The 57,671-nt window shown below is 34.6% G+C and carries 58 protein-coding genes, 2 tRNA genes, 3 other RNA genes and 2 pseudogenes (2 of these 65 running past the window's edge); 33 read left to right on the forward strand and 32 right to left on the reverse strand.

The features are described 5' to 3' along the window. The 13 genes from FPB0191_RS09255 to FPB0191_RS09300 all read right to left on the reverse strand — a co-directional run. A protein-coding gene (locus tag FPB0191_RS09255; RefSeq protein WP_039105550.1) for a hypothetical protein crosses the window boundary here: on the reverse strand, window positions 1–227 show its start. It extends 652 nt beyond the left edge of the window; 227 of the gene's 879 nt are visible here — the first part of the coding sequence; its start codon is at window positions 225–227; the stop codon falls past the left edge of the window. A 2-nt stretch (window positions 228–229) separates the two neighbouring features. Beyond that, window positions 230–3,031 carry a phage tail protein gene (locus FPB0191_RS09260; protein ID WP_039105551.1) on the reverse strand — a complete coding sequence of 934 codons (2,802 nt, stop codon included), beginning with the start codon at window positions 3,029–3,031 and terminating at the stop codon, window positions 230–232. Continuing rightward, a complete protein-coding gene (locus FPB0191_RS12210) occupies window positions 3,024–3,185 on the reverse strand; it encodes a hypothetical protein (protein WP_202965333.1) in 162 nt (53 codons plus the stop codon). Before FPB0191_RS12210 ends, FPB0191_RS09260 begins: the two co-directional genes overlap by 8 nt. Before the next feature lie 48 nt (window positions 3,186–3,233). Further along, complete coding sequence (locus tag FPB0191_RS09265; protein WP_039105553.1) at window positions 3,234–3,455, reverse strand: hypothetical protein; 222 nt, start codon at window positions 3,453–3,455, stop codon at window positions 3,234–3,236. Between the two features lie 12 nt (window positions 3,456–3,467). Next, window positions 3,468–4,253, reverse strand: a complete 786-nt coding sequence (locus tag FPB0191_RS09270) for a phage BR0599 family protein (protein ID WP_039105555.1) — start codon at window positions 4,251–4,253, stop codon at window positions 3,468–3,470. Beyond that, window positions 4,237–5,415, reverse strand: a complete 1,179-nt coding sequence (locus FPB0191_RS09275; RefSeq protein WP_039105557.1) for a hypothetical protein — start codon at window positions 5,413–5,415, stop codon at window positions 4,237–4,239. Before FPB0191_RS09275 ends, FPB0191_RS09270 begins: the two co-directional genes overlap by 17 nt. A 463-nt stretch (window positions 5,416–5,878) precedes the next feature. Then, window positions 5,879–6,106, reverse strand: a complete 228-nt coding sequence (locus FPB0191_RS12385; protein ID WP_039105558.1) for a hypothetical protein — start codon at window positions 6,104–6,106, stop codon at window positions 5,879–5,881. After that, window positions 6,075–6,206 (reverse strand): hypothetical protein, encoded by a 132-nt coding sequence (locus tag FPB0191_RS12445; protein WP_272866962.1) that lies wholly within the window; start codon window positions 6,204–6,206, stop codon window positions 6,075–6,077. Before FPB0191_RS12445 ends, FPB0191_RS12385 begins: the two co-directional genes overlap by 32 nt. Window positions 6,207–7,281: 1,075 nt before the next feature. Beyond that, window positions 7,282–7,369, reverse strand: a tRNA-Ser gene (locus tag FPB0191_RS09285). 78 nt (window positions 7,370–7,447) lie between these two features. Next, window positions 7,448–7,537, reverse strand: a complete 90-nt coding sequence (cydH, locus tag FPB0191_RS12605; RefSeq protein WP_110021831.1) for a cytochrome bd-I oxidase subunit CydH — start codon at window positions 7,535–7,537, stop codon at window positions 7,448–7,450. Beyond that, window positions 7,537–9,651 (reverse strand): carboxy terminal-processing peptidase, encoded by a 2,115-nt coding sequence (prc, locus tag FPB0191_RS09290; protein WP_082018298.1) that lies wholly within the window; start codon window positions 9,649–9,651, stop codon window positions 7,537–7,539. Before prc ends, cydH begins: the two co-directional genes overlap by 1 nt. A gap of 23 nt (window positions 9,652–9,674) precedes the next feature. Continuing rightward, window positions 9,675–10,325 (reverse strand): RNA chaperone ProQ, encoded by a 651-nt coding sequence (gene proQ / locus FPB0191_RS09295; protein WP_039105559.1) that lies wholly within the window; start codon window positions 10,323–10,325, stop codon window positions 9,675–9,677. Window positions 10,326–10,542: 217 nt separating this feature from the next. Beyond that, complete coding sequence (locus FPB0191_RS09300) at window positions 10,543–10,905, reverse strand: DNA-binding protein (RefSeq protein WP_039105564.1); 363 nt, start codon at window positions 10,903–10,905, stop codon at window positions 10,543–10,545. A 167-nt stretch (window positions 10,906–11,072) separates the two neighbouring features. On the opposite strand from FPB0191_RS09300, the gene FPB0191_RS09305 reads away from it, so the two are divergent. Both FPB0191_RS09305 and FPB0191_RS09310 read left to right on the forward strand, forming a co-directional pair. Then, a complete protein-coding gene (locus FPB0191_RS09305; protein ID WP_039105568.1) occupies window positions 11,073–11,351 on the forward strand; it encodes a helix-turn-helix domain-containing protein in 279 nt (92 codons plus the stop codon). A gap of 174 nt (window positions 11,352–11,525) precedes the next feature. Then, window positions 11,526–12,089 carry an HdeD family acid-resistance protein gene (locus FPB0191_RS09310; protein WP_039105570.1) on the forward strand — a complete coding sequence of 188 codons (564 nt, stop codon included), beginning with the start codon at window positions 11,526–11,528 and terminating at the stop codon, window positions 12,087–12,089. Window positions 12,090–12,153: 64 nt separating this feature from the next. Here the strand turns inward: FPB0191_RS09310 and rsgA are convergent, their stop codons facing one another. Further along, complete coding sequence (gene rsgA, locus FPB0191_RS09315) at window positions 12,154–13,188, reverse strand: small ribosomal subunit biogenesis GTPase RsgA (protein WP_039105571.1); 1,035 nt, start codon at window positions 13,186–13,188, stop codon at window positions 12,154–12,156. A 279-nt stretch (window positions 13,189–13,467) separates the two neighbouring features. On the opposite strand from rsgA, the gene orn reads away from it, so the two are divergent. From orn to FPB0191_RS09335, 4 genes are all read left to right on the forward strand, one after another. Then, window positions 13,468–14,019 carry an oligoribonuclease gene (orn, locus tag FPB0191_RS09320; protein WP_039105572.1) on the forward strand — a complete coding sequence of 184 codons (552 nt, stop codon included), beginning with the start codon at window positions 13,468–13,470 and terminating at the stop codon, window positions 14,017–14,019. Window positions 14,020–14,024: 5 nt separating this feature from the next. Further along, window positions 14,025–15,311 carry a lipid IV(A) 3-deoxy-D-manno-octulosonic acid transferase gene (gene waaA / locus FPB0191_RS09325; RefSeq protein ID WP_039105573.1) on the forward strand — a complete coding sequence of 429 codons (1,287 nt, stop codon included), beginning with the start codon at window positions 14,025–14,027 and terminating at the stop codon, window positions 15,309–15,311. Then, complete coding sequence (hemH, locus tag FPB0191_RS09330) at window positions 15,308–16,261, forward strand: ferrochelatase (RefSeq protein WP_039105574.1); 954 nt, start codon at window positions 15,308–15,310, stop codon at window positions 16,259–16,261. Before waaA ends, hemH begins: the two co-directional genes overlap by 4 nt. Before the next feature lie 303 nt (window positions 16,262–16,564). Beyond that, the gene (locus FPB0191_RS09335) at window positions 16,565–17,293 is read left to right on the forward strand and encodes a GntR family transcriptional regulator (protein WP_039105576.1); all 729 of its coding nucleotides are present in this window, start codon (window positions 16,565–16,567) and stop codon (window positions 17,291–17,293) included. Window positions 17,294–17,432: 139 nt separating this feature from the next. Here FPB0191_RS09335 and deoC read toward each other — a convergent pair whose 3' ends face one another. Continuing rightward, window positions 17,433–18,146: a deoxyribose-phosphate aldolase gene (deoC, locus tag FPB0191_RS09340; protein ID WP_039105581.1), complete on the reverse strand. Its 714-nt coding sequence runs from the start codon at window positions 18,144–18,146 to the stop codon at window positions 17,433–17,435. A gap of 186 nt (window positions 18,147–18,332) precedes the next feature. On the opposite strand from deoC, the gene FPB0191_RS09345 reads away from it, so the two are divergent. Genes FPB0191_RS09345 through FPB0191_RS09360 form a run of 4 tightly spaced genes read left to right on the forward strand, consistent with a single transcriptional unit; the run spans window position 18,333 to window position 20,969 of the window. Continuing rightward, window positions 18,333–18,752, forward strand: coding sequence for a PTS sugar transporter subunit IIA (locus FPB0191_RS09345; RefSeq protein WP_039105583.1), 420 nt, complete (start codon window positions 18,333–18,335; stop codon window positions 18,750–18,752). Window positions 18,753–18,775: 23 nt separating this feature from the next. Next, window positions 18,776–19,267 carry a PTS sugar transporter subunit IIB gene (locus FPB0191_RS09350; protein WP_039105586.1) on the forward strand — a complete coding sequence of 164 codons (492 nt, stop codon included), beginning with the start codon at window positions 18,776–18,778 and terminating at the stop codon, window positions 19,265–19,267. A 21-nt stretch (window positions 19,268–19,288) separates the two neighbouring features. Next, window positions 19,289–20,131 (forward strand): PTS mannose/fructose/sorbose/N-acetylgalactosamine transporter subunit IIC, encoded by an 843-nt coding sequence (locus FPB0191_RS09355; protein WP_039105588.1) that lies wholly within the window; start codon window positions 19,289–19,291, stop codon window positions 20,129–20,131. 13 nt (window positions 20,132–20,144) lie between these two features. Beyond that, window positions 20,145–20,969, forward strand: a complete 825-nt coding sequence (locus tag FPB0191_RS09360) for a PTS system mannose/fructose/sorbose family transporter subunit IID (RefSeq protein ID WP_039105591.1) — start codon at window positions 20,145–20,147, stop codon at window positions 20,967–20,969. Window positions 20,970–21,064: 95 nt separating this feature from the next. On the opposite strand, the gene FPB0191_RS09365 is transcribed toward FPB0191_RS09360, so the two are convergent. Next, complete coding sequence (locus tag FPB0191_RS09365; protein WP_052236910.1) at window positions 21,065–22,225, reverse strand: M20 aminoacylase family protein; 1,161 nt, start codon at window positions 22,223–22,225, stop codon at window positions 21,065–21,067. Window positions 22,226–22,768: 543 nt separating this feature from the next. Between FPB0191_RS09365 and FPB0191_RS09370 the strand changes: the two genes are divergently transcribed. Further along, entirely contained in the window at window positions 22,769–23,152 is a 384-nt protein-coding gene (locus FPB0191_RS09370) for a hypothetical protein (protein ID WP_039105594.1), read from the forward strand. Window positions 23,153–23,257: 105 nt separating this feature from the next. Next, a complete protein-coding gene (locus FPB0191_RS09375; RefSeq protein ID WP_039105597.1) occupies window positions 23,258–24,106 on the forward strand; it encodes an aldo/keto reductase in 849 nt (282 codons plus the stop codon). A gap of 268 nt (window positions 24,107–24,374) precedes the next feature. Here the strand turns inward: FPB0191_RS09375 and FPB0191_RS09380 are convergent, their stop codons facing one another. The 5 genes and pseudogenes from FPB0191_RS09380 to FPB0191_RS09400 all read right to left on the reverse strand — a co-directional run bounded on the left by FPB0191_RS09380 (window position 24,375) and on the right by FPB0191_RS09400 (window position 28,486). Then, on the reverse strand, window positions 24,375–24,746 hold the full coding sequence (locus tag FPB0191_RS09380; protein ID WP_052236911.1) for a hypothetical protein: 372 nt from the start codon (window positions 24,744–24,746) through the stop codon (window positions 24,375–24,377). 1 nt (window position 24,747) lies between these two features. Further along, window positions 24,748–24,975, reverse strand: a pseudogene (locus FPB0191_RS09385) (DNA/RNA non-specific endonuclease); the annotation flags it as partial. Between the two features lie 249 nt (window positions 24,976–25,224). Then, window positions 25,225–25,590, reverse strand: coding sequence for a hypothetical protein (locus tag FPB0191_RS09390; RefSeq protein WP_052236912.1), 366 nt, complete (start codon window positions 25,588–25,590; stop codon window positions 25,225–25,227). Between the two features lies 1 nt (window position 25,591). Continuing rightward, window positions 25,592–27,271 (reverse strand): DNA/RNA non-specific endonuclease, encoded by a 1,680-nt coding sequence (locus FPB0191_RS12020; RefSeq protein ID WP_202965334.1) that lies wholly within the window; start codon window positions 27,269–27,271, stop codon window positions 25,592–25,594. Window positions 27,272–27,946: 675 nt separating this feature from the next. Further along, a complete protein-coding gene (locus tag FPB0191_RS09400; protein ID WP_039105613.1) occupies window positions 27,947–28,486 on the reverse strand; it encodes an NAD(P)H-dependent oxidoreductase in 540 nt (179 codons plus the stop codon). Between the two features lie 111 nt (window positions 28,487–28,597). On the opposite strand from FPB0191_RS09400, the gene FPB0191_RS09405 reads away from it, so the two are divergent. Both FPB0191_RS09405 and FPB0191_RS09410 read left to right on the forward strand, forming a co-directional pair. Continuing rightward, on the forward strand, window positions 28,598–28,939 hold the full coding sequence (locus tag FPB0191_RS09405; RefSeq protein ID WP_039105615.1) for a winged helix-turn-helix transcriptional regulator: 342 nt from the start codon (window positions 28,598–28,600) through the stop codon (window positions 28,937–28,939). Window positions 28,940–29,402: 463 nt separating this feature from the next. Continuing rightward, a complete protein-coding gene (locus FPB0191_RS09410) occupies window positions 29,403–30,590 on the forward strand; it encodes an MFS transporter (protein WP_039105617.1) in 1,188 nt (395 codons plus the stop codon). Window positions 30,591–30,598: 8 nt separating this feature from the next. On the opposite strand, the gene FPB0191_RS09415 is transcribed toward FPB0191_RS09410, so the two are convergent. After that, window positions 30,599–31,531, reverse strand: a complete 933-nt coding sequence (locus FPB0191_RS09415) for a helix-turn-helix domain-containing protein (RefSeq protein ID WP_039105619.1) — start codon at window positions 31,529–31,531, stop codon at window positions 30,599–30,601. A gap of 145 nt (window positions 31,532–31,676) precedes the next feature. Between FPB0191_RS09415 and FPB0191_RS09420 the strand changes: the two genes are divergently transcribed. The 5 genes and pseudogenes from FPB0191_RS09420 to FPB0191_RS12395 all read left to right on the forward strand — a co-directional run bounded on the left by FPB0191_RS09420 (window position 31,677) and on the right by FPB0191_RS12395 (window position 38,330). Continuing rightward, window positions 31,677–33,677: a TonB-dependent receptor gene (locus FPB0191_RS09420; RefSeq protein ID WP_082018303.1), complete on the forward strand. Its 2,001-nt coding sequence runs from the start codon at window positions 31,677–31,679 to the stop codon at window positions 33,675–33,677. A gap of 29 nt (window positions 33,678–33,706) precedes the next feature. After that, window positions 33,707–35,461, forward strand: a complete 1,755-nt coding sequence (locus FPB0191_RS09425; RefSeq protein ID WP_052236913.1) for an ABC transporter ATP-binding protein — start codon at window positions 33,707–33,709, stop codon at window positions 35,459–35,461. Then, window positions 35,451–37,217, forward strand: a complete 1,767-nt coding sequence (locus FPB0191_RS09430; protein ID WP_039105621.1) for an ABC transporter ATP-binding protein — start codon at window positions 35,451–35,453, stop codon at window positions 37,215–37,217. Before FPB0191_RS09425 ends, FPB0191_RS09430 begins: the two co-directional genes overlap by 11 nt. Window positions 37,218–37,277: 60 nt before the next feature. After that, window positions 37,278–37,880 (forward strand): annotated as a pseudogene (locus FPB0191_RS12390) (AMP-binding protein); the annotation flags it as partial. Between the two features lie 102 nt (window positions 37,881–37,982). Further along, the gene (locus FPB0191_RS12395; protein ID WP_238574505.1) at window positions 37,983–38,330 is read left to right on the forward strand and encodes an AMP-binding enzyme; all 348 of its coding nucleotides are present in this window, start codon (window positions 37,983–37,985) and stop codon (window positions 38,328–38,330) included. Between the two features lie 634 nt (window positions 38,331–38,964). Here FPB0191_RS12395 and FPB0191_RS09440 read toward each other — a convergent pair. Next, on the reverse strand, window positions 38,965–39,819 hold the full coding sequence (locus FPB0191_RS09440; protein ID WP_082018304.1) for an AraC family transcriptional regulator: 855 nt from the start codon (window positions 39,817–39,819) through the stop codon (window positions 38,965–38,967). A gap of 219 nt (window positions 39,820–40,038) precedes the next feature. Here FPB0191_RS09440 and FPB0191_RS12610 point away from each other — a divergent pair, with 219 nt between their 5' ends. Then, entirely contained in the window at window positions 40,039–40,167 is a 129-nt protein-coding gene (locus FPB0191_RS12610; RefSeq protein ID WP_110021832.1) for a tRNA-dependent cyclodipeptide synthase, read from the forward strand. A 117-nt stretch (window positions 40,168–40,284) separates the two neighbouring features. Next, entirely contained in the window at window positions 40,285–41,649 is a 1,365-nt protein-coding gene (locus FPB0191_RS09445) for an MFS transporter (protein ID WP_039107001.1), read from the forward strand. Between the two features lie 46 nt (window positions 41,650–41,695). On the opposite strand, the gene FPB0191_RS12025 is transcribed toward FPB0191_RS09445, so the two are convergent. The 5 genes from FPB0191_RS12025 to tgt form a co-directional block, all read right to left on the reverse strand. Then, a non-coding RNA gene (locus FPB0191_RS12025) (RtT sRNA) lies at window positions 41,696–41,819 on the reverse strand. A gap of 40 nt (window positions 41,820–41,859) precedes the next feature. Further along, a non-coding RNA gene (locus FPB0191_RS12030) (RtT sRNA) lies at window positions 41,860–41,985 on the reverse strand. 39 nt (window positions 41,986–42,024) lie between these two features. Beyond that, window positions 42,025–42,150: non-coding RNA, RtT sRNA (locus tag FPB0191_RS12035), on the reverse strand. A gap of 38 nt (window positions 42,151–42,188) precedes the next feature. After that, window positions 42,189–42,265 (reverse strand) — tRNA-Pro (locus FPB0191_RS09450). Window positions 42,266–42,566: 301 nt separating this feature from the next. Further along, window positions 42,567–43,718, reverse strand: a complete 1,152-nt coding sequence (tgt, locus tag FPB0191_RS09455; RefSeq protein ID WP_052236916.1) for a tRNA guanosine(34) transglycosylase Tgt — start codon at window positions 43,716–43,718, stop codon at window positions 42,567–42,569. Between the two features lie 160 nt (window positions 43,719–43,878). Here tgt and FPB0191_RS11780 point away from each other — a divergent pair, with 160 nt between their 5' ends. After that, entirely contained in the window at window positions 43,879–44,550 is a 672-nt protein-coding gene (locus FPB0191_RS11780; protein ID WP_052236917.1) for a M48 family metalloprotease, read from the forward strand. Window positions 44,551–44,592: 42 nt separating this feature from the next. Here FPB0191_RS11780 and queA read toward each other — a convergent pair whose 3' ends face one another. Continuing rightward, window positions 44,593–45,621, reverse strand: a complete 1,029-nt coding sequence (queA, locus tag FPB0191_RS09465; protein ID WP_039105623.1) for a tRNA preQ1(34) S-adenosylmethionine ribosyltransferase-isomerase QueA — start codon at window positions 45,619–45,621, stop codon at window positions 44,593–44,595. Window positions 45,622–45,921: 300 nt separating this feature from the next. Here queA and FPB0191_RS09470 point away from each other — a divergent pair, with 300 nt between their 5' ends. Continuing rightward, window positions 45,922–46,674, forward strand: coding sequence for a M48 family metallopeptidase (locus FPB0191_RS09470; RefSeq protein WP_039105624.1), 753 nt, complete (start codon window positions 45,922–45,924; stop codon window positions 46,672–46,674). A gap of 130 nt (window positions 46,675–46,804) precedes the next feature. Here the strand turns inward: FPB0191_RS09470 and ffh are convergent, their stop codons facing one another. The 3 genes from ffh to FPB0191_RS09485 form a co-directional block, all read right to left on the reverse strand. Next, window positions 46,805–48,187 (reverse strand): signal recognition particle protein, encoded by a 1,383-nt coding sequence (gene ffh, locus FPB0191_RS09475; RefSeq protein WP_039105626.1) that lies wholly within the window; start codon window positions 48,185–48,187, stop codon window positions 46,805–46,807. A gap of 273 nt (window positions 48,188–48,460) precedes the next feature. Next, window positions 48,461–48,862, reverse strand: coding sequence for a hypothetical protein (locus FPB0191_RS09480; RefSeq protein WP_039105628.1), 402 nt, complete (start codon window positions 48,860–48,862; stop codon window positions 48,461–48,463). 42 nt (window positions 48,863–48,904) lie between these two features. Beyond that, window positions 48,905–49,987 (reverse strand): methyltransferase, encoded by a 1,083-nt coding sequence (locus tag FPB0191_RS09485; RefSeq protein ID WP_039105630.1) that lies wholly within the window; start codon window positions 49,985–49,987, stop codon window positions 48,905–48,907. 318 nt (window positions 49,988–50,305) lie between these two features. Between FPB0191_RS09485 and FPB0191_RS09490 the strand changes: the two genes are divergently transcribed. The 10 genes in view from FPB0191_RS09490 to FPB0191_RS09535 are tightly spaced (at most 36 nt apart) and all read left to right on the forward strand, a layout consistent with a single transcriptional unit that may run on beyond the window. Then, window positions 50,306–51,034, forward strand: coding sequence for a beta-ketoacyl synthase chain length factor (locus tag FPB0191_RS09490; RefSeq protein WP_039105632.1), 729 nt, complete (start codon window positions 50,306–50,308; stop codon window positions 51,032–51,034). Further along, complete coding sequence (locus FPB0191_RS09495) at window positions 51,016–51,810, forward strand: lysophospholipid acyltransferase family protein (protein WP_202965335.1); 795 nt, start codon at window positions 51,016–51,018, stop codon at window positions 51,808–51,810. The genes FPB0191_RS09490 and FPB0191_RS09495 overlap by 19 nt, the downstream gene beginning before the upstream one ends. A 36-nt stretch (window positions 51,811–51,846) precedes the next feature. Continuing rightward, a complete protein-coding gene (locus tag FPB0191_RS09500; protein WP_039105633.1) occupies window positions 51,847–52,107 on the forward strand; it encodes a phosphopantetheine-binding protein in 261 nt (86 codons plus the stop codon). 24 nt (window positions 52,108–52,131) lie between these two features. Next, window positions 52,132–52,377 carry an acyl carrier protein gene (locus FPB0191_RS09505; protein WP_039105635.1) on the forward strand — a complete coding sequence of 82 codons (246 nt, stop codon included), beginning with the start codon at window positions 52,132–52,134 and terminating at the stop codon, window positions 52,375–52,377. 19 nt (window positions 52,378–52,396) lie between these two features. Next, entirely contained in the window at window positions 52,397–52,960 is a 564-nt protein-coding gene (locus tag FPB0191_RS09510; RefSeq protein ID WP_039105637.1) for a COG4648 family protein, read from the forward strand. Then, window positions 52,930–54,645 carry an ApeI family dehydratase gene (locus FPB0191_RS09515; protein WP_052236919.1) on the forward strand — a complete coding sequence of 572 codons (1,716 nt, stop codon included), beginning with the start codon at window positions 52,930–52,932 and terminating at the stop codon, window positions 54,643–54,645. Before FPB0191_RS09510 ends, FPB0191_RS09515 begins: the two co-directional genes overlap by 31 nt. Continuing rightward, window positions 54,642–56,393, forward strand: a complete 1,752-nt coding sequence (locus FPB0191_RS09520; RefSeq protein WP_052236920.1) for a glycosyltransferase family 2 protein — start codon at window positions 54,642–54,644, stop codon at window positions 56,391–56,393. Before FPB0191_RS09515 ends, FPB0191_RS09520 begins: the two co-directional genes overlap by 4 nt. Then, a complete protein-coding gene (locus FPB0191_RS09525; RefSeq protein ID WP_039105638.1) occupies window positions 56,383–56,805 on the forward strand; it encodes an acyl-CoA thioesterase in 423 nt (140 codons plus the stop codon). Before FPB0191_RS09520 ends, FPB0191_RS09525 begins: the two co-directional genes overlap by 11 nt. Continuing rightward, window positions 56,802–57,410: a LolA family protein gene (locus FPB0191_RS09530; RefSeq protein WP_039105640.1), complete on the forward strand. Its 609-nt coding sequence runs from the start codon at window positions 56,802–56,804 to the stop codon at window positions 57,408–57,410. Before FPB0191_RS09525 ends, FPB0191_RS09530 begins: the two co-directional genes overlap by 4 nt. Window positions 57,411–57,420: 10 nt before the next feature. Beyond that, on the forward strand, window positions 57,421–57,671 hold the 5' portion of the coding sequence (locus FPB0191_RS09535) for an MMPL family transporter (protein WP_162485178.1). 2,074 nt of this gene lie beyond the right edge of the window; only the first 251 of its 2,325 coding nucleotides appear in the window; the start codon lies at window positions 57,421–57,423; its stop codon lies off the right edge, out of view.

The following is a 57,671-nucleotide window of genomic DNA, read 5'->3' on the forward strand; positions in this document are numbered from 1 at the left end:
CCTGCAATTACAGGGATACCTTTATCAAGACTTTTTTTTATCGGGTTACCCTTTTTTGCTTCATTGGAATTTCTGTGATCCATTATCAGATCAAATGTTGACAGGTAGTTTTCATTGTAATCAATTGATGCAGTATTACAAAAAACAACTTGATGTTCCTGTCTTAAAGCGCTAATCATAACCTTAACGTCATCTTCTTCATCACTGCAAATAACTATGTTTGCCATTTTTAATCCTCAAATATAAATTCTAATTCGGTTTTATGTTCTTTATCGAAAATAAATTCAATATCTTTACCTACATTAAGTGTATGTTTAAATTTTTGACTTGATTCTAAATCATTTTTAATGCTAGATAATTCGATATGAAAATCCCCTTTTTTTAAGTGACTAATATCAAACAGAAAACACGGTTCTTCGACAATTGTGTCAACAAGTACATTAGAGAAATGCCGTAATATGACGCGATATTTAACACCATTTTCCACTGTTACATCACCCTCATACCAGCCGACCATGATGCCAGATGTTTGTTGTAATCGATTTCGAGACGACCAGTTAATTTCAATAGTTTTCCCTATTATTGATGAGGGATAATAACTACCATTGATTGTTACATTAGCGGGTGGATATGGTCTAATCGCTCTCCCTGTGATATCAACAACACGCCCTGTAGCATCTGTGATATCAAGCAAATTTGTGGAAGTTCTAGTTATGATACGGCAATCAACTTTATCACCCTCGTTATATTCCTCTGATTTTAACATTAGCTGACCACCACAAAAATATACTCGGCTATTTTGACTATGCATTTCGGGAATGGTATCAAGACAGCCTCTTTTGACAATCAATTCATTGCCATTATGGGATTCAACAAATAAAATTTCATCATCAATCAAAATCCACTTATATTCATCATCTTCTAGGCTCCCGTTTAATGTGATTACTGAATCCATTCTGTCAATTTGACTTAATAGTTTTCTCATTTCACATTCAAAAACATTCTCTGCATTATCAAAATTATCAGATAATGAAGTTACCAATTCTGCAAGGAGTGCATTTTCAGGTAAGCCTACAAATGCCGCAGCAATTTGCCCACTTAATTCATTGTCACCTGTTAATAACCTATCGACCATTTGTTGCCCGTAATTATAAACTAGTTCGTAATAAGGTGATTCGATAATGACAAAATCCTCGACAGGGCGAGCAATACCTTTGTCAGGTGAAACAGAGGGTTGAACATTGATAACAGATGATGTGGGTAATGAAAATACATCACGCGAACATTCAAATGTAACTTGATTGTTTTTCTGCGTACCGTAATCAGCAGATATTATTCTCATTACAACGTTATCTAACCCTAAATGTGGCATATTTAATAAAAATACATCACCTCGACCTAACGTTCTGCCATCTAAATTGATAGTTAACGTGACAGATTCGAGATCGGATGACAAATAAGCTAGGTCTCTCATTGCTAATCGAGAAGCCAACAGACGGCTATAAACTGTATCATATGAAACGGTTGTATTATTTTCCCGCCCAGCTATTGCGATTAAAGCATCATCGCGTACTGTCACCGATCCCTGTTTATAATCATTTTTTCTATCAATGAAATTGACCGTAACAGAATTGATCATCTCAGTAACGATATTTTTTTTGATATCTGAAATTTTAACAATATTAGTTTTATCAAAAATTGGTAATTTAGTTATGTCATAATTATCCCTAATCAACTTTATTTCAAACTGATTTGTTTCCGCGTTTTGTACAAGCACACAATCAGCAACTTTTTCAATATTTTTCCTTAAATCTTCAAATTTGCTCTGACTGTTCCAAAGATAAGATAAACCTAGCCGCTCTTCAAAAAATTTATCTGCAGCTATTTTGAATGAACTCTCATTTATAAGGTTTTGCAATGATTGAGAATTAAATCCCGTATGTTGACTCAAAACCAATTCTCTGAGAATGTGTGCAGGATTCATATCATAATCAGCGCAATTAATAGCGGATATCACAGTGTCATAAATGAGATCGGAATTAACATCAGAAATAATAGGAACGCCATCTTCTGGTGTATTATCAATTTTTGAACTCAAAGATATGTTTCGATTAACAATATTAATACAATAAATATTGACCTCTCGACCTTCTTTCTCGCTAAAATTACCTCTTTTATTGATTAGATCGTGAATTTTATTATTTTTAATAGAATCCACATCCTCTAGCTCACCATCACTCACAAAAATGCAGCAAAGATTCATCCCAATACTATTTATGTCTTCAAAAAAATTTACAGATTCGCTCAAAACAGTTTCAAGATTTTCTCCCCCTACAATTGTCAGGTTATCAATAAAATCCAAAAGATCAGGAATGTCATTTTTTGAAACATTCCTGATCAATTTTTTCTGTGGAGATCTTCCTTGATATGTTGTGATTAAAATATCAAGCCTAGTTAAATTTAGGTTTATAGACGCCTCAAGTTTATTAATCGCCTTTTTCATTGCTGTTTTTAATGCAATGATCCGCTCCCCACGCATACTTTCAGATGTATCTAAAATAAAATGTATAGCAATATTTTCAAACCAGTCATCTGATTTAATGGCTGCTCGTTCGTTATACCACTGCGGTGTTTTTTTTGCGTCCTGATAGTGTATACGCTGCACCACAAACGAAACATCCTTTAAATATGGATTATTTCCCCAATAAAAATGCCTAAAAACCGCACCGGCCACGTAACGATAGGCAGGTACAATTTCAGAAATTTTTCTAGCTAGATAATTATTTCGACTATGTTTATCATGACCTGAATAAATATCAATATAACCAGATACTCCCCCCTCCCTGGATTGACCACCAAACAACGATGTTTTATTGATATTTAATGTTCCATCTTGAATTGCGCCTTGCCATGCGACTCTGTCCGCAATACTAATATTGATCAGCTTATCAATACTGCCTTGACAAAAAATCATGCTAGCGCCGGCATAATATTTGTAACCTTCCGTCTGTTTTTTCTTATTCTCACTCATATCGCCGCCTTGCTTGTTCGATTACTTGATTTGCCATTACATCATTAATTTTTAATAAAATTTCAGCATCAATACCATTTTTTAGAAAATCAGACCAATCTAAACAATGGCGAAAAAAAAGAACGAGTGCCTGAACTGCATTGTTGCGCAGCAATCAAATTCTCTCGTCTAACAATCAAACTCATTTGTTACTACCGCCTTTTTATCGAATTACCTCAACTGATTTATCACCTACCCATGTGTAAATTGGATTTGTTATTTTAACTGTACCAAATACAATGGGTATTTCCGTACCCTCCGTTGATGTACCTGTTTTGAACTCATCTGCTTCTATTTTCTGTTGATTTTTTTTGTTGTGTGAACCAACCATGCCTTCAACTAAACCTGCTACATCAGCAGGTAATTCTCCGATTAATGAAAACATAAAACCTCTATTTTAAACAATTGAATGACCACTATTTAGCGGTTCTAAAGGAAGATAAGGAAAACCACCATAATTAAGCGTATTATTGAACGTGGCACAAGAAGCAAGCGTTCTTGAACACCCCTTATACAACGCTACCGATGTAATTCCATTGCGCAAATTATCGACAATTTGTTGATTATGTCTAAATAACGTGATTGATGTTTCATAATGATTTTTAATAAATGTTTGCTCGCCATTTGGCACCTGCACTATTCCACCAGAAAAATATCCACTGGGAACCTCTTTTTCAAAAATAAGAGATAACACATCATTTTTATACGACGTAACCTCACCCATTATTTTAAAATTTTCCCGATTTAAACCACATCGCTCACTGTATAACGAATATCGACAATTTCTCTGCACTCGATCATTAACCCCTGTTTGTGCTGTTCTAGTGATTAATAATTCAAAAGTCATGCCCATTTCATTATCTGAAACGGACGTTTGAGTTAATCGACCACTCCATGAAATTGTAGTTTGGTAATTTCTATCCAATGTATAAATGTCAACTAACAAATATTTCGATATATCAGGTGTTATCCATTGTTTAACAACCTCATTTGTAATTGGCATGGTTATAGTGATTTTATTTTTAGATAACGACGCGTCGCGTTTGATTGAAGTTCGGTTAATTGACTCTTTAATGTAAGTGTTATCGTTAATAATTATTTCTCGCATACCCGTCGTGTAGCGGTATGTGTTTACACCGTCATAAAAAACATACAACTCTGATTGTTTAAAAATATTGATCATCAAAAACCTCCACTACCTGAATATTGGATTCCGCCTGTTGGTTTGTATTATATTTAATTTGCACACTGTCGCTGTCGAACCTACACAACATGAGATGACTGATTTTTTTGACTGGCTTTTTAATGGTTTTATCGATAATGAGTACAGTGTTATCATACTCGTCTTGTTTTACATCCATTATCTTTACATACACAACGGAATTATCATGGAATAGTGCTAAATATTTAAAAGAAGGTAAATCGCTATAATAAATGCTTTTAATGGTAATTTGATTACCACGAATATTATCATCACATACATTTACATCATCACATAGCCAAAATGGGGTGAGTCTCCCACCAATTCGATAAATAAACTCCTTAAATTTTGTTATTTCATCCAATCCATCAAGATAGAATTTGATTATTCCTGATGATTTAGTGCGATCCCATCTCTCCATTCTAGTGATTTTACCAAGTTCATAATCAACAATATCAATGTTTTTATTGAATGATGACTCGTTAACACTATAATTATTATGAAGTACTTCTATACCAAGATATGTTTCAGTTTCAATTGATTTTGCGCGATATATTGGCGATTCAATTAATTCAATGGTTACATCAAATTGAGTATCAAAATTTGGCGTTTTATAAGTAACATTTTTTAAACAACATTCCTGTAATGGTAATAAATAGGCTGTTAGATAATCATTGACAAGATAAAGTCCTTGTTTTTTTTCATCTGTTGGGTCTTTGAAAATAAATTCCATTTCCTGATGTTTTTGATTGTCAAACACAAACTCTAATGACTCAATTTTTGATGATTTTAACCAAGTAGCGACCTCATTTTTTGAGCTATCCTGATAAATTAGCAGATTATCGCCCTCATGATTATTAAAATAATTTTCAAATAAAAATGTGTTCTTATTAATAGGACCTATATAAACAGCCCTAAACCAATCAGGTATGAACCAAATATCAGTTGAATTATTATGTAGCAAATTAATATATCGACTTCTGTTATGCGGATGCGCTATAAATGAATAATCAAGCGTTACGCGTGGTAATGAACGTAACATTATTCTATGTTCTCGACCGTCCCTTGATTCGATAATATCTGTTAGCCATTCGAAAGTCTCTTTCGATCCCACTAACGGCTTTTCAGCAATAACATTTAGCATTATGACCTCAAATTCAGGTATAAAAAAACCGTCTACTGACGGTTTGTGTTAAAGTACGTTATAAATTCCAAATGTATAAACTTATAGTTAAGTTGACTAGCTAAAAAATGAATAAAAAAATTTATCAACTAAAAGAATTGAAATATTAATGAGAAATTTAAAACAACATATTAAACCATAGCAAAAATAATGGACTTGCCAATATGACAACTTCTATTATTGTAAAAATCATTAATCTCTCTTAAATATCAATAACTTTCTAATTTTATTTTTAAAATCTTAATATTCATTTTTTATTATAGAAAACATCATTTTTCTATTCATTTAAAACACTCTTAACTTAGAGTTTATTGCATTAAGATAATTTAAAACCCAAAGTAAATAATTAGCTAGCGTTGATAATCGTCGCCAACTCTTTCCCATTATCTCTATTTATCTGCATGATTTGTTTGATATCCTCTTGTTATGAAAACCATTGTTCTGCGAATTCAAAATTACTCACTAAAGCAATATTAATGATTGATGATACGATTTGCAGTGCATTTCCCTGTGTTGCAGATTGTGAATAGTTATTAACTATTTCTAGATACTGTAAACTACTCATATCGCCACGCAGCAACGCTTCTAAATTATCAACACCAATTCTACGAGTTGTAACGTTATTTATGACGAATTCTTGACCGTTTATCAATTACCACTTGAATTTCTGGAATGATTGTCACGCCATCACCAACTTCTTCGTTAGTTATTACTGGTAAATAAAATTTTTCGTTTATTTTTATAAATGACATAATTCCCTCTTAGGATTGAACTTTACCCTGAAAATAAAAAAGCCACATATAGTGACTTTGTGATAACTGATTGATGTCTCTGATTATGAATGTGTATCGCTTAAATCGTCTCGTATTAAAAATCTGCCAGATCTATCAAAAATTGTTTTAGTTTTATTTCGTTAGCTCTTGGTATTTGTGAATATTTGATGTCTTATACAGGTCTTGCCCTGATTGTGCTTGTTTTATTAGTTGGGAATATGAAGTTTTAGCAGCTTACTAGTTATTACTGTGTAATATTCTAGCTATGCTGTGAAATTAGTTTTGAGTTAGTTCAAAGTTGGATATAAAAAGCCGACTTTCGTCGGCTTAGTCAGTTACATTTTCGGTAATAAATTCGTTATTATTACTTCGAGTTCATTCTATTGTTTATTGGCTTCGCATTCCATATATCGAGGGAACAAATTTATTCCATGCGCTCATTAGCTTACATGCATATTCCCGGTTCCTGTCCTGTTTTTGTTAAATTAGAGTTCATAACCAAAATAAAGCCTAATTACCAAGTATTAGATGTATTAAATATAAGATTAAGAGTTTTTAGCACTATTCGTATTTTGAGATGAATTTATTATCAATAAGAATATAAATAGTTAGAAGTGGAAAACAACTAATATAGTGAATTAGATATATATTATATACAAAAAAGCCCTCAATTGAGGGCTCTTTATAAAATATTCTATTGTGGCTAATTTAGATCATTTATTTCCCAATGTCAACACTTTAATAAAACATTTTTGCTTTTTAATAATTTATTAATTATATAACTTACTAAATAATTTCACTCATCTATCTAATATTTAAAAGTCCTATCTCATCTGATAGTTTATAGGGCTTATTTTTAGGTTTAGCATTTTCGTTCTGCTTTACGGCTAAAGACATAACATTGTCCTTCGATACTATGAATAATACATGAATAGCATAAACCTTAATTGAATAACTAAATCTTAATAGGGTTTAATTTTATAAGTGAAACTAACGTAGTTTCAGGGATTTTTAAGTAAAGTTAAATTAATTGATTTGAATGGAATATAACTGATGGCGGTGAGGAAGGGATTCGAACCCTTGATACGTTGCCGTATACACACTTTCCAGGCGTGCTCCTTCAACCACTCGGACACCTCACCATGCATTTTAGGTGCATACTATAACTTTGGCTTAACCGAAGGTCAAGCCTAAGTTATAGCTAACTGCTGAATAAAGTATCAATGAATAACAACCACACTACCAAAAATACTAAATACAACCAAAACACAAACCACAGTATAAAGTGCAAATTTTAAATTAGTATCCATTATTTAGATTCCTTATCATTCATAATTGGTGAATTAAGATCAAGCATTATTGCATTCGATGGTAATTGAGAAACCTTAATATCTGGATAAAGCTTAGCTAAATCAAATAATATTGCTTCCGCTTCATCTAAATAGGCATCTTTAACTTTAAAATCTTTCGGCAAATCTTCTAACTTGGATATAGCTTGTTTACCGGCAAGTTTTAAACGTTCATTCATTCTTAATAACTCTTCGTTATCAGTTTCTTTTTGTTTCTTTTCACGTTCTACTTTATTTAAAGAAACTACGTATTGCTGATCTTTATTGTCATTATATTTTTTTATGTCCGCTTCTATATAATTAAATTCAGGATCATTTTTAATACGCTCTAAGTGATGTTGTTTTAATTCAGGTAATATTGACTTAATATCAAATAACACATGATAATCAGCAACAGCCACACTATCCCATGGTAAAGCATTATCAAGATAACGCTCTCCAGTATCATCAATATATCTTAGAGGACTCATTTCAATATCAGGCATCACACCTCTAAGTTGTGTGCTACCACCGTTTATTCTGTAGAATTTTTGTATTGTATACTGAACGCCACCTAATGCAGGCCAATTAGGATGAATTGTTGCATCAATAGGATAAGCAATATTGCGAGAAGTTTGTACTGTTCCTTTACCATAAGTATCTTCCCCAACAATCACTGCTCTACCATAATCTTGTAACGCTGCAGAAAAAATCTCAGATGCTGACGCACTATATCGATTAACCATGACAACTATTGGTCCAACATATTGTACAGACTCATCTCGATCATCATATACAACGACACTTTGCAAGTTATCTTTAACTTGTACGACTGGACCTTTTTCAATGAATAAACCAGTCAAACTAATTACCTCTGCTAAAGAACCACCGCCATTATTACGTAGATCAATAACAATACCTGACACATTATTTTTATTAGCTTCGGTTAATAATTTAACGACTCTATCAGTCAGTCCCATATAAAAACTTGGGATATCAATTAATGCAACCTTACCTTGTGCTGTCTGTTTAATAGTGAGTTTAGCTTCACGATCTTCAAAATGGATTTTATCTCGTTTAATTTCAATAATTTTAGTTTTACTATTGTTCCCTGCGGGTAAAATCTCTAATTTTACAATAGTCCCTTTCGGACCACGTATTTTGTCGACGATATCATCTAATCGCCAACCTATCACATCTTCAATAGGGTTATTTTTTTGTCCAACACCGATAATTCTATCACCAATAGCTAATTGCTTACTTTTTTCGGCTGGACCTCCAGTCACAAATGAAACAATACGTGTATAATCATCTTCTTGCGATAATGTGGCGCCAATACCTTCAAATGATAAACTCATTTCAGAATCGAAATCGCGCTTAGTTCTAGGCGCTAAATAGCTAGTATGCGGATCGATTTCTCTGGCAAAGGCATTCATAAATACTTGAAATGCATCTTCGGGTTTTACTTGAACTAACGTGCGTAAAATTTGATTATACCGTTTAGTAAGAATTTCTCTAATTTCTAATTCTTTTTTACCTGATAAAGCTAAACTAAGCTCATCATATTTCACACGTTTACGCCAATAATCATCTAGCTCTTGCTCGCTAACTGCCCATGCTAAATCATCACGTTTAAAATTAATGGACTCTGAAGTTGAAAAATCCATTGGCTCTTTTAACTGTGCTAAGGCAAATTGATAACGTTCGAAACGTTTTTTCAAAGATAAATTATAGATATCAAAAGCTGTTCTAAGATCGCCATCTCTTAACTCTTTACCCAATCCAGTTTGCCTTTCTCTAAACGTATCAATATCGCTTTTTATAAATATTGTTTTATTGCTATCAAGCAATTTAAAATAGCGATCAAATATCTTAGAAGAAAAAACACCGTCTAAATCAAATTTACGAAAATGAGATTGTGTAAAATAATTAGTCACTCGTCTAGAAACAACCTGATGAATAGGATCAGATTCCAACTTGGGTAATTGGTCGATTGAATATTCTTTTGCCTGACTAACAGAGGTTAAACATGCTGTAAAAATAATTAAGCTTGATAAACATCTCTTAATAGACAAATAATAGTTATATTTTTTCATTCAAAATCCCATTTATACAAAAGCTACATATAAATATGTTCAATTGTAACGGTTAGTTCCATACCAGAAGATACTTTGACTTTTATATGCTCTTTTTCTATGTTCGAAATAATTGCTGATACAGGCTTACTCCCCAAAACAACTTTAACAGAATTACCCACTTGTAGATTCTCAGCAACAGCTTTATTCAATTTTAATTCAGGTTTGCTTTGACGATTACTGTTAGCAGCGTCTCGTTTAACGTTTGATTTTGCTTTTTTAAGACCAGATTTATTAAATGCCGGTTTTTTTGTACGAGAATTTGGCGCTAATTGTTCTTTATTTTTAGTTTCTCTTTGTGCTTTAACTTTTGCTTTGCTTGCTTTTAATAACTCTAGCGCATGGGTCGCCTGCTCATTTGTCACTGCTTCACAAACATTTCCATCTAAGTCAATACGAGAGGCACCTTCTTTAACACTATATAAATACCGCCAACTTGCAGTATATACTCGTAAAGCTAATCTTAGTTTAGTTTTACTCAACTGAATGTTATCACCTAAACGGTCGATGATGTCTTGAAATATGCCAATTTTCAGTGGTTTAACTTCACCTTCAGTGGTGAAGCATTTAGGAAACTGATTAGCTAAATAAGCAATAATAGTTTTACTACCTGTTAATTCAGACTGTGTATCCATTATGATTTCCATAACAACGATTTTATATTAATTAAAGTATTAGGTGCTAGAGTATATCGTAGCTTCACTCTTTAGCAAAATAATTATTGCAAATATCAATAGCAATATTGATATCCAATTTATAAATTATATTATATAAAATGCTATTATTTAACTGAAATATATAACCGTTTTATTATGAAAACATTAATCAGTGACTACACATAAAATACTATTATTATTTTTTAGAAATCATTTGTTGTTCAATTACACTGATTAATCCATTAACACCATCATGAATTAACCAATTTTTAATAAATTCTTTTTGCTCTTCTTTTAACACATTAAATGCCGAAATCCAAAGTTGTAATGGTTCTAAATCATCGATCTTATAATCCCTTGATTTCTCTTTAACTTGTAATGTAGATTTTACAAAATCTGGAAAACTATCAATGTGATATTCTACAGCTTTACCTTGAATTCCACTACGTTTACGACTTTTCCAACCTTCAACTCGTGCTTTACGATTAATCCCTTGTGGAGTTGAAGGTAACCCTTCAATTTTTATCAAATCTTTTGATGAAAACCATTGTTTTGCCATTTCCTTGCCCACTTTTAGAAAATAAAGAAAAATATTAAACTTTTAAGAAAATATGTTACAATAAAATAGTAAGTAACTTAATTCACCAATACATATAAACAAAAATACTTACTAAAACTAGTAATAAAAATAGAGAATAACATAGATAGAAAATAAGGAAAAGACCTATGGAAAATTGCTTACAAGACTGGCATAGTGCTGATATTATAGCAGCTCTCAAAAAACAAGGTTTGACTCTTTCAGAGTTATCGCGTCAATCAGGTTTGAGTTCAACAACATTAAACAATGCATTGGTAAGACCATGGACTAAAGGAGAGTTGATCATATCAAACGCATTAGGAGTCAAACCGCAAGAAATTTGGCCTAGTCGCTATATTAATATGCTAAATAAAAAACCTATAAAACGCGTACTACGTTCTAAAATAATTAATGATACGAAATCCTAATCATTGATATATACAATTTTAGCCACTCCTTTAACAAACTATCAAGACAGTAGCGATAACTAAATCAATGCTACTGTCACATTTGTACACGTAAAAAATATAAAAAAATCATAGATATATTATAAATTAGGCGTAAAATCACGATATGAATCAACATATCATATAGGTGTTTTTATGACGCGATCAACTCAAAATCTGACAAATATCTCACTGCAATTTAAAAGTAATTGGGGATGGTTTATTGCTATCGGTATACTTTTGATTATTTTTGGTATTTTCGCTCTAACCTATCAATTTTTTGCGACTGTCTTTTCAATTTATTTTATTGGTTTTTTACTCGTCATCGCTGGCTTGGCACTGAGTGTGCACTCTTTTCGAATTAAAGGATTTGGTCAGACTACCTTATGGGCAATAATGGGCGTTTTATACATTATTGCAGGTATAGCCACTTTTATTCAGCCAATTTTAGCTTCAACAGCCATCACTTTAGTTATAGCCTTTCTATTCACAGCAAATGGTGTAATACAAATTATTGGCGCGTTTACTAATCGCCATTTACCCTACTGGGGCTGGTGGTTATTTTCAGGTATTATGACCTTATTATTAGGGGTTATCATTCTGTTTGGTTGGCCGGGTAATAGTTTATGGATATTAGGTATGTTTTTAGGTATAGATCTAATATTTCAAGGCTGGACTTATGTTGTGCTTGGTATAGGGCTAAAAACAAGTCAAAATTAATCTTATTTAACCAAAACCGCAAGCATCAGAACTTGCGGTTTTTTATGTTTCAATTGATAAAAAATTAAAACTTAAAGGATTTATTTGTTTTTAATTTAACGTCTTGCATTGTCTGTAAAATGCGATGATAGTTTTCCAAACGCCAGCTCGCTATTTTTCCATTTAATACTGCATTTTGTAAACCGCAATTTTTATCAGTTGAGTGATTACAATCACGAAATTGGCAATCACCTAAATAATCGTAGAATTCTTTAAAGCCTTGCATTATTTGTGTAGGTTCTAAGTGCCATAAACCGAACTCACGAATACCTGGAGAATCAATGATATTCCCCCCACTGGGTAAATGATAAAGACGTGTTGTTGTTGTTGTGTGTTGACCTAAACCTGAAATTTCAGATATTTCACCAACATTAACTTGTTGAGAAATTTGAGGTAACAATTGATGTATTAAACTCGATTTTCCAACTCCTGATTGCCCAACCAAAATTGACGTTTTATTCTGTAACATACATCTTAATTCATCTAATCCTTGCTGTTGTTTACACGAAATATACAATACCTGATATCCTAAATGACGATAATAATCTAAGTGTTTGAACACATCCTGTTGTTGAGATTCATCTAGCAAGTCAATTTTATTAAGTACGATAACTGGCTCAATATCTGTCACCGCACAAGCGACAAGATAGCGATCAATAATATTCAAGGATAACTCTGGTAACACGGCTGAAATAATCATAATCTGGTCAATATTTGCCGCAACAGGTTTGATACCATCATAGAAATCGGGGCGAACAAGTTCAGAAGTACGAGGATGAACAGCTTCAATGACACCGTTGGTCTGCTCGTCTTTACTTTTACGCCAAATAACCCGATCACCAGTTACAATTGAAGCAAGAGTACGACGAATATTGCAACGATAAACTTGCTGTGCTGAATCTTCAACATCGGCGATTTTACCATACCGACTAATTACCGTACCTTCTTCAGGATTAAGAAAAAGATTTTCATCATATTGTTCAACTCTTTTCTGCAACCGTTTGTCATGTTTAGCATTAACCCGACGTTGCTGAATTTTGGATAATCGATTTTTTGCCACAAAGCCTCATTACTATATGTAAAATTAGTTAATCACAATCTAGAAAAATATAATTAATAATATTTTATTATAACCCTCTATAGCTATTAAGACTATATGCAACAAATGAAGAAGTAATAGTTGGTTTAATTTTTATTGAAAACTTTAATAAACATACATTTTAGAATCAAAAAACAAATAATAACAATACAATTCAGATTAATTAATCATATTTTTAACAAAAAGTGATAATATAATTAAAAATAGCAACTTAATGACTTAATTAATCTAGATACACTTATGAACCCACAATTAAATAAAAATAATCTAATATGGATTGACCTAGAAATGACAGGGCTTGATCCTAACCGTGATCGTATTATCGAAATTGCCACTATTATTACAGATTCAGATCTTAACATTTTAGCTGAAGGACCTGTTTTGGCTATTTCTCAACCTGAATCACAATTAGCGCTAATGGATGATTGGAATGTAAATACTCATACCAGTACGGGATTATTAAATCGCGTTAAACTCAGTAATATTTCGGAACAACAAGCCGAACAACAAACGATCGACTTTATTTCGCAATGGGTACCTGAAAATTGTTCGCCTATTTGTGGAAATACTATTGGTCAGGATCGACGCTTTCTATTCAACTACATGCCTAAATTAGAAAAATATTTTCATTACCGCTATTTAGATGTCAGCACTATTAAAGAACTAGCGCGTCGATGGAAACCTGAAATTTTAACTGAACTAACTAAAAAAGGAACACATCAAGCACTTGATGATATCAAAGATTCAATTTCTGAATTAGCGTATTACCGTACTCATTTTTTTAAAGACTAAGCGATATGATCATTGCCTACACTTGTTTATTCTATATTATCCAACCTCTAATATGGTTAAGACTAATATGGCGAAGTCGTAAAGCTCCTGATTATCGTAAAAGATGGTTAGAAAGATATGGTTTTTGCCAAGGTAAAGTTAAACCTCATGGAATTTTAGTGCACTGTGTTTCAGTAGGTGAAACCATTGCTGCTATTCCATTAATAAAACAATTACAAAAACGTTATCCACAATTACCAATTACGGTAACAACAATGACGCCCACCGGTTCAAAGCAAGTAATAAAATCATTCGGCGATAGCGTCAGTCATGTTTATTTACCTTATGATTTACCAGGAGCGACAAAACGCTTTTTAAACATATTACAACCCAAAATAGTGATCATTATGGAAACAGAATTATGGCCTAATTTGATCACCATCCTATATAAACGCAAAATTCCATTAATCATTGCCAATGCTCGCTTATCAGAACGTTCCGCTCGAGGTTATGCTAGATTAAGAAAAACAATGCAACGATTGTTAATCAAAATCACGCACATTGCGGTACAAAATCAAGATGATGGACAAAGATTTATCAACTTGGGATTGCCTAAATCACATTTAACTATAACGGGTAGTATTAAGTTTGATATTAATCTTAATGAATGTCAGCAGCAAGCCATTGCCAAACTCAAATCTCAATGGCAAACACAAAGACCAATCTGGATTGCAGCTAGTACACATTATGGTGAAGATGATATTATCATCATGGCTCATCAAATGTTATTAAAAAAATATCCCGATTTATTATTAATCTTAGTACCTCGCCATCCAGAACGATTCATCAACGTAGAGAAACGAATTAACGATTATGGATTGACTTACCAATTACGTAGTGAACATTTAATACCCACTCCTCAAACACAAGTCATATTGGGGGACACGATGGGTGAGTTAATGATATTGTATGGATTAGCCGATATCGTATTCGTTGGTGGTAGCATGGTTGAACGAGGTGGGCATAATCCGTTAGAACCTGCACTACATCATTTACCGATCATCATGGGGCAATATACTTATAATTTTAAAATTATTTGCCAACAACTGATAGATGCTAAAGGTCTATGGATTACCGAATCGACTCAACAAAGTCTAGCTGATAAGATTGATAAGTTATTAACTGACAAGCAATTACGTCAGTCAATGGGTGACAACTCTTTTGCCGTATTAAAACAAAATCAAGGTGCACTTCAACGATTACTCAATGTAATTGATAATACCATCAGTTCAATAGGGGTTAAACATCAATGATAGAAACACGTGGCTTATTACTCGTCAATTTGGGTACACCAACACAAACAACACCATCTTCAATAAAAAGTTATCTTGGTGAATTTTTAAGTGATCGGCATGTTGTTGATCTCAATGCATTAATTTGGCTTCCCATTTTATATGGAATTGTGATCCCCAATCGCTTGAAATATATTACTCAACACTACCAGTCTATCTGGTTAAATAATCAGTCACCTCTCCTCTATTATAGTGAACAACTTTGCCAAAAGTTAAATAAGGTTTGTCCCTATTTAGATTGTAAATTAGCGATGACTTACGGCGAACCAGAGTTAGCTGCGACATTGAATCTAATGAAATATTACAATCATATTGATATTATTAGTTTATATCCTCAATATTCTACGACAACTACCCAAGCGGTAATTGATAAAATAAAGACCATTACCAGTAATTGGCAAAATCCACCTATTTTCAATTTTGTGCGTGATTATGCTGACAATACGAATTATATAGAAGCACTAGCCCAACATATTGATCAACATATCTGTATCAATCAACCTGATATCTTATTGCTCTCTTATCATGGTATTCCGCTCCGATATATAAAAAAACGTCGAGATAATTATATAGAGCGTTGTTTACTTACCAGTCAGTTATTACAAGAAAAACTAGCTAAATGCTACCCTAACCTGAAAATTATGCATAGCTATCAATCACGTTTTGGAAAAGGTAAATGGACTGAACCCAACACCAGTAACGTACTCATTGACATTGCCAAACAAGGTAAATCCGTTGCCGTAATTTGTCCGGGATTTGCCGTCGATTGTATTGAAACGCTATACGAAATCAATATCGAAAATCGAGAGTTATTTATGCAAAATGGTGGACAAAATTTTAGTTATATACCGGCCTTAAATGATTGTGATCAACAAGTTAATATCTTAAAAAGTTTAGTTAAACATCATTAAATTAAACACTATTAAGATGATCGTGATAAAAAACGATATGTAATGATTTATTACAAAGCAACATTTAAGCGTTTCTTAATCAAAATGTGACCATTTTTTGCTTAGCTATAGTTGTGTAATCTATTTATTGATTGAGGTTATAACAATTTATAATTATTTATAAAATAAGCATAAACTTATAAGTTTGTAACTTTATTTCGATAATATTGCATAATTACAAAACATTGGCTGAATTAATAATTTACACAATTATTAGTTTAACTTATTATGTAATAACATCATCTTAATATGTTAATTTATTTTATGCAAAGTACGAATAAAGTTCCCCGACATCTATTTATCCAACAAGATCTACTTAAACGAATTGATTCGGGAGAATATAAAGAAGGTCAATTAATACCTAAAGAACATGAATTAACTGAAATCTATCAAGTCAGTCGACCGACTGTCAGACAAGCTATACAATCTTTGGTCAATGAAGGTTACCTAGAACGACGTAAAAAACGTGGCACAATAGTTCGCCTACGCAAAATTAATCAAGAATTTACTCATGTTATTGAAAGTTATGATTCAGAGATGAATCGTAAAGGTTTAACGCCAGTAACACACGTACTGGCATTTAAAATTACTAAAGCTAATAATGAAATCGCCTCTCAATTAAATCTTAATGAAAATGATGACGTTTATAAATTGGTTCGATTACGCTATGTGGGCAATAAGCCCGTTGTACTTGCAACAGCCTATTTACCTTACGCATTATTACCTAATTTACTTGATATCGATTTTACGACAGAGAGACTTTATGCCGTATTAGAAAAAATGCAATTTCCTATATTAAAAATTCGCCGTAAACTTGATGTATTAAAAGCAGATGAAACTACCGCTCATCTTTTAGATATCGATGAAGAGGATCCGATTTTTTATTTTCATTCCACTGCATTTACTAAACATAATATACCTATTGAATATTCCATTTCGAAGTATCGAGGTGATATTAACTCATTTGTCTTTGAACTTAACCATAAGGCTTAGTTAAGCAAAAACTGACCTAAATGAATTACCATCAAGGTATATGAGTTAATAGTCATAATCGAACTAGTCTGTTAGTCTTTATTATGTCAATTATAATAATTAACACTAACGAGTGATAATTGCCAAGTTCACTAAAAAACTAATCAATCTCGATCGTGTCCTTGCCGGTATCTAATAATTCTTGTTTAAGCTGATAAATGATTTTAACACCGGCGCTCGTACCAATGCGTTGAGCGCCAGCAGCAATCATTTTTTTAAACGTCTCAGCATCCCGAATACCACCGGCAGCTTTCACTTTGACACTTGGATCAACATGCTTTTTCATCAACGCAACATCCTCTAAGGTGGCTCCCGAAGGACCAAAACCTGTTGAGGTTTTAATAAAATCAGGTTTAACTTTACTGGCTATTTTACATAAAGCAATTTTCTCATCATTAGTGAGATAACAATTCTCAAAAATAACTTTTGATACAACATTATGTTGTCGACAAATAGTAACTATCTTTAACATCTCATCTTCAATATAAGCCAAATTACCTGCTTTCAATTCTGTGATATTAATAACATAATCGATTTCCGTTGCACCATTTTCAATCGCATTTTTTGTTTCAAAACACTTAACTTCTTTAGTAACTTGCCCTAATGGAAAAGCAATAGCTGCTCCTATATCAACAGGTGTTTGTTTTAATAATTTCGCACAAAGCTCAGACTGAACTTGATTAATCGCAACCATCTTAAATTGATAATGTTTAGCCTCTTCACAGAGTATTGCCATTGATTTTGGGGTTGCATCAGGTTTCAAATTCGTATGATCAATCAATTGTGATAATTGGTGTAGTGTGTAACTAGTCATATTACCTCCCATACTTAATATGTAATTACATATAATATTAACGTGTCATTTATTGTCAATAAATTATCGCTACAAAATGTGATAGTGATCTTATTTATAATAAAATTATTTTTTATCGCTTGTTGATAGTAAATTTATTATGTAAATATATAAATCACATATCGTGTTATGACTGAAGGAGCAATAATGAAAATCGTTATAACTTCACACGGTGAATTATGCGAAGGTATCTTAAAAAGCTACCAGATGATTGCTGGGAATATCGACATTTTTACTCCCGTAAAACTGGACGATAAAGGCATTACTGATTTTAGCCAGAGATTAACACACACATTGGATCATTTAACGCAAAATGAACCTGTTTTAGTATTATGTGATTTAGTCGGCGGTACACCTTACAACGAAGCTTTTCGATATGCCTTAGCCAACCCTAATAAAATTCAAATAGTCGCTGGTTTTAACTTACCTATTTTAATTGAAGTTGGCAGTGCAGCAGAAACCGAAACAGATCTCAATTCATTAGTTCAATTAGCGCTACAAACAGGTCAATCATCCATATCTGTAGCATCCTTAAATGATGATGATATTCAAGAACCTATTTTTTAGTTTAACAGGTGGAGAAGCAAATTATGGCAATTACACTTACGCGCATAGATGATCGAGTAATTCATGGACAAATTACCACTCGTTGGTCAAAGGTTAGACCTGTTGATGGTATTTTAGTTGTAGGCGATAACATCGCTGCCGATGAATTACGTAAACGCGTACTCAAAGCAGCCGCGGGAAATCTTAAAATAGGAATTTACACCGTAGCGCAAGGAGTCGAAAAAATCCAACAAGGTATTGATTCGGCTAAAAACTTCTTCCTTATAAGTGATTCACCGCAAACTTTTGCCAAACTATTGGAAGCGGGGGCTAATATTGGTAAAACACTCAATGTCGGTTGTATGAATACTCGTGCTGGTGCAAAAGTAATTGGCAGAACAGTGGCAATAGATGAAAAAGACTATCAAGCTTTTGATTATATCCAAAGTAAAGGGGTCAATATTGAATTTCAACTCCTCCCCGATGATGATCCAAAAAGTTGGGATGTGATGAAGAAAAAATATGATGCAGCATAAACTGTCAATGAGGTAAATATTATGGAAATGACCCTTTTTATTTCAGCATTACTTACCAGTATATTTTGCTATTTAGGCGCTATAGAGTCCCCTTGGTTATTTGGTATGTCTGGTGGATTTTATGTTGTTGGTCGACCTTTAGTTGCCGGATTATTAGTTGGTATTGCATTTGGTGATATTCAAGCTGGGGTAGCCTGTGGACTTGCCGTACAAGCTGTTTTTATTGCTAATTTATCTACCGGCGGTGCAACAAATAGTGAGATCACTTATGCGGCATATGGTGGGATTGGTTTAGCCCTTGCCACCACTAAAGACCCAGCTGTCGCTGTAACATTATCAGTATTATTAGGACAGACATTTGGTTTAATCTTCTATAATACTCGCATGGCATTATATTCATTTTGGAATAATCGAGCCCAATTAGCTGCTGAAAATAATGACACCCGCGGTATTATGCTTAATCATTTAATTTACCCACAAATAACAACATTTCTAATTCGTGCCGTACCTATCTTTTTGGCGATTTATTTCGGTGCTAATCTTGTTGAATGGTTACTGAAAAGTGTCCCAGAAGTCATTACCCACATTATCTCCGTTTTAGGCGGTGTGTTACCTGCTCTGGGTATTGCAATGCTAATGAACATTGTTATTAAGTCAAAAATTCAACTTATTTTCTTCTTCGCTGGTTTTGTATTATTAGCCTTTGCCCAATTAAGTATGATTGCAATCGTGTTTATTTCTGCTTTAGTCGCTTATTTATATTATGTCGCTAGCGCACGACCTAGTACAACAAGCGCGCAAGAAACAACCACAAATAATACAGTGGCCTCAAATGGCGTTTTTGAAGATGAAGATTTGTTCTAAGAGGTGAATCAATATGGATAAGCACAATGAAAAATCAAGATTATCTAAAAAAGAATTACGTCAGATTTGGTATCGTTGGGGATTTACACATCTCTCATCAATGAGTTATGAAAAACTACAAGCTCATGCTTGGGCATTTTCCTATATCCCATTTGTTGAAAAATATTATAAAGACGATCCAGAAGCTAAAAGACGCTTATTAATACGTCATTCCATGTTTTATAATACTGAACCCCAAACAGGTCAGATTATTAATGGAATCGTTGCTTCAATGGAAGAAGAGATTGCATTAGGAAAAGATGTACCAGAAGAATTACCCGTCAATATTAAAGCAACTTTGATGGGACCATTAGCGGGTATTGGTGATTCTTTAATTCAAGGTATCATCGTCCCAGTTTTACTTTCAATTGCTATGGGTATGTCTGCGCATGGTAGTGCTGTGGGTCCTATTTTTTATATTGTTGCCTATGGTATTTTAGGTCCGTTAATTTCTTACCTTAGTTTCTTCAATGGTTATCGACTCGGCTTGACGGCAATAGATAAAATCATTGGTGATAATGTAAAACGAATTACTGATGCATTTAATATCTTAGGTATTATGGTCGTTGGTGGTCTTGCAGCAGGCAATATAGTTTTAAATACTAAATTAGAAATACCAATGGGCGATGCGATCCGACCATTACAAGAAGTATTGGATGGTATTTTCCCGAACATTTTACCATTAAGTATGGTTATTCTGGCATGGTGGTTAATTTCAGCCAAACAAATGACCGCAACTAAAGTCATTTTAATACTAACTGCCATTGCTTCACTGGGTGTAGTAATAGGCGTGTTCTAAATTAATGTCTGAAAGCCATAAATCAAAGCCAATCTAATCATAGATTGGCTTTAATCTGTTAAAGAAATCTGTTAAAGATCAATGATCATTTTAATTCAAGCTAATTGATTTTTTACCAACTGAACAAAATAAGCTACACCTGTCGTTAGAATCTCATCATTAAAATCAAATTGTGGATGATGTAAATTCGCACCTTCGCCTGTGCCTAACCAAATATAAGCACCTTTTTTTACTTGTAGCATAAATGCAAAGTCCTCAGATCCCATTGCTGGTCGTGCGTCACAATGTACTTTTTCATCACCAACAATCATTTTAGCTGCCTCAATAGCCATATCTGTCGCATCAGCGTGATTAACCGTAGCCGGGTAACGTCGTTGGTAATCGACTTGAGCTGTTGCATGAAAAGCACCAGCGATACCATGAGCAATTTCTTTAATACGTTGTTCAGCTAGATCCTGTACAGATGGTTTAAAAGTTCTGACAGTTCCTCGAATTATCGCTTCTTGAGGTAAAACATTCCATGTATCTCCACTATGAAACTGTGTTACGCTGACTACAATTGAATCAATTGGATTGATATTACGACTCGCTATTGTCTGTAAAGATGTAACAATTTGACTAGCTGTAACGATCGTATCATAACCATTATGTGGAGCAGCAGCATGAGAGCCTTTACCAACAATTTTAATCTCAAATACATCATAAGCTGCCATTAATGGACCTTTACGAATATAAAACTCACCAAAAGCCATATTAGGCTGATTATGTAATGCATATACTGCTTCAATAGGAAAACGATCAAACAATCCTTTTTCAACCATCACCCTTCCCCCACCTTCATTTTCTTCGGCAGGTTGAAAAATAACGACCACCGTTCCAGAGAAATCGCGATGAGCTGCTAAATACTTAGCCGTACCAAGTAAAATAGCCGTATGCCCATCATGTCCACAGCCATGCATTTTGCCTTTAATTTTCGAGCAATACTCCGCGTCATTATTTTCCAATATATCTAATGCATCTATATCAGCCCGTAGCCCAATCCACTTACCAGGTTGTTGACCTTTAATAATACCGACAACACCGGTTGGTGCAAAATCAGTATAAAGCTCATCAATACCAAAAGATCGCAATTTTTCAATAATAAATTTTGTTGTGTTATATTCTTCAAACGCTGTTTCTGGATAACTATGAAGATGATGACGCCACTCGATCATCTCTTCTTTTAAATTTACAATCTCTGCTTGCTGATATGACATGATTAATATCCTTGCTGAAATAATTTAAATACTTTTGATTATTGTGTAGATTAGCCACGATTAAATAGTGTCTTTAATAATTATGGATAAATAAACTCTGCTAATCGCCATAAATTGAAATTACATATATACACTATAATTCCCAAAATAAATTTTAGAAATGATTAATTGGAATATTTTTATAGCCACAAATCATAAAAATATTAAAAAGATATTGGAATAATAAAAAAATAGTACTGCAATTTGATAAAGCGACGCATGAAATATAAAACTAACGAGCGATTTGCTTTATATTTAGAAAAGGCTCTCAAAGTGATTAATATCTGAAAAATATATTCAACCAATTAATATATTTACTGATAAAGGCGATTATGATATTTATATCGCTACTAATCCAAAAAGACATATTCTTATTTTCAATCTTTTAAACTAGCAAAACAGACTAAACAATCAACTTCCTTCTTGGATTGATTACCAAAACAGTTTATTAATCAAACAAATTCGTTATGCTGATAACAACTATACCAACACAGGAGCGCACTAATGGATATTTTAATAAATAAACCAATAAAAATTTCTATAGACACAATTGAAATAGATGAGCATTTGCCTTCATTAAAATTATGTATTTCAATTGATTTTGAAAGAAATGGTTTCGAGTTAAAAACTGTATCAGTAGCTTGGTTCAAATGCAAAGTATTGGATTCTTTTATTAAAAACCTAGAATTATCTAAATTGGCAGTACTTAAAGATATGGATGGTAATTTCAAACTAAAAATAGACACTAAAAAGAAAAAGTTGTATTGGAGTTCTCTTAAAGAAGGCATTAATGGAAATACATTTAAATCTGAAGGAAATGAACAAATCGATTTAGACGATATAGATAATATATTGAATGCTTTTAAAGCATATCCAAAATGGTGGTAATCAATAATATCAATCTAAACCCCTATTGATTTAGCAATGACGAAAACACTTACTAAACGTCGCTAACCCAATAACTCAGTTAATTTCTTTAGTCAGGGTGATCATATGAGAAAGATAAAATTAAATAATGGGATCGAAATACCAACTTTAGGATTTGGTGTTTATCAAATAGATGAAAAGCATTGTGAACAAGCAGTATTAGACGCAATTGATGTTGGTTATCGCCTGATTGACACAGCAACCGCTTATCAAAATGAACGCCAAGTCGGAAATGCAATTAAAGTGAGTGGAGTTGACCGAAAAGATCTATTTATTACCACCAAACTTTGGTTAAACCAAGCTAGTTATGACGGTGCTAAAATCCAATTTGAACAGTCATTAAATTTATTACAAGTAGATTATATTGATTTATATTTAATCCACCAACCTTTTGGTGATATTTATGGTGCTTGGCATGCAATGGAAGAGCTCTATGAACAAGGAAAGATTAAAGCCATTGGTGTTAGTAACTTTCAGCCAGATCGTTTAGCTGACTTGATGGCCTTCAATAAAATAAAACCTGCTGTGAATCAAATAGAAGTTAATCCATTTAACCAACAATTACACGCAGCGCCTTGGATGCAAAGCAAAACTATTCAGCCTGAAGCATGGGCACCATTTGCTGAAGGAAAAAATGATATTTTCAATCATCCTGTTTTAACGGCAATTGGTAATAAATATAATAAATCAGTTGGTCAAGTTATTTTACGTTGGTTAATTCAACGCCAAATTGTCTGTTTAGCAAAATCAGTGAGAAAAGAACGTATGACCGAAAATTTAAATATATTTGATTTTGAACTTTCAAATCAAGATATGATCGATATTACCGCAATTGATACTGGGACCAGTGCATTTTTCTCTCATCGTGATCCGGCAATTGTAGAATGGCTAACTAAACGCCGACCTAATATTTAATTTTGAAATCGTTCTATAGATTTAATATCAATAAACATAATGATCGCCTCCTAAAAGGAGGCTTTTTACCTCATAAAGAAGTATACGTTAATTTTATATTACGTCTGATAGCCAATAGTAAGTGAAATAAATTGATTACATTCTAGACTGGTCTTATTTAATGATAAATTGACACTCTAGCAAGCAGATGAATCAGATAGAATAATGATTTTTATTCATAAAATGTGCTTATATTTGGATTTGCTATTATTTAATGAAGCCTAACTGTTTAATCTTTAAGATCGTCATCATCAAAAAGAGGGATAAATCGTTCATACTTAAATTCAAAATCAATTTTAGCATTTTCAATATCAACAGTTATAATACAACCTCTCCACGCAGATAAGCCATTAGTTAGGTTATTATCAATATAGTATTGCCTAAGCTCTCTTACCGCTTTGATTAAAGGGCTCGTTATATCACTATCCAATGCATACCAATTTAATTCATCATTTTGATCATAATAATCAAATAAATATCTACAAACATCCATTTCTGGTGAAAATTCTAATTGAGCAATTACTTTTTTTGCTCCATTAGGTGATGATTTAAAAAGTAGTTGCCCAATTTCATTATTTAATTGATCGTCTGTTTTTGTCATTTTATCCACCTGCTTGGTTTAATATTTCTGTATGCCTAAATCGCCCATTATCAATAGAATATGATACATTAAACTTAGTTGGTCTTATATCTGTATCCTGATATACGGGCTCTATCTTAACTTTAACTGTTTTACCGTTTCGTAAGGCATTAGCCCATCTATTTTCTAGAGCTTTCAATTCGCCACGATTAAGATTTGAATTCATTGGCAGGAGATTAATTTTTTCGCCTGAGCCATTTAGTTAAGATGCAATTAAGCCAAATTCTTGTAAAACTTACCATTCATCCTTCTAATTGTTCAATAATAAATATTTGCGTCAGTTCGCTACGGTCGCTAATGTTCGGCTATCAGCCTAGACGCTAATAATAAGAATTTGGCATACCGTTGGATGCTTATAGCACTATATTTATATTCATAAAATGTGCTTATGTTTGGGGTCGCTATTATCTAATTAAGCCTAACTATTTGATGATTTAGATTATTCATCATATTCAGAATAAAGATCAATAAATGGTTCGTACTTAAATTCAAAGTCAATTTTAGCATTTTCAATATCCACAGTTATAATACAACCTATCCACGCAGGTAAACCATTAGTTAGGTTATTATCAATATAATATTGTCTAAGTTCTGTTACCGTATCGATTAAAGGGTCTGTTATATCGTCATCCAGTAGATACCAGTTTAATTCATTATTTTGATTATAATAATCAAATAAATAGGTACAAGCATCCATCTCTGGTGTAAATTCTAATTGAGCAATTACTTTTTTTGCTCCATTAGGTGATGATTTAAAAAGTAGTTGCCCAATTTCATTATTTAATTGATCGTGTGTTTTTGTCATTTTATCCACCTGCTTGGTTTAATAAATTTGTCTGCATAAATCGCCCATTATCAATAGAATAAGATATCTTAAACTTAATTGGTCTTATATCTTTACCCTGATATACAGGCTCTATCTTAACTTTAACTGTTTTACCGTCTCGTAAGGCATTAGCCCATCTACTTTCATGCTTTTTCCATAAGCCACGATTGAGATTTGAATTCATTGGCAGAAGGTTAATTTTTTCGCCTGAGCCATTTAATATTGACGCGATTAAATGCCCGCCTTCGTCACCGTCTATCCCTTGTTTACCTGCTTTCAATTGTTGGTAAGTGTTTCTGTCTAGTGTATCAAGTTTAAGATCCGCCTCAACTCTTACTACTCTTCCTAAATGGTCAGTATCGTATATTTTATTACCGTCAACAATATACCTTGTGTTAGGTTCGGGATTATTAAGTAATTCATTCCAATTGCCTTTGCTGCCTGATTCGGTTTCTATCGTTACAATTTTAAGTTTATAGTGAACTCTCGTCCTAACGTCCGATATCATCCATTTGATTCTTGAGTACTTTAAAGCTCGCAATGAATGGGCAAAGGGTTCAGCAAGCCCGCCTATCAATAACCCTTCTAAAACATTTTTTAATCGTCCTTCCGCTGCGCTATCATCTGGATCGGCTTGTAAATACTCTGTAACTGGGTTTTGTAATTCTTTGAATGATTGGACTAAATTAGAGAGTCGTTCCTCGTGAGGTGCAAAAACTGTAAAATCTGTGACACCGCCGGCTATCGCGCCTTTACCTAGCTCACCCATTTTCGATATGGGTTTGATAAATTTTAACGTCCTAGATACAGGAATAAACCCAATTAGAAATTGGCTTACACCACGAGTAAGCGCACCTGATATTGTTTCCGGCTCTGGAACTTCTCCCAATTGGATAGGGTTTTGTGTTTCAACGTTAAAACCATACTCCATAATGAGGTTAGTTGGCAAGGTATCCCATAACAAATCAGACGCTGACTGCGTAGCATCACGAATCCCCCCTAATATTTGTAATGGTATATCATAATACCAAGGGCGATCCTCTTGCTGCTTATCGAACACTATATCAACATATTTGGCATTTATGGGTAAGCTAACATAAGCGTAACCGTTATTATCTAATGTCCCTTGCTTAAGCATCTTTTGACTGGCATTATCAAAGATAGTAAACGGTTGATTAGCTAGATTATAAACTGTCAATTCTATGTAGTTGTCTTGAGCCTTACCGTAACGTATTTCCAGCTCATAAGCCTTTACTTCGTCAGGGGTTAATTTGCGGGGTGTTCGATTACTCTTTGAGTTTATAACATCATTTGCTGGTTGTAACATGCCAGAATGGTATTCGATAGGCAGCTCAAATAAAATTGCGCGCTGTGATTCTATCGCTTCTTTTAGTCCGGCCGAGAATTTTTTATCGTCTTTATTATAGGTATTGCAACCATAATATAAACCAAGCGCTTCGAGTGTGGGGTATAGGTTCTTACATTCATCTTGATGTTTAACGCAATATTCTACAATTTCATCCAATTTACTACTATAATCATAATAAATGGGTCTTAGTTTACTGTATTCTATAATAGTGTTAGAACTTAAAGAGATAGAACTAAAGGGTGAGTCATTTTCTTTCTGTTTTTGATATTCTTGCCACTGCTTTGTAGTCATTAATAAATAATATTTCATTATATTTATAATTTTTATATTTTATATATTATTTCAATTATCTAAATTTACTATTTACAGTATGGATTAGCAATGATTAAATTGTTTATCTTTTAGTCGTCTTTAAAATAACGGAACTTTAAAATTTTTGTAGTGATTACCTAACTTATTGATTCTTCATCAATCCTTCAATGGAGGAGGGATCACTATTCAGAAGGAGCTTTTATAGGGGTATAAGGGGATAGATGTATGTATAGTATGCATAGTTATATGATAGATTTTAAATTAATGCGGTAATTGAATCAGAATTTATCCTACTCGGGGATTTTAATGGTAATCGGTAAAAAGAAATTGCCTTTGCATAGTTAACTCTTTTACACATAGTTCTCTTAAACTATGACCACTTGATTGATATCCTAATATCAATAAAATGGCATAGACTCCTCAATTATTTTTACAAAATAAATCTCAATAAATCAAAGTAACTCTACGATATGTATAATCAATTGATTATGAAAAGTTAGCAACGCTAAAGACTGATATTGAATTATGCCATGACATGATTCTTGTAATTGCTTCACACAATAAGTCACATAATTCTAAAACGCATGGATTGACAGGTCGTTTAGTACATGCGTTTTTTTGTATATTGTGCAGATATAAATTATCACTATTATTCTATTGATTATATTTTTCAATCATTTGAACTAATTTTTCACTATGGTGTATTGCTTTGGTCTTTATTTCATGTGGCTCAGCGGTTACTGGTGATACCCCATATAAAACAACGGGTGTTAGGTATTGCATTTGGCTATAAAGTGCGGATAGTTTTACGGGTTGATGTAGATGATCGATTATATTAGCGTCATAATCACTATAATTTTTCTCAACTTGTCCGATAGTTAAACTAGTTAGTAATTTTTTATCTTTTAATTTATCGCCTTTTGAACCATAGGCAAATTGATAAGTAAATACTTCATCAAACCATAATTTTAGGATCGCTGGCATGTTAAACCAATACATCGGGTATTGTAAAATGATTAGCTCGTGTCTTAGCAATGCGGCTTGTTCTTCTGGCACATTAATTTGATAGTTTGGATAAAGCTGATGAATATTGCGAACTTCAAGATCTTTAACTTTATTTTGTAAAGTTTCAACAATAGTTTTATTAGCTGTTGATTGTTGAATATTAGGATGACCTAAAATAATTAATGGCATAATATTTCCTTTGTTTTTATACTATAAAAAATTGAGTTACTTTATTTAGTTTATTGACAAATATTTTTTAAGCAATATCTATCAAACTTGATAGTATAGTTAGGAATATGTATGCAAAGTGATGAAGAACGACCATCAAAACGCTATAACAATAAAACTTATTATTGCCCAATAAGTTTAGCAATGGATTTAATCGGTGGAAAATGGAAAGGTGTAATCCTCTATTATTTGCTGTCTGGGGAAAAACGATTCAGTGAGTTAAAGATATTGATTCCAGAAGTTACCGATATGACCTTAAGCATTCAACTTAAAAAATTGGAACAAGATGGGCTTATTAAGCGCAGTGTTTATGGTCAAAAACCACTACTTAAAGTGTTATATAAATTAACCTCACTGGGTGAAAAAATTGGTCCTGCCCTTGAACAACTGTGTTTATGGGGTGAAGGAATTTAGTTTTCATTTTAGAAGACAATATTGTACATTTGGAGGTATCCAGACACCGCGGGCACTACCCATTAACAATTTTCTGCTTCAATTGAAATTAAACCTTGTAATGTGCCGAGTAACTGCTCTCTCGAATGGCTATACCGGTGTGTCACCTTTTGTGGTTTGAGAAATATATTGCTAAGCCTGAACAATTCTAAAACCGCCACACATCACCATAAAGCCTTACCATTTTAATTATAACTATTATAAAAATAATGACTAAAAGCTAAGTAATGCTTACCACAATCAAATGATAATAATTATCATTATACTTAATTATGCTTTTTTTGAAGATTTTGTACATCAGCATTATCCCATTTCTATTTTAGAATGAGTTTTTGGCTCAAAAAGAAAAGTAACAGTGGATAACAATCGATGAAAAATACCTTGTATTTTGGTGTGTATTTTCATATTTAATGGTGGAATTCTTTTGAAAATTATATTTGCAATTGGCTCGTTTTATTTTGTTCAAACATTAATCGGTGGTATTGCCTTTCAAGCGATACCGGCTTGGCTACGTAGTCATCAGGTTGATTTGGACACGATTGGTTTAGTGTCACTTGCTATGATTCCTTGGGCACTTCGGGTCATCTGGGCGGGTGGCGTTGAGCGTTATAGAGTCACTGAATCAGGAAAAATTCGAAGCAAACAAATTGTCATTGCAGGACAAGTGGCGCTGGCGGTGATATTAATTGGCTTATCATTCATACATGAAAATATGTTCATCACACTAATCTCATTATTAATTTTATTATCATTAGTTTGTTGCACGAGTGAGATTGCTTGTGATGCTTATATGATTGAGAATTTAAATTCAAAATCATACGGTATCGGCAATGGATTACGGATTGGATGTGGTTATTTAGGAATGGCAGTAGGCGGTGGTGGGTTAATCTATCTATATGATAAATGGGGATGGCAATCCTCCTTGCTTGTTTATAGTGCATTACTACTCTTTTTATTGCTACCTTTGTTATTAGCGCCGAGTATCAATCAGCTTCCTGTTACAGAAAAAAGCTATCAGAGACCATCTCTCATTAAAACACTAAAGCAACCAATGATGCTAAAGGCGATCGTTTTAGTCTTTTTCTTTGAGATTAGTGGTCGTTTAATTTCATCTATGCTATCTCCTTTTGCGATTGACGCCGGACTCTCTCTCGAGAATTTAGGCAAAGTAACCAGTTTTGGCGGTGCTGCTTGTGGGATGCTAGGCACTTTATCAGGTATGCTCTTTATCCGGATTATAGGCTATCGCTGGTCACTCTTATTGGCGACCCTATTTAAATGCTTGTCAATCAGCTGCTTTATTATATTAAGTCTTCAGCCTAATATAAATCCAATATGGCTTATTGTTAGCTATCTGTTTTTTAACTACACTTTTTCCGTGGGCTTAGTTTGTCTTTATTCGTTCCTAACCACACAAGCGTCGTTGAAGCAAGCAGGATTAGATTTTACATTATTTCAATGCGGAGCAGCGCTTGCTGCCGGATGTTCTGGTTATATCGGTGGTATAGTCGCTCATTATATGGGTTACGTTATACTCTTTAATCTCACTTTAGGTTGTGCTTTATTCGTACTTATTTTTTTGTATCGAAGCTCAATTCTAAAAGCAGTATAGATTTTGTATTAATTGCAACGATAAGCACGAGGTGTAGTACCAAACACCTCAACAAATCGTCTGGAAAGATGACCGGCACAGGTAAAGCCGCATCGAATAGCTATGTCACTAATGGTTAATGTGCTTTCATTGAGTAATTTTGTCACCTGTTGTAAACGATAGTTAATAATGTAACGGTGTATACCAATATCAAACATCTTTTTAAAGTCTCTATTTAATTTAGATTCACTTACTCCAATAACTCTGGCAATATCTTTTATAATTAAATGAGTTTGAAAGTGATCGTGTATAAATAATTGTGCATTAATTACATTTTTGCGATCTCGACCAGTTAAGTTGCTCCTCATTGGTTCGCCATCTGTTGATGAGGAGCACTTTAATTGCTCTAATGTTAACCATAGCGCGTTAAGACTTAATCTCTGTATATTGAGTTGTGATAAAGCATCAGAAGATCTTCTGGCTGCTTGCAATCGTTGTGCTATATCTTTGAGCACCGGGGTAAGTGTTAATCGCCAAATACAGAAATTTGGTGAGGAAAATTGCATATTAGCACGATAGCTATTTAGTGAGCGCTCATTAAATATCTCTAAGAGATCGTCAGGACGGAATTGTAACATTATGATGTTATAGCAGTAATTAGCAGGGAAAAAATCTGTGCCATATATGGTATCGTGTGAATAAGAAAGATAAACCCCATTTGGTTGATAAGACACAATTGATTGAGAACCACGTATATGATGATGCACTGCCCCATTGAGCATAAATACCAGTGATAAATGCTTATTCACCTTAGTATCATTTCGAATATCTTGTAACGGCGCCATTTCTACGAAACCAGCATTAAGTAACCCTTTTATATTAAACCATTCAGTACTGTCAGTAAGTTGTTTGTCTTTGATTGCCAGTTTGGGGGGGTTTTTACTATAGTGAATGGTTTTCATCAGGCACCTCTTTATTATAGTTAAATGATAATAATTATCATTATCCTTAATTATACTTTTTTTGAAGATTTTGTACACCAGCATTATCCAATTTCTATTTTAAAATGAATTTTTAGTACAAAAAAATAACTGTGGATAATAATTGATGAAAAGAAAACTTATATATTTGTGTGTATTAGGTTTGTTATATAATGAGGAATTACTGGCAGAACAAATATCTAAACAAAACGATCGAGAAAATGACTTTGATACTATTATTGTAACTGCAAGTAAACAATCTAATAATGCAGCCTCTTCATTGAATGTATCAACTCAGACTATTTCCAAGACTAAACTCGAAGCCGCGGGGGTAGATGATACTAAAAAACTCTCTCGGGTATTACCCGGCTTGAATATACAAAATAGTGGTAATTTGCTCTATCCTGCGATATCGCTAAGAGGTATCTCTTCTGCTCAGGATTTTTATACACCGGCAATCACATTTTATGTTGATGGCGTACCACAATTGTCGACTACTTTAATCCAGTCTTTGATCGATGTAGATCATATCTCCATGATAAAAGGTCCACAAGCCACTCTTTATGGTCGCAGCGCACAAGGGGGTATAGTTAATATTACCACTGCAAAGCCTAATAACCTATTTCGTGGTTACATTTATGGTGGTATTGCTAGCCGAAATGGTTACCAGAGCCATTTTAATCTCAGTGGTCCATTGGTAGAGGATGTATTTTATGGAAGTGTCACATTGTTGCGCCAATCACAACCAGGTGCATTCAATAACCCATCCACTGGTTCGAAAAGATTGGGGGGCTCCGATGAAAATACGGGTAATATTAAATTAAGGTTGGCACCGATAACCGCACCTTGGGAAATCAATTTTAGTGCAACTGAAGATAGCACTCACTCAACTCAGGATACGTATTTAGACTATAGAAATACACGCAGTCGTAAACTATTAACGTCTCCGGGTAGTTTAGATCCACGTATGCATCGTCATACACATAGTCAAACTCTAAGTGGAAGTTATGATTTCGGCGATTGGTTACTGACGGCTAATAGTGCCTGGCAACGACTGAAATATGAGCGTCGTTTTCCTTATGGTCCTTTCTCAGCACAATCCTCAGAGCATTGGAATCAAAATACACAGGAAATTCGCGCGGCAACACAAGGCGATAACCGCTTATGGGATGGTGTATTGGGGTTATACCGACTGGATATTGATCAAAGTCGCAAATCCAGTTCAACAAATTCTTCCGTCTCCTCGCAATCATTAGCCACTTATATAGATGGAACTTTGCATGTTTCCCAATTTGATCTAGGAGCAGGTTTACGCGCTTCTCATGATAAAGCGAAGACGCATTTTGGTAAAAATAACGTTTGGTCCGCTGGGAATAATAGCGATAATCAAGTATTGGGTCAGTTTTCAGTGGGCTACCTTCTAACACCGGAATGGCGTATCTATACGCGCGTCGCACAAGGATATAAGTCTGCCGGCTTTACTATCACGCCACAAACTGGTTCTCAAGCAAAGCCTTTTGTTGCTGAAAAATCGATTAACTATGAGATTGGATCACACTATGAAATAGATGATTTCCAACTTCAAAGTGCCATCTACTATACCCATACTAAGGATATGCAGCTTTACTCTGGTCCGATGGGTTTTCAAACATTAAAAAATGCGGGTAGTGCAAATGCCTTTGGTATTGAAGCTGATGCAAAATGGTTTTTTACAACCGGATGGGTTGCAACACTAAATGGCAATCTCGCCCACTCTAAGTTTGCCAGTAATGTGACTGCTGATGATTATGCTAATAATCGAGTTCCTTTTATTCCTAAATTTGGCGCTGGGTTTAGTGTAGATGGCATGGTTGCAACGTCAATAGGCGCGATAATGCCTAGAATAGCTATGAATGTGACAGGCCCTCTTTACTTTGATGGAAGTAATCAACTACGTCAAGGTGGTTATACTACAACTGATATTAGTCTGGGTTGGCAAACCAGTGAACGAATTACGGTGTCCGGTTATATCAACAATATTTTTGATAAACGATACCGCACATATGGTTACGCTCGTGGTAATAGTGCTTTTGCTCAATTCAACGAAGGATTAACTGCAGGCGTTAACATAAAAGTTGACTTATTTTAAGTTTAGCTTAGATAAGTTCGAGGAAGGTTATGAACATTTCTGAACCACTTCGTTTTATTCTATTAGTAAAGTTAATGGGTAAGGCTTTTTGGATATCAATACTAACAGCAATCATCTCAACCATTATGACGCTAGTACCCATTTGGATACTTTACCTCATGGTAGAAGAACTGACTGTTGCCACATTGTCTCTTGAACTTATCTATTCATGCTTGGCAGTGGCATTCATTGCCATGTTGCTTCGCTGGGGATTAATTGTGATTAGCCATGTTAGTGCTCATCATGGCGCATTAAAGCTAGCGTATCATTTAAAGTTGCATTTAACCCAAAAGCTAGGATTAGCTCCCTTATCGTTTTTCAGCGCTCATACAGCAAGTGATTTACGTAAAGTAATCAATGATGATATCGCCGCATTAGAAGGTTTTCTGGCTCATTTTTTACCTGATGTGGCTTCAGCTCTTACTCTACCGATCGTCGGATTATCATTGTTACTTTATGTCGATGCGCCGATGGCGTTTATTGCGATCTTATTATTGCCAGTGGCGATTTGGTGTCAGTGGTTATCTATGCGACGTAGTGCTGAACAAGCACGTCAGTGGGGAGAATTACAGATCAATATAGCCCAAAAGGTAAGTGAATATATCCGAGGTATTGCAGTGATTAAAAGCTTTGGATTGAGATCTGATTCGTTTCGTCAACTCAGTCAGACAATTCGTGATGTAGCTCCTTGGGTAGAAAACTATTGTAAAAAGAATATGTTTGGCTGGAATTGTTTCAATTGTTTACTTTCAAGCAATTTAGTTTTAGTGGCTCCTATTGGAGCTTGGCGCTGTTATCAAGGTGATTTAGCGCCAGTTGATTGGCTATTGTGTTTATTAGTCGCCCCTGTGATACTTCAGCCCTTTTTACGCCTTGTATTTGCATTAACGGAGCAAGCCCAACGACAAGGTTCGTTAGATCGTCTTAACCAGATAGTTAATGCCTCACAGATAACGGTACCTCATGTGATTGATAAAGCGAGTTTACCAACGGGAAACCTTGTGCTGTCGTTCTCTCACGTTTCTTACCATTACGATCATCAAAAGTCAGGCCTTCAAGAAGTAACCTTTAATACTTTGCCACATGGATTAACAGCTATTGTTGGACCCAGTGGCGCGGGGAAAACAACGATTGCACGTTTAGCAACACGATTACTGGATTGTGACCAAGGTGAAGTCACCTTGGGAGGGCTCAATATCCAACATTGGCCTTTAGAAGAGTTGTTCAAACAGATATCAATGGTATCTCAGAATGTATACCTTTTTAATGGTACAGTTATGGAAAATTTATTACTCGGCCGACCGGATGCCAATATTGAGCAGGTTATTGCAGCAACACAGGCAGCCTGTGCTCATGAATTTATTCTCTCTCTACCACAAGGATATGACACCCAAATTGGTGAAAATGGCGCTCGCTTATCGGGAGGCGAACGCCAACGTCTTTCCATTGCTAGAACATTATTAAGAGATGCCCCTCTTTTAATTCTGGATGAAGCAACGGCTTATGCAGATAGTGAGAACGAGTGGCTTATTCAGCAAGCTATCTCCAGTCTTTGTAATGGCCGAAGTGTCCTAATGATTGCACATCGCCTCAAAACGATTATTCATGCAGATCAAATAATCGTTGTCGATCAAGGAAAAGTGGTAGGTCAAGGACGCCACGACGAATTGCTTTTGAATTGTCCCTGTTATTGTCAACTCTGGCAAGATGCCGGATTGGGTGGAGAGAAAATAGATGATCATTAAACTTATTCGTGACGGTTATCGGTTGGCGGGTTATCAAGATCCTCGGTTAACAAAAGGATTATCTCTGGCGGCACTTGATGGTTGCTTATTGACAGTAAGTTATTACATTGTTGCACAACTTATCGTGTCCATTTTCAATACAACTATTTCGTTACAGATGATCCTACTAAGCGCGGTCGGTTTATTGTCTTGCTTGCTGGGGCGAATTTATTTAAGTAATTTGGCATTAAGCTACGTTTTTGGTGGTACTTATGCCATGATGGCTGAAGCTAGAATTCAAGTGATTAACCATCTACATGCTTTACCACTAGGTTGGTTTTCAGCAAAACGAACAGGTGATTTAAGTGTTCGTTTAACATCCGATCTTGAACTAATTGAAGGGCTGTGGACGCATTTTTTAGCTATCTTTACTAGCACAATCGTCTCAATGTTATTAATATTGGCACTTCTATGCTGGATTGATATTTTTTTAGCTTTGCTGGTCATTATATCCATTCCTTTTTCCTTTTGGGTTATGACATTAACTCAGCGTGTCATCAATCGTTATGATGAGAAAATGTTGGATACTGCCAGTGATGCACAAGCAGAGATATATGATTATATACAGGGTATTAGCGTTATTCGTGGCTTTGGCCAATTTGGTACAGCCTGGAAGCGCCTTTCTAATAAGTTGTTTCAACAATATCAAGCACATCTGCTGCTGGAAACTAAACCCGCTGCGTTAGTCGCGCTGTTTGGTTTTGTCAGTGAGTTCAGTTTTATATTATTACTTGTATCAGGCGGATATCTATTGTTTCAGGAACGTTTAGATATTCAGCACTTTATCTTGCTCAATTTTTTCTCACTCATTGTCTATCGTCAATTACAAACACTTGGCGATGGGTTAATAAAACTTCGATTTAGCTCACGTGCTATGGAACGTATCAAAGAACTAATGAGTGAAACACCGGTTGCCACATATAATGATGGAAACACCTCTATCATTCCTAGCTCCAATGAAATTACGGTGCAACAGGTCAGTTTTACCTATCCTGAGCAATCCTGTCCGGCCTTACAAAATATTCACTGCCACATTCAGAGTAATGCAATAACGGCTATTGTTGGTCCAAGTGGTTCAGGTAAAAGTACTTTGTTGCAACTGATTGGTCAAATGTGGATACCAGACTCCGGTCAGATTCTTTGGGGTGAACATGATACTAAGATAATTTCTAGTGAGATCTTACATTGCAATATTGCTATGGTATTTCAAGATGTGGTTTTGTTTTCTGCATCAGTATTTGACAACATTTTGATGGGTAATCAGACCGCAACAACTGAGGAAGTGATTCAGACCGCTAAATTAGCTCAAGCTGATGAATTTATTCAACAGTTGCCCGACGGTTATCAAACAATTCTTGGTGATAACGGTTACTCATTATCAGGAGGAGAACGTCAACGACTTTCAATTGCCAGAGCATTATTAAAAAAAGCCCCTATCATTTTATTGGATGAAGCAACTGCCAGTGTTGATGCGTCCACAGAACTGGCAATACATCGCGTATTAGAAAATTTATCTCAGCATTGTACTGTTGTGATTGTTGCTCATCGTTTAAACACAATACAAAGGGCACAGAAAATACTGGTTATGGACGCGGGATGTCTGGTGGAACAAGGGGATCATGACACCCTGCTTCGCCAAAATGGTCTTTACGCTCAATTGTGGCAGCGTCAACAGCAATCGCTCTCATGGCAGCTTACCCCATCACACGAGGAATGATAACGCGATGACTACTTCAACACAGACAAAATTAAACGATTTTACACAATGTGATGTGTTATATCAGGCGGTACGACGGGAGCGCCAAAATTAATTCCCCGAACACATACTGATTATGCTTATTTTTCGATGACCGCTGCAACAGTATGCCGGTTAAATGAAGACAGTGTGTATCTCGCCGTATTACCGGCTTCACATAATTTTACATTAGGTTGTCCGGGGATATTAGGGACGTTTTCTGTTGGTGGTTGTGTCGTATAAGCCGAAACGCCGAATAGCGTGCTCTGTTTTGATCTGATTGAAAAACATCAAGTAACTATCACATCCTTAGTTCCTGCCATTGTTAGCTTTTGGTTAATTGAGCTTTCTTACCACCCCCATCATTTTACTTCTCTTTCAGTCCTTCAGATTGGTGGAGCAAGGCTAAATCCCTTAGTTGCAGAGCAAATTCCAAGAGCATTTAATTGTAAATTACAGCAGGTGTTTGGTATGGCGGAAGGCTTAGTTTGCCTCACATCACTTGATGATACTGATGAGGTGATTTATCAATCACAAGGTTATCCCTTATCTATACATGATGAAATTAAGATCGTTGATCCTCAAGGACAAAATGTAGCAATGGGAGAAATTGGAGAATTGTTAGTCAGAGGTCCTTATACCATTAGACAATATTATCAGGCGCCAGAGCATACACTGCATAGTTTTACCGAGGATGGTTATTACTGTTCCGGTGATTTAGTCCGATTAACACCACAGGGCTATCTGGTGGTAGAGGGACGAATAAAAGAGCAAATCAATCGTGCTGGTGAAAAAATTGCTACAGCGGAAATTGAAGATATCTTATGCAAGGTTCCTCATGTTCATGATGCCGCATTACTGGCTCTTCCTGATGACATATTAGGAGAGCAAAGCTGCGCGATGTTAATCGCTGATCAAAGATTAACTTTGGCAGAACTGCATCAACATTTTAAATTGCAAGGTATTGCACGATACAAATGGCCAGACCGGGTTGAATATATTGCACAATTTCCACTTACGAAAATTGGTAAAGTGGATAAGCAACAACTGGTTCGTATGGTTCTGTGTGATAGAGACACTAATGATAAAGTGTGATTTTAACTTAAATGACATAACTGTATATTCAACTTATGTTATGAAGGCTGAAAAGCATGGCTATTACTATGCTTTTTTATTCTAGATGAGATATCTGTAAAACATATTCTGAGTTTTTGGCCGGACGAAATTGTGCTCAAAGAGCCCTAAATATGGCAGGGTATTCTCACCCTCACCGTTTCAACATTGGTTTTTATCTATTGCCTGAATGAGTGGCCGGCAGGTTGAATTGACTCGATCAGTCATAGCTATGATCGAGTTATTACCGTTGTAGCAGAAAATACACATTATCAAAGTCTGGGTATTGAAAAAATAGTCTCTCTGTCGCTCGGAAGGTGATTGTGAATAGGCTGTCACGATCCGCAGTGCCATTATTAATAATAATTATTTTCAGATCTTTGCCTGTGCCAGTATTGTAGAAGGTTTTCAACCTGAAAATGAGTGGAATAAAACCCAAATCAAACGCATTTACGCTCAATAAGTAACATATCAACTTATTTATAAGGAGACATAAAATAACAATTCCAACGCTACACTCATATTCTTTGCCAACTGATAAACAATTGTCAATTAATAAAGCAAATTGGTATTTTAAGCCAAAAAAAGCCCCATGACTTATCCAAAATATGCAAATCTATTTTGTTAATTTACTATTAATATGATTATCATTTCGGATAGTAGTATTAGTAAAGTTTCGCCATGAAAGACGGTTTATCATGGCTTTTTGGTAGTTTCCCGGCGTTACCCCGAAATTTCGTCGGAAAATAGAAATAAACCCACTAATATTGTCGTAACCTAAATATAAAGATATTTCTGTGATTGGTTTTCCAGCAGCAAGTAATTCTAACGCTTTTAACATGCGTAGTTTCTGACGCCATTGTGTGAAATTAAACCCAGTTTCATTTGTAAATCGACGTGTTAGTGAGCGTCGGGAAATGCCCGCCCAAACGCCCCAGTCATTGATTTTTCTATTATCACTAGGATTATCAGACAAAGCTAAAGCGATTTTTAACAAACGCATATCTTTTGGCATGGGAAGTGCTAGCTCAACTTGAGGCATTGTTCTAATCTCGTCAAGGATCACGGCAATTAAACGCTTCTGTTCCGGCTCCAGTTCTGAATTATGCCATGACATGGTCCGTGTAATTGCTTCGCGCAATAAGTCAGATAATTCTAAAATGTATGGCTTGACAGGTAGTTTAGTACATGCATTTTTTTGTATATAGATACTCCATCCCTCGAATGGCCCATGCGATCTAAGAAGACTATGCTGTACATTTGGAGGTATCCAGACACTATGAGTTGCGGGCACTACCCATTGACAACTTTCTGCTTCAATTGAAATTAACCCCTGTAATGTGCCGAGTAATTGCCCTCTTGAATGACTATGCCGTAGTGTCACTCTTTGTGAAGAGTGGCTGACTGCCGATATGATCATCGGTTCGCTATCAGAAGAAGCGATCTGTGGAGAAATGAGAGGAGTATTCATTAATATGGCCCCGATGGGATATTTTGTGGCTTAAATTGGCTAGTAAAATACTGTTCTACTGGCTATCCTAAAGTCCTCTTAGTTAAATTGAAGATAACAAGTTAGCAATAAATAGATAAGTTGTAAATGAGTAAAATAATAGTTTTTTATACAAATCAATTGTTAATTTTTCAAATTTATTAATTGATTAATAATCCGGTTTTGAGAAGGAACAGATACATGAAAGGAAAACATGTTCTATTTGGAATTAGCCCTTTTAATTCTAAATTTGATGAGAGTTATATTAAGAATATGTTGGAGTGGGAATTCATGCTTGTATTAGCGCTCAATTTGCAAATATGCAATTAAATATCGCCCTTCTAAAATTAGTATTAATACTTAGAATTTATAAAGAAATTACGCCACCCACATTCGATGGAATATATACACGGGGCACAACTAAATATAATCTGGAAAGGGTTTAATATGAAACAATCGATTGACCTGACAACCGCCGAAAGGAAGTTAGTGTTTGCTATGACGCTATCTAGTATTTTGCCGTTATTAGATAGCAGTATAGTTAATGTTATTTTACCCTCAATTTCGCATGACATTAATACCTCTTATGCCTATATACAATGGGCTATTACAGTATATATGCTTGCTTGCGCAGCGGGCATATTACTATCACCTTATGTACATGAAAATTTTGGACTCAAGAAAGCATGGGTATGCTCAATTTTTGTTTTTCTTGTTGGTTCTATATTAGTTGGATTTTCATATAATCTAGTTTCTTTGATCTTATTTAGATGTTTACAAGGTTTTGGTGCAGGAATATTAATTCCTATTACTCAATCCACAATAGCGATTTATTTTGGTAAGGAAAGACTAAAGCCAATTATGGCATTGATTGCTATTCCGTCAGTCTTTGCCCCTGCGCTAGGACCAGTTTTTGGAGCAGTCATATCAGAACAGTTAAATTGGAGAATAGCTTTTTTTATCAACATGCCTTTGGTGCTTGTGGCTTTTTTCTATGGTAGGACGACAATACCTGATAATAAAACGTCTAAATACAATATGAATATTTATGTATTTATGACTTTTTTAATTGCTTTAATACTCTTTTTTATCTCTATTAAAAATATCACTTCTGGGCGTTTTTTTGATATTTTTAATATTATTATGCTAATTTTAGGTATTGGTTTGATGGTGGTTTCGCTTATTACTAATAACAAGTCAGACAGTAAACTGATTGATTTAAGTGCATTTAGTTGTATTCAATATTCGTTTGCAATAATTATGGGATTTTTGACGTCACTTATCTTTTTTGGTTTTATGATTTTTTTTCCTTTAATCCAAGCAATAAAGGATAATATATCTATTACATATATTGGTATGCTACTTGCTCTACAAGGTGTAGGTGCTTGGTTGGCTAGAAAATTTATTTATAAATCTCTAAGTGAGATAAATTCTTTTCTAATTATTGGCGTAGGATTAATAATATCAGCAATAAGTATATTAATTATTCAAGTTGGTGGGAACGCCTCTGAAATCATCGGTTTTATTGTTCGAGGTTCCGGATTAGGCGTCGCCACGATTGCTGTTCTCTCTTCTCCATTTGAGTATTGTGATAAAAATCAAATTAAGGACACGAGTGCAATCACACGAGTTATACAGCAAATTGGTGGTGCATTTGGAAGTATATTATCAGGAATATTAATCCACTTCACTCAAGATCAGATAATTTCAGTAAACTGCGCTTATCATACAATGTTTTTTGTGTCTCTTACTTTTGGTCTTCTAGCGGTTATTGTCTATATTTTTTTTGGTCGAGTGAATAAAATAGCCTAAATCTGCTGCCTTTTGTTGCACTAGCATTAAATTTTTTTCAGATTGGTCAACGCGAGAGAGGATTATTCGCATGTCATGCTCGCCCTACGGGGCGTTGCTAAAGCAACGTTGTCTCGCTACGCTCGGCTCGAACCTCTGATCGGTTCTCATCCTCTCAAAATGCAGATAATAAAAAAGCCTACTCATTGAGTAAGCTCTTTTATTTAAAATTGGTCGGCGAGAGAGGATTACTCGCATTTCATGCTCGCCCTATGGGTCGTTGCTAAAGCAACGTTGTCTCGCTGCGCTCGGCTCGAACTTCTGGTCGGTTCTCATCCTCTCAAAATGCAGATAATAAAAAAGCCTACTCATTGAGTAGGCTATTTTATTTAAAAGTGGTCGGCGAGAGAGGATTACTCGCATTTCATGCTCACCCTACGGGTCGTTGCTAAAGCAACGTTGTCTCGCTGCGCTCGGCTCGAACCTCTGGTCGGTTCTCATCCTCTCAAAATGCAGATAATAAAAAAGCCTACGCATTGAGTAGGCTCTTCTATTTAAATTGGTCGGCGAGAGAGGATTCGAACCTCCGACCCACTGGTCCCAAACCAGTTGCGCTACCAAGCTGCGCTACTCGCCGTTAGGATGCGAATAATATCTTGGTTATTAACAACTGTCAAGAGTGATTACTCAATTTCCTATAAAATTATTATTGATTTAACTAAATCCACAACAGTAATATCTATATAGTTATTATTTTATTTATTAGCTAGTTTGAAATATTTTTACCCTCTGCTGCTAAGAAGTCTAAAAAATGTCATACGGACAATTATACGAACCATCATACGAAAAAATAACAAGAAGGATTTTATTCACAATTGTGCAAGTTATTATCCCTAAAACGGCTTAATTACCGTTTTAGGGTTAGTGATAAATAAATACTATTTTACCGATGTTTCATGGTTAAAAGGGGCCGGTGTTTTACCAATTTGTTGATAGAACTCTTGAACAAACTCTTCATAACGTTGTTCAGCAACCGCCTGCCTAATTTCAGCCATTAACCGTTGATAATAACGTAAGTTGTGGATAGTATTTAATCTAGCACCTAAGATCTCACCGCATTTATCTAAGTGATGTAAATAAGATTTAGTGTAATGTTTGCAAGTGTAACAATCGCACTCGGGATCCAAAGGCGTAGTATCATCACGATATTTAGCATTACGGATTTTAATAACACCGTTAGTTACAAATAAATGACCGTTACGTGCATTACGAGTTGGCATGACACAATCAAACATATCAATACCACGACGCACACCTTCCACTAAATCTTCGGGCTTACCTACTCCCATGAGGTAACGCGGTTTATCAGCAGGTAATTGTGGGCATGTGCCTTCTAAAATTCGATGCATATCTGCCTTAGGTTCACCGACAGCTAACCCGCCTACTGCATAACCATCAAAACCGATTTCGGTTAATCCTTTGATAGAAATATCACGAAGCTCTTGATGAATACCACCTTGCACAATACCAAACAGCGCATTTTTATTACCTAATTCATCAAATCGCTGACGACTGCGTTTTGCCCAACGTAATGACATTTCCATTGATTTTTTAACATAATCCCAATCAGCAGGAAATGGTGCACACTCATCAAAGATCATAACAATGTCCGATCCCAGATCGTATTGAATTTCCATTGAAATTTCTGGCGATAGAAAAATTGCATCACCGTTGATAGGATTACGGAAGTGAACTCCCTCTTCTTTGATCTTACGCAGTTCTCCTAGACTAAATACCTGAAAACCACCAGAATCGGTTAAAATAGGTCCTTTCCATTGCATAAAATCATGTAAATCACCATGTTTACGCATGATGTCTTGTCCGGGTCTTAACCATAAATGGAAGGTATTACCTAATAAGATCTGTGCGCCTGTTGCTGCCACTTCTTCAGGTGTCATGCCTTTTACTGTGCCATAAGTTCCCACCGGCATAAATGCTGGCGTTTCAACCGTATACTCAACACCACGACGATCAAATTTCATTCTTCCACGACGAGCTAATCCATCCGTGTTATCTAATTCAAACTTCATATTTACCTCTTGCAACCAAATAAACAGTTTGGCGCGCCATTATAAAATTGTGATTACTTGAAATAAAAACGCATTTTATAAAAAGCTATCACCCATAATAAAGTCGGCTATAATAACATATAAGTCATAATTTAACGACAAAATACGATTAGGAACAGTGATGAAACGTTTATGTAATACAGCTATTTTAGCTTGTTGTCTTTTAATGCTCAGTGCATGTCAAACAAATAAAATAACGGTAATGAATCATGAGCAATTACAACTATTAACTGATGAGCAAATTATTCAATTCAATCAACAAAGTTGTGCAAGACAAGATCGATACGAGGTATTAGCCAGCCCATCTCATGCATTACAGCAGCATTTAAATAATATTGTCCATCCTTTACCGAAATCTATAAATAATCAAATATTAAATTATCGAGTTTATATCAATACGCAACCTGCGGCATGGGCTTCATTAAATGGATGTGTTAGAGTGACAAGCGGACTATTAAAAAATCTAAACGATAATGAAGTTCAAGCGGTACTGGCTCATGAAATTGGTCATATTGCTCTCAAGCACTCCATTAAGGCTTTTCGAGCAGCAAAATCGGCAGAAGTGATGAGTAATAATGAGATTATCCTCTTAACACCGCAATCACTAACTCAGCAACAAGAACTTGAAGCCGATGAATTTGCAATTAATTTACTAAAGCAGCACCATCTTAATCTTGATGGGTTAATTACTATGTTAGATAAACTTAATCATCATCAAAAACAAGCTAGTCATACGCATCCTGATATGATAGCAAGAAAACAAGCCTTAATTAGAAAAATACACGCTAATTAATAATAAAAACCTTAAGCAAATATTGCTTAAGGTTAATTTTTGTTATTTTTTAGTTATAAACATGGCATCACCATAACTAAAAAAGCGATATCGTTCTTGAACTGCTTGTTGATAAGCATGCATAGTATTTTCATAACCGGCAAAAGCTGAAACTAGCATGATTAATGTTGATTCAGGTAAATGGAAATTAGTAATCAGTGCATCAACAACATTAAAATGATATCCCGGATAAATAAATATACGCGTATCGGCAAAGAATGGGGCAATGTGTCCCGTCTTTTGTGCAGCACTTTCTAAAGCGCGCACAGAAGTAGTACCCACTGCAATAACTCGTTTACCACGTGCTTTACATGCTAAAACAGCATCGACAACTTCTTGTGGCACTTGTGCATATTCAGCATGCATTACGTGATCAGTTATATGATCAACTCTAACAGGTTGAAAAGTCCCCGCCCCCACATGTAGCGTAACAAATGCCATTTCGACGCCTTTTTGCTTTAATTGGTTTAATAACCCGTCATCAAAATGGAGTCCTGCCGTTGGTGCGGCGACCGCTCCCGGTACTTTATTATAGACAGTTTGATAAACTTCTCGGTCATGTTCATCATCGGGTCGATCAATATAAGGCGGTAATGGAATATGACCTATTTGATTTAAAATCGTCAATACATCATCAGGAAATTGCAATTCAAACAACGCATCATGTCTTGCAAGCATGGTTATTTGATACTGATCATGCTCACCTAACAATAGTTCGGCACCTACTTTGGGTGATTTAGATGCTTTGACATGAGCCAATACCCGATTATTATCAAGTATCCTTTCAACTAAGATTTCAATTTTACCACCGGATGCCTTACGACCATATAAACGAGCGGGAATAACTCGGGTATTATTAAATACTAACAAGTCACCTTCATGTAGTTTATCAAGAATATCGGTAAAAATACCATTTTCAAGTTGCCCAGATGGTCCATCTAAGCAAAGTAAGCGACACTCGCTGCGGTTTTCCAAGGGATAACGTGCGATGAGTTCATTGGGTAAATCAAAATGAAAATCAGAAAGTTGCATAACATAAACCGTACATCAATAATGGCTCATTAGTCTAATTGGCTGATAACTATGATGCAAGAATAAATTGCCAATTAATAAATTCAAATATCAACATTCACATAACTACTTGGTATGGCAACAATTGACGACATTTATAATTAAATTCCGTGACTTTATCGCGCATAATTTCCATGACTAAAATAATTATAATTTTTGATATATGACCAATTGGTTCTTAAAATTAGTTTTATATTAACAAGATAATTGATTAAAATATTTCGGAAATTAAATTAAACTAAAAATGACAAGGATTATCAGATGAAGATAAAACTAATAGCATTATCTATATTAGGCTTAACGTTAAATGCCTGCCAAGTAACTCCAGCTAATTTAATCCAGACGGGTGCACAAGCCTATGAAACTGTAACCTTATCTGATGAAGATGTAAAAAAACTAAGTGATGATTCTTGTGCTAGTATGGATTCACAATCAAAAATTGCGCGACCAACAAGTCCTTACACGGAAAGACTAAATAAAATCGCAAAAACTCTAGGCTATAACGTGAACGGAACCACAATTAATTATAAAGTCTATATAACCGAAGAGGTTAATGCTTGGGCTATGGCAAATGGTTGTGTTCGAGTTTATAGTGGTTTAATGGATAAAATGACTGATAATGAAATTCAAGGTGTTTTGGGACACGAATTAGGACATGTGGCACTAGGTCATGCTAAAAAAGCAATTCAAGTAGCATATGCAACTCAATTGACGCGCGGTCTCATTTCAGCATCAACAAACTCAACTATAGCAACCTTATCACAATCCCAATTAGGTGACCTTACCGAGAAAATTATCAACTCGCGATTTTCTCAGAAACAAGAGACCCAAGCAGATAATTACTCTTTTAGTTTCCTAGTTGAAAAAGGAATCAATCCGATCGGTATTGCCAATGCCTTTGATAAACTTGATAGCGGTAAAAGCTCCATTTTAAGTACTCATCCATCATCGAAAAAACGTGCGGAGAATATTCGTCAAAAAATTGACGAAATGAATGCTAAAAATAAAAAATAGTATTGAAATATTAGACGTCTGTTAAAAAATACAGATACGATCCTTAATGAAATAAGAGATAAATAAATTTGCTACTAAGGCAATTATTTATCTCTTAATTAAAGTGAGTGATATCAATATTTAAATATGATTAGCGACGAGGCAGACCACCGAAACCTCCCATACCACCACTACCCATCATATTTTTCATGTTACGCATCATCTTCATCATGCCACCGCCTTTCATTTTCTTCATCATGCGTTGCATGTCGTCAAATTGTTTAAGCAGTTTATTCACATCTTGTACCTGTGTACCTGAACCTAAGGCAATTCGACGTTTACGCGATCCTTTAATTAATTCAGGATTTAAACGCTCTTTAAAGGTCATAGAATTGATGATAGCTTCCATTTTAATGGTGATCTTATCGTCCATCTGCGCTTTAATGTGTTCAGGCAATTGACCTGCGCCTGGCAATTTTGCCAACATTGCACTCATCCCACCCATATTTCGCATTTGTTTAAGCTGATCAAGAAAATCATTAAAGTCGAATTTATCGCCTTTTTTGAATTTCTTCGCCATCCGTTCAGCTTTTTCACGATCAACTTTACTTTCTAACTCTTCAATTAGGGAAATTACATCCCCCATTCCTAAAATTCGCGAAGCAATACGATCAGGATAGAAAGGTTCTAGCGCATCGGTTTTTTCACCCATACCTAAGAACTTGATCGGTTTACCCGTAATTTGTCTAATGGATAAAGCCGCACCACCGCGTGCATCACCATCGACTTTAGTTAAAATAACACCAGTTAATGGTAATGCATCATTAAATGCTTTAGCCGTATTTGCTGCATCTTGACCTGTCATTGCATCAACAACAAATAAGGTTTCAATAGGTTGAACAGCTTGATGAAGCGCTTTGATTTCATTCATCATTTCGCCATCAACATGCAAACGCCCAGCTGTATCGACAATTAATACATCAAAAAATTGCAATTTAGCATGGGCAATAGCGCGATTAACAATATCTATTGGTTTTTGTTGACTATCAGAAGGAAAAAACTCAACTTGTATAGCGTTGGCTAATGTTTCAAGCTGTTTAATCGCAGCAGGACGATACACATCGGCAGAAACCACTAACACTTTCTTTTTCTGTTTTTCTTTCAGAAATTTGGCTAATTTAGCAACACTCGTTGTTTTACCGGCACCTTGTAAACCAGCCATCAAAATAACCGCAGGAGGTTGGGTTGCCAAATTTAAGGTGCTATTGACTTCACCCATTGCAACCGTTAATTCTTGCTGTACAATTTTGATAAACTCTTGACCCGGAGTCAGACTTTTATTTACATCCAAACCAATTGCTTTTTCTTTGACTTGTGCTATAAATTCTCGAACTACGGGTAATGCAACATCAGCCTCTAATAAAGCCATACGCACATCACGTAACGCCTCTTTAATATTATCTTCAGTCAATCGACCCCGACCGCTGATATTACGTAACGTTTGTGATAATCTTTCAGTTAAATTCTCAAACATATTATTCTCAATGACGTTAAATATTTGCTGTAATAATAGCAGAATTTCATCGTTGTGGGTGATGTGATTTCATACTATTACGTTATTTTGTATGAATAATTATAAAAAAATCCAAAAGAATTAATAGATAAATAATCTATCGCCAACAACATCATAAAATTCATTGAATAAAAACGATAAAAGCTAACTTGTTGAAAGTATTAAAACATAAAAATACCCTCGATTGAGGGCATTTCAAATTATTAATATTATTGACTCAAAGTCAGAAGATGATTATCTTTCAATAATATGGATATTTTGTTGGATTTTATCGTTCAAGTTGTTGACCCAACGATTGTAATTACGGTGTACCTTACCATTTGCTCCTTTTAGGTTATCACTTGCAGAGACATATTTAATATTATAACCCTTTTCTGAATAGGTTATTTTAACAACAACATTATATCCACGATTCAACAATTTTGCAGTAATTGTATTATTGTTCACAACTTGCATATTCCAAGAACCAAAAGACCTAGCTTGGGTTGAAGCGGCAGCTAAAATAGATTTTTTTACCTGTTCTTTAGTTAAACCTGTTACAGGTGTATTAAACTCTTTTGGTGGTTGATATTTACCGGCGCAACCAAATAAAGATATAGCTAAAACAGCAGTTAAGACGATTTTCCAGAATTTCATTATTTACTCCTTCATCAAGATTAGTTTAAATGTAGTGTTAATTTAACGTTTTTTACATATCAGTAAGGTATGACCAAATCCTAAACCATCAATATCCTGTTCAACATGAAAACCTGCTTTATTTAGACATTGATAAAATACTTTCGAATGGTAAAAACGGCTATTACCATTAGCTAAGCAGCTAAAATAAAGTGATGATGCATTTAAACTTAATGCACCTGCTTCAAAAGGTTGTCTATCCCAAAATAACTCCATAATACATAAGGTCGCATCATCATGCATATGCTGATGAATTAAAGATAAAATAGACACAATTTGTTCTTCACTAAAACAATCTAAAAACTGACTCATCCACCAGATATCTGCTTGATTTGGCAAAACTGTCGCCGTTAATAAATTGACTGGATAACAGGAAATACGTGATTGTAAGCCGGCTTGTTCAATATTGTCTTCCGCCAGTTTAATTTGCTCGGGTAGATCTAATATGGTTATTTTTGCATCAGGGTCATGATTAGCATAATACATTGCCCACTTCCCTGTATTGCCACCCAGATCATAGATATGCTTTGGTTTTAGTTTTTTGATATGCGGGAAAGCTAAAGGAAAAGAACGGTCAGAATAAAAATGATCAAACTCAAACCAACTTTTTTGGGCTTTTTCTGGTAACTGACTCAAAGCCGGGTAAATGGTTTTCCAATCACCAAAAACACTTAAACCCGAAGGTTTGCCCGTTTTTAAAGCATCTTGTAAATGTAGCATAGCTTCATAACAAACATCTTGGGTAAAATCAAAATTCACTCGCGTCATCTCATCGTGGAGTAGATAGTGACCAACTTTACCTAAAACATAGTGATTATCTTTTAGATATATAATATGCATACTCAGTGCAACATCTAAAAGTAATTGAATCGCATAAGTTGATAATTTAACGTTATGATAAATATCTTCAATTTTTGCGCCCTGCTGGTTGAATTGATCTAAATAAGATAAAAGACCTTCATTGCGCATACATTGCACAGCTTGAAATAAGATGGGTGAAAATGCAATTTTTTGAGCTTCGGTAATAGCATCTAAAGCAGAATATATCTCACGATTATATCTGCTAAGATCGTTTTTTTTTCGCACGAGCTGATATTCCTTTAGATTTTATAATTATTTGTCTTTAAACAACATGGAATAAAAATAATATTAAATTTGAACGTTGTTTTCTGTTAATTTCTACGTAGTATAAAACGTTTATTTTTAAAACCCAAATGCTTATTATGCTGCATTATAAAAACTTTTTATATTCAATAAATTAAAAAATATGTTGGTTAAATTCAGATAAACCACGTACTTAATAATGATATTTAATCATGATTTTAGTTTGGAAATTAATTAATCAACGATATAATAATTTTTCAAAAAATTTATAATAAAAAAACTGAATTATTAAAAATAAAAATGAAAATATCGTTTTCAATCGAGAAATGGTTTGCTTTGTCTTGCGGTCTATCAAATCAAGAAGAGTGGATAAATTGGGCTAAATCGCCTAAGCATGATTGGAATTTACCGTTACCAAAATTGAAAAAATTACCCATTCTACAAGCCCGTAGAATGAGCATACCGTCACGTTTAGCTGTTGAAGTAGGATTAGAGCTAACTGAAAATGCCAATATTGATTTTGCTATTTTTATTAGTCGACATGGTGAACTTGAAAGAACTTACAAAATACTAACAACACTTAATCAAAACCAAGATATTTCACCAACTGATTTTGCGCTATCTGTTCATAATACAGCATCCGGATTATTGTCTATTATTGCTAAGCAGACGTTTCCAATCAGTTCTATTTCTGCTAATCAAGATGGTTTTCATCAAGGTCTGATTGAAGCACAATCACTCATTAATCAAGGTTATCAACGCATATTAATTATTGATTTTGATGGAGCAATACCCGAGATATATCAACAACAGATTAATAGTGATATTCCAGCCTATGCATTTGGTTTTATCATGACTGCCGGTAATAGTTGCGAAGTCGAAGCCATCTTTAATACATCTTCTGCAATTGAAAACGACAAGACTGACTATCCGCAATCATTAGCATTTTTGCACGGCTATTTAAACAAATCCCCTTCTTTTTGTTTGCAAGGTAATAGGCAAAATTGGTTATGGACAACAAATTTATAATGGCAAACTTATTGACCAAACTTAATCAATTTTGGCGAATCATTGCCACCGCATTTGGTTTTACCCTATTTGGTTTAGGAGGCTTGCTTATCCTATCGATGATTTGGTTTAATTTACTGCGGATTTTTGTCTGGAATAAGACTAAGCGCAATATTATTGCTCAATATAGCATCAGTTTGAGTTTTCGATTTTTTATATGGATCGTTAAATCACTTGGTGTTATTAACTATCAATTTAATGGGTTAGAAAAACTCAAACATGATAAACACTGTTTAGTTGTGGCTAATCATCCCTCATTGCTAGATTTTGTATTGTTAGCATCCGTAATGCCACGTTGTGATTGTATGGTTAAAGAATCACTGCTAAAAAATTTTTTCATTGGTGGAATAATAAAAACAGCCGGCTATATACCTAATACCGAAGCCAATAAAATGTTGCCCTATTGCCAGCAGACGTTAGCTAGCGATGGTAGAATTCTCATTTTTCCAGAGGGAACGCGCAGCATTCCAGGAAAAACGATTGAGCTACAAAGAGGTGCTGCTAATATTGCATTACGTTGTCAAGCTGATATACGAATTATTCAAATTCAGTGTAATCCGCCAATGCTGATTAAGCACCAGAAATGGTACGATGTACCACCCCAAAAACCTTATTTTAACATCACGGTTACTGAAAAAATTGCAATTGCTGATTTTCTTAGTCCTAATGAAGAAAATATCTCGGTTTCAGCAAGGCGATTAACGCGATATTTAACATCGAAATTAAATCAAGAATAATTTTATTAAAAACATGATATGACCCAAGGAAGATATATGTTCTCGTTACAAGAAGAAATAAAACAGATCATCATTGATACTTTAAATTTAGAAGAAATGACAGCTAATGATATTGAAACCGAAATGCCTTTATTTGGCGATGGCTTAGGTCTGGATTCCATAGATGCCTTGGAATTAGGTTTAGCTATTAAAAATCGTTATGGCATAGTGTTATCAACCGAAGATGAAAAAACAAAACAAATTTTCTATTCAGTTAAAACATTAGCTGATTTCATATCTTCACAACAAAATCAATAGCAAACAAAAGGTATAGACAATATTATGGATAAACAACAAATTTTTGATGAAATTCAAACTGCACTCGTAAATTTATTTGAATTATCGCCAGAGCAAATTAAACCTGAATCTAAATTGTTTGAAGAATTAGATCTAGATAGTATTGATGCTGTTGATCTCGTCGTACATTTGCAAAAAAAGATAGGTAAAAAAGTTGATCCTGAAACTTTCAAAGCAGTTAGAACAGTTCAAGACGTGGTTGATTCGGTAGATAAATTGGTAAATAACTAATCATTGCTATCTGACTGATATGAAAAAAATCATCTTAATATTAAAAATTATCATTAATATCCTATTAATCAGCTATCCTGTCGTCGTTTTTTGTTCTTTACACTATGGGTATTTTGATTTAGCCATTTTTTGTTTAATAATAATTTTTATATTACGATTATTAACTCAATCAGCAGATCGCTCTCAACTTTATTGGTTCGGTATGATCATGCCATTTATTGGGCTTTTCTTTGCTATTTCCAGTTGGTTATTTACACAATATCAATTATTGCTCTATTACCCCGTGATGGTGAATACTGTTTTATTGACGTTATTTCTATATTCCTTGAAAAAACCACCGACAATTATTGAGCGATTTGCTAGACTTAAATATCATGACCTTTCACAAACAGAAATAAGATATACACGTCTAGTAACCATTTGTTGGTGCTATTTTTTCCTATTTAATGGCAGTATCGCATTAATAACGTGTTTCATGGATAATCTAGCATGGTGGACGCTTTACAATGGTGGTATTAGCTATGTGCTTATTGGCTTATTGATGGGGGTTGAATGGTTATTGCGCAAGAAACGTCCTCAATAATGCCGTTATCAAAACAGATATTACGAAATAATCGAGATATCATTGCCTTTCGTCATCATCAGGTTTTGTTTGTAAATGATTTAAAACAACAAGTATGTCAGATTTACAGACAATTACAATCATCGCCGGTAACCCATTGGGCAATGGCTATGGAAGATAGTTTTAATTTTGTTGCTGGATTACTCGCACTATTCTATGCCGGTAAACACCCCATTTTACTTAATCCATTACATACAGAATTAGCACCACATTATCAGGCAATATTGACCGATCATTTAACAACCGACCAAATTAAACTCTCTGATAAAAATATTATTAATATTGTTCAATTAGCCAATAACGATCGTTATATTGAATCCGAACAGCAATTGCCTAGTGATTTCCAATCGCATCAACTAACATTATTTACGTCTGGTTCAACTGGTTTGCCCAAACCCATTACTAAGACAGTGACCCAGTTAGAGCAAGAGATTTCGATCATAAATGACTATTTTGGTGTTTTTTCTGCACAACTCATTACAGCTTCCGTAAGTCATGAACACATGTATGGGTTGACCTTCAAAATTATGTTAGCACTTACTAACCAATTACCGTTTGTTTGTGAAACTATACGTTATCAAGAACAATTGTTAGGATATTATCCAAACCAAATTATCTATATTACTACACCATCAATCTTAAAAATGTTGGATAGTAATATTGAAAAAATTGTTTGCCAAAAAGTCATATCAGCCGGAGGCCCATTACCTTATCAAGCGGCAAAACTGTGTTTAGCATGTTTTGGTACGCTACCTAACGAGATATACGGTTCAACAGAAACAGGGGTCATTGCCACCCGTATACCCGATAACACTAATGTACCATGGCAACTATTTCCAAAAATAAAGCTACAAATTGAAAATGACAATGTTAGTTTGCACTCACCCTTAATTCATCATTTAGAATCGCTTAATGATAGAATCAATTTGATTGATGATAAGCATTTTTATCTTAATGGACGCTCAGATAAAATCGTTAAAATTTCAGAAAAACGGGTATCACTCACTTATATTGAACAACAACTCAATCAATTACCCGAAATAACTCACGCTTCCGTAATTACATTGGAACAAAAAAATCGCACTATTTTAGCTGCGGTACTAATCCTATCTGATTTAGGACATCAACAATTACAACAAATGGGGCATTGGCAATTAACTCAACATTTTCGTCATCTTCTTCAAAATAAAATAGCACGCGTGGCAATCCCTAAAAAATGGCGATTTGTAAAACAATTCCCCGTTAATGACCAAGGTAAAACCAGCTATCTTGAATTGAAAACATTATTTGATAATTCGAAAACAATGATAAAAAAACTGCCAATTGAAAAAAATATTAGCGTCAATGAAACGAGTGCGACGCTTGATTTATATATCCCCGATGATCTTTTTTGGTTTAAAGGACACTTTCCAACGCAACCCTTATTACCAGGGGTAGTACAATTAGATTGGGTGGTACATTATTGCGAAAAACTATTTGCGATTAAGCCAACTATTGAAGCTATTGATATTGTGAAATTCCAGATGCCCATTTTGCCAAATGATAATTTGGTTTTGCAAATCAATTGGTTGCAAGAATCTAATAAATTGCAATTCACTTATACCGTTGGAAATAAAATAGCGAGTACGGGAAAAATTAAACTATGACATTTGATATCGCACCCAAAAACTGTTTATCCCAATACTGTTTTGTGATCCCTTGTTATAATCATAGTTATAAAATAACGACGGTATTGCAAAAGCTTGAGCAATACCAGCTACACTGTTTTATTATTGATGATGGCAGTGATAATGATAAAGCTACTGAACTGGCATTAGTTTGCGAACACTATCATTGGGTAACATTAAATCGTTTAGATACTAATCAAGGCAAAGGCGCTGCCGTGATGATGGGAATGAAAATTGCCTATTCTCAAGGTTATACGCACGCTATACAAATAGATGCCGATGGTCAACATAATTGTCAAGATATTGCCGAACTTATTAACCAATCGTTAAACCACCCTACCGCTCTTATTTCTGGTAAACCCGTGTATGATGACTCTGTCCCCAAACATCGTTTAATTGCACGCTACATTACTCATTTTTGGGTTTGGATTGAAACACTCTCTTTTAATATAAAAGATAGCATGTGTGGTTTTCGTGTTTATCCTCTTGAATCATCCATAAATCTAATCAATAAAAATCATATTGGAAAGAGAATGGATTTTGATACAGAGATCATGGTAAAACTGTATTGGCAAGGAAATGATGTGATATTTGTGCCAACCAAAGTGATCTACCCTGAAGACGGTTTATCGCATTTTAAAGCCTGTAAAGATAACGTGTTAATATCTTGGATGCATACCAAACTCTTTTTTGGTATGTTGCCTCGCGCTTTATCTTTAATAAAAAGACATCGTACAATAAAAAGCTCCCAACAACATTGGTCACAAACCGATGAACGCAAAGGATTATGGGGTATAAAATTCATTTTAACTTTATACCATATTATGGGACGTCGAATCGCTAAAATTGTGATGTTTCCAGTAATCCTCTATTTCTGGCTTACTGGAACAAATGAACGTAAAGCATCAAAACAGTATTTAAAGCTCATAAAACAGCATTATCAACAGGTGCCCAATATCAATATTCATAAATTAACAACCTTCCATCACTTTTATCAATTTGGCGAATCTATTTTAGATAAATTGGCGAGTTGGCGGGGTGATATCACTCTTGATGATCTTTATTATCCAAATAAAAATGAGTGTTTATCGGTAATCGAACAACAACGTGGCATTATTTTATTAGGTTCACATTTAGGTGATTTAGAAATGTGCCGAGCCATTGCTAGCCTATCACACAAGATTACCGTTAATGCGTTAGTATTCACTCACAATGCGGTACGTTTTAATAAAATATTATCGGAAACAAATCCAAAGGCGACAATTAATCTAATACAAGTTGATTCTCTCGGTCCTGATACTGCCATTAATCTCAAAGAAAAACTTGAACAAGGTGAATGGATTGCCATCATGGCGGATAGAACATCAATTAATCCTTATCAAAGGGATAATCAAGAAGCAGTTATTTGGGCTGATTTTTTAGGTAAACCCGCGCCTTTTCCCAAAGGACCTTTTATTTTGTCATCGGTATTAGATGCCCCTATTTATCTGATATGGGGATTAAAACCAAATGGTCGCTATCAATTCTATTTTGAACATTTCTGTGACAAATTAAATTTACCAAGAAAAGAGCGTCAACAAGCATTACAAATAGCGGTACAACATTATGCTAAGCGTCTAGAACACCATTGTTTAATTTCACCTCTTGATTGGGGCAATTTTTATGACTTTTGGCAAAATATAAAACCTAATTCATTAAATAGAGAAGAATCAGAGAATGATAGATAACACAATCCACAGTACTACCATTGAGTTAACGACATCCTTTCATGATACGGATGCGATGGGAGTTGTTTGGCATGGCAATTACTTAAAATTTTTTGAAAAAGCCCGTGAAGCATTGTTTCAAAAATTTAATTACGGCTATAAGGAAATGTTGGAATCAGGATATATGTGGCCGGTTATTGATACGCGTGTCAAATATGTTGCGCCAACGATCGCAGAACAAACATTGCAAATTACAGCATCATTGGCGGAGTATGAAAATAGAATTAAGATTAATTACCTTATTAGAGATTTAGCTAGCGGGAAAAAGACCACAACGGGATATACCATGCAAGTTGCAGTTGCAACGCAAACTAAAGAAATGTGCTTTGTCACACCGGATATCTTTTTAACTTGTTTTGGATTATTAAAATGAAAAAATATCTAATCTTCTCTTTTGTCTCAATTTTGTTTTTTACACAATATTGCCAAGCGCTCACGCTAGAAAAATTGCAACAACGTTTTAGCCAATATTCGGTAATTCGCGCCAATTTTATACAAGACAGAACCATTCAAGGTTTTAATCAATCTTTGCACTCAACAGGTAAAATGATTATTTCTAAAGACTTAGGGTTGTGGTGGCAACAGCAAACACCTTTTGTCATGACCTTAAAAATGAATGAGCAAAGAATGCAGCAAATTGTCGGTCAACAACCTGCACAAATCATCAGTGCTGATGATCAACCCCAATTATTTCAATTTAATACCCTATTAGCCGCAATATTTAATGCGGATAGAACAACATTAGAAAAGAACTTTCAGCTTAACTTATCTGAATCAGAGCACGATCAACAATGGCAATTAGTATTAATTCCACAAAGTGCACCACTTGATAAGATATTTAAACAAATCACTTTAAATGGTGATCAATATCTAGCAAAAATTGTCATTGATGATAAACAAAACGATAAAACTACCATTGTATTTACAGAACAACAAACATCACCATTAACTGAGCATGAAAAACGTTTATTTGAATAATCATAACATATTGAAAAAAAGTGCTCTCTTATGGCTAATACTCGTAATTTGCCTCATCATTTTGGCGGGTTGGTTATTTTCGAGGAGTAAGCTTAATACCAGTGTATTATCGTTGTTGCCTCAAGCAAATAGTACAACTATACCTAACGAATTAATCGATGGGTTTCAAAATAGATTAGATAAGCAATTAGTGTGGCTTATTAAGCCTGCCCAAATTGACAATGTTGCACCTGTTCAATGGTGGTACAATGCATTAAAAGA

This window comes from Frischella perrara, assembly GCF_000807275.1.
In the GTDB taxonomy this organism is placed as follows: domain Bacteria; phylum Pseudomonadota; class Gammaproteobacteria; order Enterobacterales; family Orbaceae; genus Frischella; species Frischella perrara.

Excerpts from the sequence above, each read along its gene's own strand:
- prc (WP_082018298.1), bottom strand. The coding sequence starts at position 9,651 with ATGAAAAAATATAACTATTATTTGTCTATTAAGAGATGTTTATCAAGC.
- queA (WP_039105623.1), bottom strand. The coding sequence starts at position 45,621 with ATGCAACTTTCTGATTTTCATTTTGATTTACCCAATGAACTCATCGCA.
- FPB0191_RS09345 (WP_039105583.1), top strand. The coding sequence starts at position 18,333 with ATGAAAATCGTTATAACTTCACACGGTGAATTATGCGAAGGTATCTTA.
- ffh (WP_039105626.1), bottom strand. The coding sequence starts at position 48,187 with ATGTTTGAGAATTTAACTGAAAGATTATCACAAACGTTACGTAATATC.
- FPB0191_RS09375 (WP_039105597.1), top strand. The coding sequence starts at position 23,258 with ATGAGAAAGATAAAATTAAATAATGGGATCGAAATACCAACTTTAGGA.
- FPB0191_RS09270 (WP_039105555.1), bottom strand. The coding sequence starts at position 4,253 with ATGATCAATATTTTTAAACAATCAGAGTTGTATGTTTTTTATGACGGT.
- FPB0191_RS09445 (WP_039107001.1), top strand. The coding sequence starts at position 40,285 with ATGAAACAATCGATTGACCTGACAACCGCCGAAAGGAAGTTAGTGTTT.
- deoC (WP_039105581.1), bottom strand. The coding sequence starts at position 18,146 with ATGACTAGTTACACACTACACCAATTATCACAATTGATTGATCATACG.
- FPB0191_RS09500 (WP_039105633.1), top strand. The coding sequence starts at position 51,847 with ATGTTCTCGTTACAAGAAGAAATAAAACAGATCATCATTGATACTTTA.
- FPB0191_RS09415 (WP_039105619.1), bottom strand. The coding sequence starts at position 31,531 with ATGAAAACCATTCACTATAGTAAAAACCCCCCCAAACTGGCAATCAAA.
- FPB0191_RS09490 (WP_039105632.1), top strand. The coding sequence starts at position 50,306 with ATGAAAATATCGTTTTCAATCGAGAAATGGTTTGCTTTGTCTTGCGGT.
- tgt (WP_052236916.1), bottom strand. The coding sequence starts at position 43,718 with ATGAAGTTTGAATTAGATAACACGGATGGATTAGCTCGTCGTGGAAGA.
- FPB0191_RS09505 (WP_039105635.1), top strand. The coding sequence starts at position 52,132 with ATGGATAAACAACAAATTTTTGATGAAATTCAAACTGCACTCGTAAAT.
- FPB0191_RS09370 (WP_039105594.1), top strand. The coding sequence starts at position 22,769 with ATGGATATTTTAATAAATAAACCAATAAAAATTTCTATAGACACAATT.
- FPB0191_RS09530 (WP_039105640.1), top strand. The coding sequence starts at position 56,802 with ATGAAAAAATATCTAATCTTCTCTTTTGTCTCAATTTTGTTTTTTACA.
- orn (WP_039105572.1), top strand. The coding sequence starts at position 13,468 with ATGAACCCACAATTAAATAAAAATAATCTAATATGGATTGACCTAGAA.
- FPB0191_RS09365 (WP_052236910.1), bottom strand. The coding sequence starts at position 22,225 with ATGTCATATCAGCAAGCAGAGATTGTAAATTTAAAAGAAGAGATGATC.
- FPB0191_RS09265 (WP_039105553.1), bottom strand. The coding sequence starts at position 3,455 with ATGTTTTCATTAATCGGAGAATTACCTGCTGATGTAGCAGGTTTAGTT.
- FPB0191_RS09515 (WP_052236919.1), top strand. The coding sequence starts at position 52,930 with ATGGTTATTGCGCAAGAAACGTCCTCAATAATGCCGTTATCAAAACAG.
- FPB0191_RS09430 (WP_039105621.1), top strand. The coding sequence starts at position 35,451 with ATGATCATTAAACTTATTCGTGACGGTTATCGGTTGGCGGGTTATCAA.
- FPB0191_RS09440 (WP_082018304.1), bottom strand. The coding sequence starts at position 39,819 with ATGAATACTCCTCTCATTTCTCCACAGATCGCTTCTTCTGATAGCGAA.
- FPB0191_RS09275 (WP_039105557.1), bottom strand. The coding sequence starts at position 5,415 with ATGCTAAATGTTATTGCTGAAAAGCCGTTAGTGGGATCGAAAGAGACT.
- FPB0191_RS11780 (WP_052236917.1), top strand. The coding sequence starts at position 43,879 with ATGAAACGTTTATGTAATACAGCTATTTTAGCTTGTTGTCTTTTAATG.
- FPB0191_RS09350 (WP_039105586.1), top strand. The coding sequence starts at position 18,776 with ATGGCAATTACACTTACGCGCATAGATGATCGAGTAATTCATGGACAA.
- FPB0191_RS09510 (WP_039105637.1), top strand. The coding sequence starts at position 52,397 with ATGAAAAAAATCATCTTAATATTAAAAATTATCATTAATATCCTATTA.
- FPB0191_RS09405 (WP_039105615.1), top strand. The coding sequence starts at position 28,598 with ATGCAAAGTGATGAAGAACGACCATCAAAACGCTATAACAATAAAACT.
- FPB0191_RS09305 (WP_039105568.1), top strand. The coding sequence starts at position 11,073 with ATGGAAAATTGCTTACAAGACTGGCATAGTGCTGATATTATAGCAGCT.
- proQ (WP_039105559.1), bottom strand. The coding sequence starts at position 10,325 with ATGGATACACAGTCTGAATTAACAGGTAGTAAAACTATTATTGCTTAT.
- FPB0191_RS09525 (WP_039105638.1), top strand. The coding sequence starts at position 56,383 with ATGATAGATAACACAATCCACAGTACTACCATTGAGTTAACGACATCC.
- FPB0191_RS09480 (WP_039105628.1), bottom strand. The coding sequence starts at position 48,862 with ATGAAATTCTGGAAAATCGTCTTAACTGCTGTTTTAGCTATATCTTTA.
- hemH (WP_039105574.1), top strand. The coding sequence starts at position 15,308 with ATGATAGAAACACGTGGCTTATTACTCGTCAATTTGGGTACACCAACA.
- FPB0191_RS09420 (WP_082018303.1), top strand. The coding sequence starts at position 31,677 with ATGAAAAGAAAACTTATATATTTGTGTGTATTAGGTTTGTTATATAAT.
- FPB0191_RS09400 (WP_039105613.1), bottom strand. The coding sequence starts at position 28,486 with ATGCCATTAATTATTTTAGGTCATCCTAATATTCAACAATCAACAGCT.
- FPB0191_RS09335 (WP_039105576.1), top strand. The coding sequence starts at position 16,565 with ATGCAAAGTACGAATAAAGTTCCCCGACATCTATTTATCCAACAAGAT.
- waaA (WP_039105573.1), top strand. The coding sequence starts at position 14,025 with ATGATCATTGCCTACACTTGTTTATTCTATATTATCCAACCTCTAATA.
- FPB0191_RS12610 (WP_110021832.1), top strand. The coding sequence starts at position 40,039 with ATGAAAGGAAAACATGTTCTATTTGGAATTAGCCCTTTTAATTCTAAA.
- FPB0191_RS12445 (WP_272866962.1), bottom strand. The coding sequence starts at position 6,206 with ATGTCATTTATAAAAATAAACGAAAAATTTTATTTACCAGTAATAACT.
- FPB0191_RS09425 (WP_052236913.1), top strand. The coding sequence starts at position 33,707 with ATGAACATTTCTGAACCACTTCGTTTTATTCTATTAGTAAAGTTAATG.
- FPB0191_RS12020 (WP_202965334.1), bottom strand. The coding sequence starts at position 27,271 with ATGACTACAAAGCAGTGGCAAGAATATCAAAAACAGAAAGAAAATGAC.
- FPB0191_RS09380 (WP_052236911.1), bottom strand. The coding sequence starts at position 24,746 with ATGACAAAAACAGACGATCAATTAAATAATGAAATTGGGCAACTACTT.
- FPB0191_RS09355 (WP_039105588.1), top strand. The coding sequence starts at position 19,289 with ATGGAAATGACCCTTTTTATTTCAGCATTACTTACCAGTATATTTTGC.
- FPB0191_RS09390 (WP_052236912.1), bottom strand. The coding sequence starts at position 25,590 with ATGACAAAAACACACGATCAATTAAATAATGAAATTGGGCAACTACTT.
- FPB0191_RS09470 (WP_039105624.1), top strand. The coding sequence starts at position 45,922 with ATGAAGATAAAACTAATAGCATTATCTATATTAGGCTTAACGTTAAAT.
- cydH (WP_110021831.1), bottom strand. The coding sequence starts at position 7,537 with ATGGATACTAATTTAAAATTTGCACTTTATACTGTGGTTTGTGTTTTG.
- FPB0191_RS09495 (WP_202965335.1), top strand. The coding sequence starts at position 51,016 with ATGGACAACAAATTTATAATGGCAAACTTATTGACCAAACTTAATCAA.
- FPB0191_RS09310 (WP_039105570.1), top strand. The coding sequence starts at position 11,526 with ATGACGCGATCAACTCAAAATCTGACAAATATCTCACTGCAATTTAAA.
- FPB0191_RS09260 (WP_039105551.1), bottom strand. The coding sequence starts at position 3,031 with ATGAGTGAGAATAAGAAAAAACAGACGGAAGGTTACAAATATTATGCC.
- FPB0191_RS09360 (WP_039105591.1), top strand. The coding sequence starts at position 20,145 with ATGGATAAGCACAATGAAAAATCAAGATTATCTAAAAAAGAATTACGT.
- FPB0191_RS09520 (WP_052236920.1), top strand. The coding sequence starts at position 54,642 with ATGACATTTGATATCGCACCCAAAAACTGTTTATCCCAATACTGTTTT.
- FPB0191_RS09300 (WP_039105564.1), bottom strand. The coding sequence starts at position 10,905 with ATGGCAAAACAATGGTTTTCATCAAAAGATTTGATAAAAATTGAAGGG.